Here is a 57,671-nt window from a genome sequence, read left to right as displayed (position 1 = left end):
ATATAAATGACGGATCAAACCGTCATGATCTCTGCTTCTTTTTGAACAATCATCTTGTCAATTTCAACAACGCAACGATCAGTCAACTTTTGAACAACATCCTGAGCGCGGCGCTCGTCATCCTCGGAAATCTCTTTTTCTTTGACGAGTTTCTTAAAGGCTTCATTGGCATCACGACGCAGATTTCTGATCGCGATCTTCGCGTCTTCACCTTCAGACTTGACCACTTTGTTGAGGTCTCGACGACGCTCTTCTGTTAAAGCAGGCATGGGGACTCGAATACTGTCTCCCATTCCAACAGGATTGAGACCGAGGTCAGAGTCACGAATAGCCTTTTCGACCGCCGAACCAAGGTTTTTTTCCCAAACTGATACGCTTAGGGTGCGCGCGTCCATTAGCGTCACGTTCGCAACCTGACTGATTGGAACGGGTGAGCCGTAGTACTCCACCTGAACGTGATCCAAAATCCCCGTGTGTGCACGACCGGTTCGAATTTTGGCAAGGTTAGCCTTCAGCGTCTCAAGGGATTTTCCCATACGGCTTTCGGCAGATTGTTGAATGTCCGCGATACTCATGTTGTTTCCTTTAGACGTGAACGAGGGTGCCCTCGTCCTCACCACTAACAGCGCGTCTTAACGCACCGGGTTTATTGATAGAAAACACTTTAATAGGTAATTTTTGGTCGCGGCAAAGTGCAAACGCAGTTGCATCCATAATCTCAAGACGTTTGACAATGACTTCGTCAAAACTAATCCGTGTGTAACGAGTCGCAGCAGGATCCTTGTTTGGGTCAGCGCTGTAAATGCCGTCAACTTTTGTAGCTTTTAGTACAACTTCTGCACCAATTTCAGCACCACGTAAAGCAGCAGCTGTATCAGTTGTAAAAAATGGATTGCCTGTACCGGCAGCGAAAATAACAACTTTGCCTTCTTCGAGATAGCGCAAAGCTTTAGGGCGAATATAGGGTTCGACAACCTGCTCGATATTCAGGGCCGACTGAACGCGAGCATCCACGCCTCGATGCTTAAGCGCATCTTGAAGTGCGAGAGCATTCATTACGGTGGCCATCATGCCCATGTAGTCGGCGGTCGCACGATCCATGCCTTGGGCACCTGGCGCAACACCACGAAAGATATTGCCGCCGCCAATGACAATGGCGAGTTGTACGCCCATTGCCGCGACTTCGGCGACCTCGTCGGTCATGCGCATGATCGTGGCACGATTGATGCCAAATGCATCATCACCCATCAATGCTTCGCCAGACAGTTTGAGGAGAACTCGTTTGTGCATTCTGCTGGTCATATGGGGATCAATCCGGAGTGTTAAACACAGACAAAATTGTATGCGAAAGCCGGGCGGCCAATGCTGCGCCGCCCGGCTTTAGGTACAAAATTATGCGTTACCGGCAGCCGCGGCGGCTACTTCGGCAGCAAAGTCGCTGGTTTTCTTTTCAATACCTTCACCCACGACAAACAGGGAAAAGCCTGTAATGGCGGATGATTTCTCTTTTAGCATCTGAGCGACTGTCTGCTTGTCGTTTTTAACAAAAGGCTGTGACAGTAGCGCAACTTCTTTGAGGTATTTTTGAACAGCGCCTTCGACCATTTTTTCAACGATCTCGGCAGGCTTGCCAGATTCGGCGGCCTTTTGACGAGCCACTGAGCGCTCTGTCTCTTTGTCAGCGTCAGAAACTCCGGTTTCGTCAACAGCGCGTGGCTTCGTTGCAGCAATATGCATGGCCAAGTCTTTGCCAACTTCATCTGCACCAGAAAACTCGACCAGCACGCCGATCTTGCCGCTGTGAACGTAACTCGCGAGCTTGTTAGGTGTGTCGTAACGTTGGAAGCGTCGAATAGAGATGTTTTCGCCGATTTTTCCGATTAATGCAGTGCGAACGCTATCAACCGTTCCGTCAGCCATTGGCGTAGCGGAAAGCGCAGCCACATCAGCAACGCCCTCTGTCGCGACCAATTTAGCAAGGTTAGCAACAAAAGCGACGAAATCGTCATTTTTTGCAACGAAGTCAGTTTCGCAGTTGATTTCAATCACAGCACCTTTTTTCGCATCAGGTGAAATGTAGAGACCAACCAGTCCTTCTGCCGTGACGCGACTAGCAGCTTTGCTTGCTTTGCTACCCAACTTAACACGCAAAATTTCTTCGGCACGCGCCATGTCACCAGCAGCCTCTGTCAAGGCTTTTTTGCACTCCATCATGGGTGCGTCTGTCTTTTCGCGCAACTCTTTGACCATTGCGGCGGTAATGTCAGCCATGTTTGCTCCAGTATCAGTAAAAGCACCCTGACCGATCGGTCAGGGTGTAAGTGTCATGCGCTCACATTGTGCGAGCGCGATCAGTGATTAGGCTTTTGCCTGATCAACTTCAACGAACTCTTCACCTTGAGTCAGTTCTTCGACCAAACCGTTGATGTTGTCACCACGACCTGCGATCACTGCATCGGCTACGCCAGAAGCGTAAAGAGCAATGGCTTTGGCTGAGTCATCATTGCCAGGAATGATGAAATCAATACCATCAGGTGAATGGTTGGTGTCCACGACAGCAACAACTGGGATGCCCAAGGCATTTGCTTCGGCAACAGCAATCTTGTGGTAACCAACGTCGATCATGAAAATAGCGTCAGGCAAACCATTCATGTCCTTGATACCGCCGATCGACTTGTTGAGCTTGTCGAGTTCGCGTTGGAACATGAGGCCTTCTTTTTTGGTCATACGCTCTGTCGTGCCTTCGGCGATCATGACTTCCATGTCTTTCAGGCGTTTGATGGAGCTTTTGACTGTTTTGAAGTTGGTCAGCATGCCGCCAAGCCAACGGCTGTCAACGAAAGGCATTCCAGCGCGAGCAGCCTCTGCCGCCACCAGTTCACGTGCAGCACGCTTGGTGCCGACGAACAGAACTGTTCCGCCTTTTGCAGCAACCTGACGCAAAAACTTAGTCGCATCTTGGTAGTTGGCAACGGTCTTTTCGAGGTTGATGATGTGAATTTTGTTGCGATGGCCGAAAATGTAAGGAGCCATCTTGGGGTTCCAGTAACGGGTCTGGTGGCCAAAGTGGACGCCCGCTTCTAGCATTTCACGCATTAAAGACATAATAATAAAGCTCCGAGGGTTAGGTCTAGTGTCATGAATGCACCCGCTTTATGCAGGCACCCTGGTGACATGACACGCGATTTTGGAATTTGCCAACACAATGTTGGCAACGTCCCAATTACTGCTAAATATACAGTTTGTTTCAGGTGAATCACCCGTCTCAAAACTTGGTAAGCCTATAATTCTACTATCTTTCACTATATTTACTCAAGTCATCATGAGTCTTGTTACAAACCCTGAAGATCAAGCCAAAATGCGGGCGGCTTGTCGCGACGCTGCAAAAGTTCTTGATTTCATCACTCCCTATGTCAAACCAGGTGTGACGACTGGCGAACTCGATCAACTATGTTTAAAGTTTTTGACTGAGGAATTAAAGGTCAAATCGGCAACGGTTGGCTATGCCCCGCCCGGCTACCCGCCTTTTCCAGGTGCGATTTGCACGTCGGTCAACCATCAAGTCTGCCATGGCATTCCAGGTGACAAAGTTTTGAAAAACGGTGATGTCTTAAATATCGACGTCACCATCATCAAGGACGGCTGGTTCGGCGACACTAGCCGTATGTATGCCGTGGGTGAGACCTCTATTCTTGCGAAACGCCTCACTGAAGTGACATATGAGTGCATGTGGCTAGGTATTGCTCAAGTCAAGCCCGGCAACACGTTGGGTGATATTGGAAGTGCCATTCAAAAATATGCTGAGCAACAGGGGTTTTCGGTTGTACGCGAGTTTTGTGGTCATGGAATTGGTCAAAAATTTCACCAAGATCCTCAGATTTTGCATTATGGCAAGGCTGGTTCTGGACAAAAGCTTGAGCCGGGCCTCATTTTCACGATCGAACCTATGATTAATGCAGGTAAAAGAGAGATCCGTCAGTTAGCCGATGGCTGGACGGTTGTGACACGTGATCACAGTCTGTCTGCTCAATGGGAACACACAATTATGGTGACTGACTCTGGATTTGAGGTTCTGACGCAATCGCCTGGAATGCCCGCCCCGCCTGCCTTCATTCATCTTTAATCATTTAACCGCTAGTGTTTTTAGCACAACGGTTTTTAATATTGTTTTAAGCCTAAGTAAGGTATCCGGATGACTCAACAAAGCGGACTCAATGAAACTTTCAGTGAGCGCATCAGCGTTATCCGGACAAAAATTCTGCTTGAGCGGCAAGCTGCCATTGAAAAGTATCGTCACCAGCCGCGCGCTGACTCCCTGCTCACCTCTCTCAGGCGAATTGCTGATCAAGCGTTACGTCAGCTGTTAGAGCTTTATCCTTTACCAAAAGGAGCCGCCCTAGCCGCTGTAGGAGGTTTCGGTCGAGGAGAACTTTATCCGTTTTCGGACGTAGATTTATTAATCTTGTTGCCAGCTGACCCAAGTCCCATCGCAGAAGCGACATTGAGTGGGCTCGTGGCAGCGATGTGGGATGTAGGTCTTGAGCCAGGATGTAGCGTGCGCACTGTCGAGCAATGTCTGGCGGAAGCACGTGCTGACATTACTGTTGAAACCTCTTTGCTAGAACTTCGTTGGATTGCGGGTAGTCGATCACTCACCCAGGTTTTCATGCAGCGCATGAAAGAGCAGCTGGATCCTAAAAGTTTTTATCAGGCAAAGCGCAGCGAGATGCAGCAGCGGCACTCTCGCTATCAGGATACGCCCTACTCCCTTGAGCCAAATTGCAAAGAGTCCCCCGGGGGTTTGCGCGACCTGCAGGTGATCTTATGGATGGCCAAAGCAGCGGGTTTTGGACAAAGTTGGGGTCAAATTGCTCAATCAGGATTGCTGACACATGCAGAAGCGCGTGATTTAAATCGTGCGGAACAAGCTTTTAAAAGACTTCGTATCGAGTTGCATTTGCTGGTCAATCGCAGAGAGGATCGTCTGCTATTTGATTTACAGCATGGGCTGGCAGAAGCGTATCAAATCACTGCGAACGCGACCCGCCGCTCAAGTGAAATCTTGATGCAGCGCTACTACTGGGCTGCGCGTCTGGTGACTCAACTCAATACATTGTTGGTTCAAGCGATCGGAGAGCATCTTTTTCCTTTATCTCAAACGGATGCCCGAAGGCTAGATGAGCACTATCTCGTGAGTCATCATCGACTGGATATTGTCGATGATGATCTGTTTCAAAAACACCCCTCGGAACTGTTGCGTATCTTTTTAGTGATGCAGCAGAATCCCGAATTGACTGAGTTGTCGGCCCGTGCCTTGCGTGCGATTTGGCATGCTAGACATCTCATTGATGCTGCCTTTAGAGCGGAGCCTAAAAATAGACATTTGTTTATACAGATCCTTAAACAAAACCAAGGGATCGTGCATGCGCTGAGGCGGATGACAATGTTGAATATTTTGCCTCGCTATATTCCTGCATTTCGTCGAGTAGTAGGCCAAATGCAACATGATTTATTTCATGTGTATACCGTTGACCAACATACGTTGGCAGTCTTACGAAATATTCGCCGTTTCACTATGCTCGAACACGCGCAAGAGTACCCTCTTGCCACCCGCTTGATAGCAGGATTTGATCGTCACTGGCTGCTCTATGTGGCGGCACTCTTTCATGACATCGCAAAAGGCCGTGGCGGTGATCACTCAACTCTTGGCGCTGAAGACGTCAAAAAGTTTGCGCGAACCCATGATCTTGCGAAGGATGAGACAGAGCTGGTGGTGTTTTTAGTCAGGCACCATTTGCTGATGTCACAAGTTGCGCAAAAAAAGGACCTCTCAGACCCACAAGTGATTCGTGACTTCGCAGCGATTGTGCAAACTCCCAGAAATCTCACCGCGCTCTATCTATTGACTGTTGCTGACGTGCGTGGCACAAGCCCCAAAGTTTGGAATGCATGGAAAGGAAAGCTGCTTGAGGATTTGTTTAACTTGACCCTAGCAGCATTGGGTGGGTCTCTAGGGGATTCAAATACAGTTTTACGCCATCGCATGGATGAGGCTGCTAGTCTCACGCGTCTGGCAGGCTTACGTGACGATGCGAGAGAGACCTTTTGGGCTGAGTTGGATATTGCCTACTTCATGCGACATGATGCGCAAGAAATTGCCTGGCACACACGTCATCTTTATCACTGTTTTGGAACAGAGGCGACCGTAGTTAAAGCTCGTCCAACCGAGGGCGGTGAAGGTTTGCAAGTGATGGTTTACACGAAACATGTTAAGGAACTATTTGCACGCCTTTGTGGTTATTTCGGCTGTCGTGGGCTCAATATTCAGGATGCTCGGATTCACACCACTCGTCGTGGCTACGCGTTAGATAGTTTTATTGTGCTGCCAACAGATAAGCAGCGAGATTTGCGTGCCGATGCTGCATTGATTGAGCATGAGTTATCGACTCAATTAGATCTTTTAAGTCTGGCTGATCTAAAACACAAAATCAGTACACGAGCCTCAAGACTATCTAAGGCTTTCCCGTTTCCTCCATCTGTTGAAATTAAACCTGGTGACGATAATGCTTCATGGGTACTGGATATCACCGCGACAGACCGTTCGGGATTGTTAAGTGATTTAGCGCAACTATTTGTGGCTTTTAATATTCACTTGCAGACGGCTAAAGTCATGACCTTGGGTGATCGCGTTGAAGACGTATTTGTCATCAAAGGGGATGCTTTATCGCAGCCGCGTACTCAAAGGCAATTTGAACGTGCCTTACTCGATACATTGTCTCAGGAGCAGCAGCGTGCAGCATGAAATCAAAATTTTACGTCTGATCAGTTTGCTCAGTATAGGTTCTGTTGCTATAGCTTTAGTTTCGCAATATCAATTTGATATGCAGCCCTGTGCATGGTGCGTGTTTCAGCGTCTTCTGTATTTAATGATTGGCATGACGGCGTTACTGCTGACATTCTTGAAACTAAATCGTAAGGGCTTATCGATCGGAACTACTGGGATCATTGCGATCGCAATTGCTGGCGTGACCTCAGCGGTCTATCAGGAAAAAGTTGCAGCCAATACTTTTTCCTGTGCACAAACTTTTGCAGACCAGCTGATGACGAAAAGCGGTCTTGATGCAGCCGCTCCGTGGTTGTTTGGCATTTACGCAAGTTGTATGGAGGCGCGCATCAAGCTTTTAGGCATAGAGTACGCCTGGTGGAGCATGGCGATGTTTGGCATGATTGGCGTGCTTGGCATCATCGCCTTGCTCAGATTGCGACGTTAGTTATCCTCGGCAGCAAATCCCATATTAAAAAGCAGTCCATTAGAGCCATCTTGAGCCTGACCACGGTTGCGACCGACACGTTCGAGATATTCTGGTGTGATGTCACCAGTGATGTACTCGCCGGTAAAACAGGAATTATCAAAGCGTGTCAGGGCCGGATTCAGGTCAGAGACAGAACGCTGCATTGCTTGAATATCTTGGTAAACCAAAGCGTCCGCACCAATGATGTTAGCAATTTCTTCTTCGTTTCGACCCGTGGCAATCAATTCCTTTTGAGTTGGCATATCAATGCCATAGACGTTTTGGTATCGAACTGGTGGTGCAGCTGAGGCCATATAAACCTTGTTCGCACCCGCTGCACGGGCCATTTCGACAATTTCTCGACTCGTGGTGCCACGCACAATCGAATCGTCAACCAGGAGAACGTTTTTGCCTTTGAACTCCATGCCAATGGTATTGAGCTTTTGACGGACAGATTTTTTTCGAACAGCCTGACCAGGCATGATGAACGTACGGCCTACGTAACGATTTTTAATGAGGCCTTCGCGATAATTCAGTCCAAGACGATCTGCAAGCTGCATCGCGGCCGGTCTGGAAGAGTCAGGAATTGGCATCACTACGTCGATATCGCCCAGACGAAGTTGCTTGGCAAGCTTGTCTGCCAAATACTCACCCATCTTTAAGCGCGAGCCATATACGGATACACCGTCTAGTACCGAGTCAGGTCGGGCAAAATAGACGTATTCAAAGATACAGGGAGCATGAATCGCACCAGGTGCGCACTGTTCGCTGCTTAGTTTTCCATCAAGAGAAATAAAAATACCCTCACCTGGCTGTATATCGCGCACAAACTGAAAGCCTGAACCTTCAAGCGCAACGGACTCTGAGGCAACCATCCACTCAACACCTTGTGGTGCATCAGATTGTCCTAAGCAAAGCGGACGAATACCATTCGGATCACGAAACGCGATAAGGCCATACCCAGCAATCTGAGCCACTACGGCGTAGGCACCTTTTACACGTTGATGAACGGCTTTTATCGCACGAAAAATCGCATGCTCATCCAGAGACACGCCATTAGCCGCACGTTGAAGTTCATGGGCGAGCACGTTGAGCAATACTTCAGAGTCAGAGTTGGTATTGATGTGGCGTTGGTCAACTTTAAAAAGTGACTCGCGTAGCTCATGCCAGTTAGTCAAGTTTCCGTTGTGAGCAAACGTAATGCCAAAAGGAGCATTCACGTAAAAAGGTTGAGCTTCTTCTACGCTTTCTGATGAGCCTGCTGTTGGGTAGCGAACCTGTCCGATTCCGGAGGTGCCAGGCAGTGAACGCATATTTCTCGTACGGAACACATCTTTAACCAGTCCGTGCGCTTTGTACATGTTGAACTGGTTACCATTTGAAGTCGCAATGCCGGCAGCATCCTGACCTCTGTGCTGCAACAGCAGCAATGCATCGTATATCAGCTGATTAACAGGACCGCGACCGACGACACCAACAATTCCGCACATGAAATTTCCTGATTACGGTTAAAACAAAATGAAACAAATTGAAAACTAATAAGGCAACCAGTCATTCGCCGGTGGAGGCAATCTGAGCTTGATTTGCTGCACTACACCTACGACTTGCTTTGAAAACATGGCATTTTTCCACCACGGCTCCTCGGGTAATGGCGTATATCCAGCCAAAATAACGAGTATCAAAACAAAAAGCACCCCTCGAACAAGACCAAACAAGGCACCCAGTCCATGATCTGCTGGAGTGAGTCCAGTTTTACTTAACAGCGCTGCCAATGTCATATTGATGAATCCAATCGACAGCAAAACAGCAATAAATACACCTAAATAAGCAAGCGCCATACTGACAAACGGCTGAGAAATCCACTGGGCGAACCACTCGGAGACGGTAGGTCCCCACCAAATTGCCGCTAAAAATGCCGAGGCATACGCCACCAACGACAAGACCTCTTTAAGAAGGCCTCTGAGCAATCCCAGCACAGCTGAGATTGCAAGTATCGCTAAGAGGACAAAATCAAAGCCCGTCACTGTGTAGTGATGAATGCACCGCCATAGCCTTGGGTGCGCAGACGTGTCTGGGCCGCTTGGGCTGCTTCGCGGGACTGAAAGGGTCCGACTCTCACTCGATATTTAGGACGACCATTCACATCGACGGGGCCATCTACAAATGCATTATTGAGTCCTGCAGCAATCAAAACATTACGTTGTTTTTGAGCATCCGCTGAGGAGTCCAGTGACATTGCCTGGACGACAAAATTACCCTTGACAGGTGCTTTTGGGGTGGGAGCACTCGCAACGGGGCTACGGCCTTCGAGAAGCGCAAGTGCGCGCGCTGAGTCGTCTCTTCGCTGTTGTGCGCTAGAAGGTGCGGTGGGTGGTGTGGTGGCCGTTGGTGCCGCGGGTGTCGTAGGTTTGGCGGCTGGAGTCGCTTTTCCAGCATCCGCAACATTCGCCTGAGGAGGCTTTTCGGTTGTTTCTGGTTTAACTTGCCCTGACGCCAAGGGAATGTTTTCCGTTGGGTTGGTCCCAGTGTTTGAAGAAGCAGCTTGTCCAGCGGCATCCCCCGAAGATGGGGTGGACTCAGGACTAGACAGGTTAGGCTGAAAAGGTGTTTGCCGATCTGGGATGCGAATCGGTATGTTGCTTGCGACAGGGGCAGGCTCAGAATCAAGCAACATCGGAAGAACAACCACTGCGGCAAGTATCAAGGCAACAGCACCCGCCAGACGTCGTCTAGCTTTGATACGGAGCTCCGCTGCCTGGGCCTCGCTCGTAACAGAGGGCCGCGGCTTGCCTATGGGCTTACGCGAAGGGGCACTATCTTTTCTGGAAAACAGTCCCATTTAAAACATCCTGACTGGAAAACAGACTGAAACACAAGCGCTTTTAGCGTCCAAATTTCACTTGCTCAAGCAAAGTGAATACCAAAACACGTTTAAACGTCGATTAAGTTAAGCATCTTTTTGAGAGCTGAGTGCCTCGGCAACCGTTAAAAACGATCCAAACACCACGATTCTATCATCCAGGTTACTTTTGCTGCGGGCCGCGGCAAAAGCTTCTTTGACTGAACTGTAGCCAGAAATTTGTACATCTTTTGGGGCTTTTGACTCGGGATCCGCCAAAGTCTGCTGAATTTTCGATTGAATGGCTTCACTAGAAAGTCCACGAGGTCCGGGCAAGGCCGCGCAGAACCAGTGATCAATACGTGGCGCCATGTGGCGAATGACAGATTCGATGTCCTTGTCGGCCAACATGCTAAAGACCGCAAAGGTATAGGGGTGAAAGCCCATATTGCCCAAGTTTTTCTCAAGCACCGCCGCAGCGTGAGGGTTGTGCGCCACATCCATGATAATGGTGGGTTGGCCAGGAAGAATCTGAAATCTGCCAGGCAAAGAAGCCTGAAGTAATCCTTGACGGACCGCTTGCTGAGGAACCGCCAGGCGATCCCGCAATGACTCCAGCGCAGCAAGTGCGGCAGAGGCATTTAAAAGCTGATTGGCCCCCCGTAACGCAGGATAGGCAAGTGCATTGCGGCGCTGTTCACGCCCACCAAAGGCCCACTGCTGACGATCGCCCGAATAATTGAAGTCACGACCAAATAACCAAAGGTCCGCACCAATTTTTTTGGCGTAATCCAGTAGAGATTGAGGCGGCGCTGGGTCGCTCACAATGGCTGGACAGTTTGGGCGAAAAATATGCGCCTTTTCGAAACCAATTTTTTCACGCGTATCGCCTAGCCAGTCAACGTGGTCGATATCGACACTCGTAATGATTGAACAGTCGGCGTCGACGATGTTGACTGCATCCAAGCGACCACCCAACCCGACCTCTAGCACCATCACATCAAGCGCTGATTCTGCGAATAGTCGCAAAACGGCGAGCGTGGTGAACTCAAAGTAAGTCAGGGATACTCCATTGCGAGCAGCTTCGACGGCTTCGAATTGTCGAATGAGCGCAGCATCGTTGACAATATCGCCATTTACCCGCGCACGTTCGTTAAACGTCATCAGATGGGGTGAGGTGTAAAGACCCACCCGATATCCGGCAGCCAGCAAAATGGACTCGAGCATGGCGCAGGTAGAGCCTTTGCCATTGGTACCACCCACAACAATTTTGACAGCGGAGCTTTCCAAGGAAATCCGATCTGCGACTTGGCGGACACGCTCAAGACCCATATCAATCGCGCTGGGATGCAGCGATTCGAGGTACTCAAGCCAAACGTTTAGCGTAGCGCCAACAGGGGGATGCACGATCGCCATGGGGGTGTGATTCAAAATGAGCTGCGAAGTTTTGATTTTAACAGTGCATGACCGTTCGATACCCTTGCTTCCCCTGTGTGTAAAATCAATAGTCGGAAAGGAAACGCATGTCCACCTCGCGCAAACCGCTTGACGCAACGGCTTACCTCTGCATTGTGATGCTTTGTACGCTATGGGGCGGTCAGCAAATTCTCTTTAAGCTCACAATTGATGACATTAGCCCGTCTATGCAGATTGGGCTTCGCTCCATTCTTGGCTGTGTATTACTCGCACTTTTCATGTGGTATCAAGGCACCTCATTGGCATTGTGGAGAGGGCCTTGGCGCGCAGGGATGGCAGTAGGACTGATTTTCGGACTGGAATGGTGGATGATTGGTGAAAGCCTAAGGTTGACTACGGCCTCGCATCTTGTGGTGTTTTTGTATACCGCCCCGATTTTTACTGCCTTAGGTTTACACATCTGGGTCCCTGAGGAAAACCTGAGCCGTCGACAGTGGTTCGGTGTTTTCGTCAGTTTTATTGGTATTGCGGTCGGATTTATTGGGGGAGCCAATCAGCCTCATTTTGACCTTAAGATGTTGCTGGGTGATTTATTAGCCCTCGGTGCAGGTTTAGGATGGGCGGTCACTACAGTTTTAATACGAACCACAGGACTCGCCAAGCTACCTGCGACGCAAACAACCTTTTACCAATTGTTTTTTGCTGCTCTCGCCCTGCTATTCGCATGTTTTGTCACAGGGCAGCTCAATGTGCGGTGGAGTCCTTTTCTCGTCGTCAGCCTGATTAGTCAAGGTGTACTGATTGCGTTTTTAAGTTTGCTCGTGTGGTTTTGGTTGTTGAAACACTACCTCGCATCGCGGGTATCGATTTTTACCTTTTTGACTCCATTGATCGGCGTGAGTTTTGGCGTGTTGATCTTGGATGAACCTTTGCATGCTGAGTTTGTATGGGGTGCGCTGATGGTGATGCTAGGTGTCATCATGGTGAACTGGCCCTCTAAAATTGCCGCGATGACTGAACAAGCAAAAAGCGTATAACGATATGTGTCTCGCCATCCTTGCTTCAAATGTTTTGCCGGATTGGCCGCTGATTGTGCTGGCCAATCGAGACGAATTACACAGCCGCCCTACTCTTGCGGCGAGCCCTTGGTCAGATGCGGAGACAATATTAGCGGGGCGTGATCTGAGCGCGGGTGGAACATGGCTTGGTATCACAACGCAAGGCAGAGTTGCACTGCTAACAAACTATCGTGAGCCAGGCCATCACGATCCCTTGGCTCCTTCGCGAGGTCAGTTGACGGATGGTTTCCTCAGAGGTGATGACTCTCCACATTCATATGCGCAATCACTGCGTGATCGTGGAAATCGTTATAACGGCTTCAATTTAATGTTGGCAGACACCACCGGACTTCTGTACTGTTCAAACCGCGGACACGAAAAAATTCAGCCGCTGGACAAGGGGGTGATGGGCATATCGAATGCCTCACTCAATACACCCTGGCCCAAGCTCACGCGGACTCAGCGTGCGGTCTCTAAACATCTCGCTCAAGTCGGCGAAAGGGGCGCGCCTAACGCAGGGTTACTTTTTGACATCATGCAAGACACTCGCACTGCCTCCATAGATGAGCTACCTGATACAGGCGTAGGTCCTGATCGTGAAAAACTGTTGAGCAGCCCATTTATAAAAAATGAACGTTACGGCACACGTTGCACCACACTGATTTTGAGGCGTGCGGATGGCATGGTTCGTTTTCAAGAAAAAAGATTCGATGCACAAGGATTGATTGTTGGTGAGAGTCTCTGGACGGTGGATACCCTTCAACAGAGGTTTTTATCTGGAACCGAAGAAACCTTTAATTTTTAGAATTCCACTTGCGATGCATGTTTCGTTTAGAACACAACCTCTATAATCAGTACTTAATTTTCACTTGAGTTGAGGTCCCTTATGTCTGACTTAAAAGTTCGAATTGCCGATGCAGTCAAAGATGCCATGCGCGCCAAGGCAGCCGAGCGACTGGGGACTTTGCGTTTTTTACAAGCCGCAATCAAACAGCGTGAAGTCGATGAGCGAAAAGATCTTACTGATGCTGAAGTAACAGCCATCATAGAAAAACAGATCAAGCAGCGGCGCGAATCCATTTCTGCGTTTGAACAAGCGGGTCGAGTGGAAACCGCCGCTCAGGAAACGGCTGAACTGGCTATTTTGAAAGAGTTTTTACCGCAGGGAGCGACCGATGCTGAGATTGCCACCGCAATTGATGCTGCACTCGCAGAGGTCGCTGCACAAGGTGTCACAGGCGCCCCTGCGATGGGCAAAGTGATGGCCATCCTCAAGCAGGCGCTTGCAGGACGTGCAGAAATGTCTGCACTCTCCGCTCAAGTAAAAGCTAAATTAAGCTGAAGGCTTGATCCGCAGCACTTTAAAGGCTGCGGTTGCTTTTGCAATGATGTTTCCGGCTGTATCGAGTACCTCGCCTTCACAAAAGGCGATTGAGCTGCCACGACGAATGCAACGCGCTTCGACTGTCAGGTCTGTGATGGCAGGCTCAAGGCATGTGGTGTGCATATCAATGGTCGCCATGCCAATTCCAAGCGGATCACTCGCTCGACCTGCCGCGCTCAGTGTGAAATCTAGAATGCTCATGATGGCACCACCGTGAATGTGCCCACGACTATTGCGCAGTTCGTCGCGAATTTTAATGCGTGTGATGGCGCGGTTGTCAGCACAGAGGACGGGCTCAAGTTGCAGAAAGTCGAGATAAGGAATTTCTAAGCCGAAATAGGTCTTGGGTTTTTCTAAAGATGACACAAAAAGACTCTGAAAAAGTAGGTGAAGAATAAATAACTAACAGTGATGAGGTTTATTGGGGTCTCGGCATATAACTAATGCAAGTCGGGGTACCAAACTGAATCACTTCATGCATTGCAGCGAGCGACTTAGCGTTCCAGATGTTGATACCGTTGACCATCACCTGCACTTGCGAAGACTGTGCATCCAGGGCGCGAATATCGACCTGTCCATAACGGCTGCCACCCAACTCTCCTGTGACAGCCACAAACGCCGTTCGATCCGCGGAGTTGATTTCGCCAATGATTGGAAACTCACCGTCTGCACTCCAACAACGTTGAGCCTGGGCTTTTGCCCGCTCAAAAATGACTTCGTATGCCACTGGGACGGTAAAGCTGTCTTTAGGTGAGGTATTGGGATTGATGCCCATACATGCACCTAGAAGTAAGGGCGCGAGAGTAATCAGCCATTTGAAGTTCATGTGGTTTGCCTTAGACGGGCCCAAGAGAGCCAAAGGTTGCATAATACGGACTTAAGCAGCAATTTTACGACTTTTAATCCTCTCATGATTCCACAAAAATATAGATTCTCAGGCTGGGTGGTAGTTGCAGCATTGTTGGGTTTGCTGGGGGTTGCGCTGGGCGCTGTCGCGGCTCATGCTGTTTCTGACCCCAAAGCGGTTGCCGCAATCGAAAAAGCTGCGCTTTATCAATTAATCCATGTTTTGGCGCTTCTGTTTGCAAGCAAGTATGCAGGACGGTTTGGGGCGTTGAGCTGTTGGTTCTTTTTAATCGGCATCACACTTTTCTGTGGGTCAATTGACCTCAAATATTTACTTGGCTTTCAAGGTGCGACTTCCGTGGCACCTTTAGGGGGTATTTGTTTAATGCTTGGTTGGGTTTTTTTGGGTGTGTCAAGTCTGCATCATCAAAAACATCCTTTTCACCCAAGCTGAAAACAACGATTCACTTCAATGGTAAAAAGCTAACTAACACTCATTTCTTTCACAACTCAGTATCTAATCCAATGACTATACGAGACAAAGCCTATATCGTCGGTGCATACGAACACCCTACGCGTAAAGCCCCTGACAAATCTGTCGCCCAGTTGCATGCCGAATCCGCCAAGGGCGCCCTAGAAGACGCAGGATTAACACTGAATGATATCGACGGCTATTTTTGTGCCGGCGATGCACCCGGCCTTGGCATGTTAAACATGGCCGACTACATGGGGTTAAATAAACTCCGCCATGTGGACTCGACCGAAACGGGTGGCTGTTCTTACCTGATTCACGTCTCGCATGCTGCACAGGCTATCGCTGCAGGAAAGTGCGACATCGCGCTCATTACACTCGCAGGACGTCCACGTTCGGCAGGCTCTTCGGGTTTGCAGCCGCGCAATTGGGGCAATGACTTACCTGATGTGCCCTTTGAAGCCCCTTTCGGACCTGTGACCGTCAATAGTTACGCGATGGTCGCCGCTCGCCATATGTATGAGTACGGCACGACTTCCGAGCAACTCGCCTGGATTAAAGTCGCGGCATCTCATCACGCTCAGCATAATCCGCATGCCATGCTGCGGGATGTGGTGACTGTCGAAGATGTGATCAATTCACCTTTAGTATCGACCCCCCTCCACCGTCTTGATTGTTGTGTGGTGAGTGATGGCGGCGGCGCATTGATCGTGGCTCGTCCTGATATCGCCAAGTCACTCAAGCGACCCTTGGTCAAATTACGTGGCGCGGGTGAGTCAGTGAAAGGTCAACTCGGTGGCCGCGTAGACCTGACTTACTCAGGCGCACGCATTTCAGGCGCGAATGCCTTTGCAGAAGCTGGCCTGACCCCTCAGGATATTAAGTACGCTTCCATATACGACAGCTTTACCATCACAGTATTGATGCAGCTCGAGGATCTCGGCTTTTGTAAAAAAGGCGAAGGCGGCAAGTTTGTTTCTGACGGCAATTTGATCTCTGGCGTAGGCAAGCTTCCTTTTAATACTGACGGCGGTGGTTTGTGTAACAACCATCCTGCCAATCGTGGCGGCATCACCAAGGTCATTGAGGCTGTTCGCCAACTTCGTGGCGAAGCCCATCCTGCCGTGCAGGTTAAAAATTGTGATATTGCCTTGGCTCATGGCACAGGCGGTTTTCTTGGTTCGCGCCATGGTAGCGCAACACTGATCATGGAGCGTGAATAATCATGACGATGATGTATCAACCCAACCCTATCCCGGCCCCTACTGAAGAGCAAGGCAATCAACCCTTCTGGGAAGCCGCGAAAACAGGTAAGTTTTTGGTGAAGTATTGCAAGTCATGCAAAGAGCCGCATTGGTATCCACGTACGCTCTGTCCCTTTTGTTTCGGTGAAACTGAATGGAAAGAAGGCTCTGGCAAAGGTACGATTTACTCGCTGAGCGTGATGCAACGCGGTAATCCAAACCCGTACTGTATCGCTTATGTCACACTCGATGAAGGCGTCACGATGATGACGCAGATCGTGGATTGTGATTTGGCTGCACTGAAGATTGGACAAAAGGTGAAGTTGGTATTTAAGCCTACAACGGAGGATGGTCCTCCCGTTCCGATGTTTACGCCAGTGTAATGAAGGTGTACTAACAATCTATGTTGGTGTGATAAAAAAAGAGGATCCGCGCGGATCCTCTTTTTCTTTAAAGCCTAGTCAACGCTTAAGGATTGAGTGCGGCATTAATCACATTGTCGAGAAACTTGAGATTGTCTTTTACGTCAAAAGTTTTGCCATTCGCTTTAATGACGCCATTCATTAATTCGAAACTCGACTGAAGACCTTCGGGTGTTTTGACGGCCAAGCCAAACATCAAAGCAGTGGTTTGTTGAGCAGTGTCTAAGCCGCCTTTACCATTTAATTTGGCTTGACCTGCTGCACGCAAACGTTGGGCCGAGGAAAAGGCTGTCTCTGATCCCTCTGCCTTGAGCACTTCAATATTGAGGTCTCCACTTACTGATCCACCCTCTAACTTTGCGACGACTTTGGGCAGACCAATTGAAAAGCCCTTGTTAAACAAAACGCGCAAAGATTTGGAGAGTGCAACACGCTCTTCTGCAGTGAGCTTATTGATGTCTTTTGCATCTCGCAAAATAGTTGAGATTGACATCAAGCTGTCTTTGTCCAGACCACGCAATGCGAACTCTTGATCAACATCACTTAACTTAAATTTTCCAAAAGAATAGTCTTTGATGGTTTGAGTAATCGCGAGATTGAAACGGTCATTTTCGAGGCTGGCTGTTTTAATCAGTTTCATTCCCTCAAAGGCGGAAGATACGCTGGTGCCTTTGTCGATACCAAAAGCGTAAGTGCCTAATCCCAAATTACGATTAGAAAGATTGATGTCAATACTCATGCCACGCCAATCCGTCACCACAGATTCAGTCCGTGCATTGAGATGGTCAGACTGAAGTTTTAATTTCAGTGTTTCATTATTCCAAGTTGCCATACCGGTCAAGGGAGTCAGTTTCAAGGCGGTTTGGGCATCTTTAAATAAAAGCTCTGAAAGTTCGACGCTTGAGTGACGCTGTCCACCGTAACCGATGTGGCCTTTGCCGTGCATCGTCGGACCCTGACCGAAGAGTTGTTTGAGAGCGGGATCGATTGCATCGTCCCCTGTCATTTTCCACTCGAGGCGCCCTGCTGAATCAGGTAAGAGCAAATTCGAGATTTTGTATTGGATGATGAAGCCAAGTGCGGTTGGCGCACCATCTGCTACCGGAATAAAATTTGGGAATCGAATTTCAAACTTGCCAGTGGATGAAAAGGCGGACTGTTGATGCTCAACAGTTTTGATGTGCATGTAATCATTTTGCTTGTAGAGCTCAGGAAGTGACGTGATGTAGTTTCCTGTGGTGCGAGCAGAGTAGAAACTCGCGCCTAACCAAACCGCCACCAACAATCCGATTAATGCGACCAAACTGATAATTTTTTTCACGAGAATATTCCGATCATTTTATGAATGACAATTAATTTGCTAAGCAAATATTAGCACCAAATTAGGCGCCAAATTCCTTGGAGAGCTCCGCGGCACGTCGATCAGCCGCATTCATGGCCTGTGAAACAATATCGACAAAGTGTGCCTCTTGAAAGACAGCCAACGCTGCTGCTGTGGTTCCCCCTTTGGATGTGACACGTTCACGCAGGGTGGCTGGGGTCTCGGGTGATGCGCTCGCAAGTTTGGTTGCCCCTGATAGTGTTGCCAAGGCAAGTTCTTTTGCCTGGCTGGCAGTCAGCCCAAGAGCCTCTCCTCCTTTGACTAAAGCCTCTAAAAATAAGAATACATAGGCTGGACCGCTTCCCGATAAAGCGGTGACCGCGTCAATGGCTGCATCGTCATTGACCCAAACGGCTTGTCCGACAGCAGAAAGAAGGCTCGTTGCAATCACGCGGTCTCTGGCTGAAAGTCCTGCGGGCGCAGCTAGTCCAGTCACCCCTGCACCCACCAGTGCTGGTGTATTTGGCATACATCGGACAATATTTTGATAGGGAACTTGTGCTGATCCACACCAAGTCGCTAAGGATGAGATAGAAATACCTGCTGCAATACTGATGATCAAGGTGTCGGCTGACATCCACTCCTTGCATTGCAAGACAACCTCTTTCATTTGCTGAGGCTTGACAGCAAAAATCCATACGCGATGATGACGCAATGTCTCATCAGGCCCTGCACTAGTACTCACTCCACGATTGGCCCACTGCGTTCGCAATGAGTCAGCAACCTCGATTACGTGTATGTTCTCTAGAGGACATTCCTGATTGATCAGGCCGGAAACCAGCGCATTTGCCATATTGCCGCCACCGATAAACGCCACTGAAGGAAAATTAGTCATCACACCATCCATCTGAATCTATAGACATCAATATAAGAAAACTAAAAAATCGAAAAGTCTGAGATCAAATCTAGCTCAGCACTTCAAGTCCAATACCAACGAATACTGCGGCACCAAACCAAGTGTTGTGTAGAAATGCTTTAAAGCAGGCTTGGCGGTCACGACCTCGAATCCATTGAATGTGTTTTGCAGCAATCATGGCTGATAGGCTGAGTGCTGCAAAATACATCCAACCGTACCCCAACCAATCGCCAGCAACACCGAGTAAAAGAAGTGTCACACCATAGCAAAGCGCCACAAAAAGAACATCATAGCGGCCAAAAGTAATCGCTGAAGATTTAACCCCCAAACGTATATCATCATCACGATCGACCATTGCATATTCTGTGTCATAGGCGATCGCCCAAAAGATATTGGCAACAAGTAGTAGCCAGGCAACGGCGGGGATTGATCCTTGAATCGCTGCAAAACTCATCGGAATACCGAAACCAAAGGCAATGCCAAGATATGCCTGTGGAATGGCAAAGAACCTTTTAAATAATGGATAAGTCACGGCTAAAAAAGCAGCTACGCCAGCGAGCAGGATGGTGAGAGGATTCGTCGTCAGCACGAGCCCCAAGCTCATGAACCCAAGCGCCGCTGCGACATAGAGTGCCTCGCGTGGAGCAAGTGCACCCGTTGCAAGCACCCTCTCCTGTGTGCGTTTGACATGCAGATCAACGTCGCGGTCAAAGTAATCATTCATGGCACACCCTGCTGAACGCATCAGTATGGTGCCCAAGATAAAAACAACCAAGATGTGCCATTCTGGGAACCCATCTGCCGCGGCAAATAGGGCCCAAAGTGTAGGCCAAAGCAATAACAAAATTCCAATTGGCTTATCCAGACGAACTAAGCGCCAGTAAAGTTTTAGTTTTGTCATCAAAGTACGTTCTAGTGAGCCTGTGGTGGTTGTGGCAACATGTGGACGTCCTGTAATTGACACGCATATACGGCTTGGGCAAGAGCCTCGACAGCCGCAGCGCGTGGGAAACTTTTTCTCCAGGCTAAAACAACGCGACGGTCGGGTACTGGACGTTCGAAAGGAATGTAACGTAGCAGTTTGTTGTTGCGATCCTCTTTTGGCACGGACGTGCGAGGCATCACTGTAATGCCTATGCCTGCCGCCACCATGTGGCGAATGGTTTCAAGGGAAGATCCTTCAAAGGTGCGCTGTATGCCTTCGCTCGAAGCTGCAAAGCGAGAAAGTTCGGGACAGACCTCAAGCACTTGATCACGAAAGCAGTGTCCGCTCCCGAGCAACAGCATATTTTGTTGTTTCAAGTCTTCAGCTGAGATGGATTTGCGATCGGCCCAAGGATGGCCTGCAGGAATCACCACAATAAATTCTTCGTCATAAAGTGGTTGTGTCATCAGACCTGCATCTGGTAAGGGTAAAGCCATGATGGCACAGTCAATTTCCCCTTGGCGCAACAGCTCAATCAGTTTGATAGTAAAGTTCTCTTGCAAAATTAGAGGCATTTGTGGCGTGCGTTCAATCTGAGCTGGCACGAGTTTAGGCAGTAGATACGGTCCAATCGTGTGGATCACGCCCACACGTAAGGCGCCCGCCAAGGGATCGTGTCCCAGTCTGGCGAGTTCTTTTAAGTTAGCGCTTTCCTCAAGGACTTTTTGGGCTTGAGAAACGATCTGTTGACCGATTGCAGTGACTCCGACTTCGGTGCCACCTCGTTCAAATAGTGTGATTCCAAGCTCGTCTTCAAGTTTACGAATGGCGACGGACAGAGTGGGTTGACTCACGAAACAGGCTTCAGCAGCCCGTCCAAAATGACGTTCTCTCGCGACTGCCACGATGTACTTCAGTTCGGTCAAAGTCATAACAGATTCAGCTTTTGAAAGGCACAACGTTTAAATTAAAAAATATGGATAAAAAAAACCTAACTACGCAGATAATCTTCGCGCCCTCGCATCCAGCGACTGAGATGGCGTTGAACGACTTCAGGCGAATTTTTTCTAAGATCTGTTGCGACCTCTCGGGCCATGCGCACGAGTGCAGAGTCGGTTGCCAAATCAGCAAAGCGGAGCAAAGCCATTCCTGATTGCCGAGCACCGAGTAGCTCGCCTGGTCCACGCAGATCGAGATCTCGCTGCGCGATTTCAAAACCGTCTTGCGTTTCATACATTGCACGTAAACGTTGACGTGCGATCATAGAAAGTGGCGTTTGATACAGCAAGACGCACACGGACTGTAAAGCTCCCCTCCCCACTCGACCTCTCAACTGATGAAGCTGAGCCAAACCGAAGCGCTCAGCATGCTCAATCACCATGAGCGAGGCATTTGGTACATCCACACCAACTTCAATGACGGTGGTCGCCACGAGGACATCGATGTCCCCCGTGCGAAATGCTTGCATCACTTGTGCTTTTTCAGCAGTTGGTAGTCGGCCATGCACTAGACCAACGTTGAGCCCCTCAAGGGCCTCGGTTAAGTCTCTATGCGTATCAACGGCAGTTTGAAGATCTAGGGCTTCGCTTTCTTCGACCAAAGGACACACCCAGTATGTCTGTTGCCCTTTAGCGACAGCTTGAGCGATATGTTCGATCAACTCACCGCGCCGGTCAGAGGCGATCAGTTTGGTGACAATGGGAGTTCTTCCCGGAGGAAGCTCATCAATAGAGGAAACCTCAAGATCCGCATAAAAAGTCATTGCCAGCGTGCGTGGGATGGGCGTCGCGCTCATCGTCAGTTGATGGGGAACAAACTCGATATCGTCCTCGCCTTTGCGGGAAAGGGTTAGCCGCTGCGTCACACCAAAGCGATGCTGCTCATCAACAATAATGAGACCAAGTGAGTGAAACTCTACGCCGTCTTGAATAAGTGCTTGTGTGCCAACGATGAGTTTAGCTTCGCCTGATCCAATATCTTTTAATGCTTCGCGTCGAGCTTTGGCCGTGACACTCCCAGCTAACCAAGTCACTTTGATGCCAAGCGGCTCACACCACGACTTGAGCTTAACGTAATGTTGCTCAGCCAAAATTTCCGTAGGAGCCATTAAGGCAACCTGGGCACCTTGCTCGATGGCTTGAAGCGCTGCAAGAGCTGCAACAATAGTCTTGCCGCTACCGACATCTCCTTGCAACAGCCGATACATTGGATACGCTCGTCCTAGGTCCGCGCCAATCTCGGCACTCACTCTCTGTTGTGCAGTCGTTAATGAAAAAGGTAGCGCAGCTTTTAACCGCGCAACCAAACTTTGAGGAGAAGTATTGACCTCGAACGCATGCGCTCGTTTGCTTTGCCGCGCAGCGCGTGCCGCGGCAAGGGAAAGTTGTTGCGCAAGAAGTTCATCAAATTTGATGCGTATCCAAGCGGGATGTTCATGCTCCATCAACGCCAGAGCATCCATATCAGGAGTGGGTGCATGAAGAGTGCGAATCGCCTGCTCGAAACTCATCAAGTCGAGTTGTTGAACCAATTTCGCAGGCAAAGTATCCGTTAAATTCGCAGCACTGAGCGCTTGCGTGATCGCTTTGCGTAAGCTTGGCTGTGACAACCCCTCTGTGGTTGGATAAACAGGTGTTAACGCAGCTGATAGCGGTGCGCCAATTGTTGAGATACGAGGGTGAATGATTTCAAAGCCATACATTCCACCGCGCACCTCACCACGTATACGCCATCTCTTGCCGGCTTGCATCTGGCTCAGTTGACTGGGATAAAACGTCAGCCAGCGTAATGCAATTTCAGCAGAGTCATCTTTGATCGTCGCAGTGAGTTGACGTCTTGGCTTGAGTAAAACATCTGATCTGACGACTTCGCCTTCGATCTGTGCAGACATGCCTGGACGCAAACTGGCAATATCTTGAATCTGTGTTTCGTCCTCGTAGCGGATTGGCAAATGAAGAATAAATGCTTCAGGTGAAGTCAATCCTAGACGCTCTAGCTTTGCGTTGACAGACATATCTGTCCCAACGCCACGTTTAGGTGAGCGTTTGGGAGAGTATTTGACTGGGCTAGGCACGATGACCCCAATTGGGTATTTGAAGCGTCAAATAACAATCGTGGCTTCGATCTCAAACTGTGCATCTTTAGGCAGGCTACTGACACCCACCGTAGAACGCGCAGGAAATGGTTCAGGAATCAATTCAGCCATGATGCTGTTGACGATGTGGAACTGTTTGAGGTCAGTCAAAAAAAGAGTCAGTTTGACAATGTTTTCAAGTCGTCCACCTGCAGCCTCAATCACAGCTTGCATGTTGGCAAATGCCTGTCTGACTTGAGTCTCAAAGTCCTCTGAAACCATGACACCTGTCTCAGGCACCAGACCAATCTGCCCGGAAAGAAAAACTAACTGACCAGCAGGTGCTGTAACCGCTTGCGAGTAAGGTCCAACCGCTGCAGGTGCCGCTTGAGTATGAATAATTCGCTTAGACATTATTGCTCCAATAGATAACTATTAGAGTTTAACGTTCAATAGTTGAAAGCGATAGGTCGATCATCAAGAAAAACTCATAAATTCCCTACTAAGCTGTCTCAGGAGGATTGTCTTGATATCCGGAATCCATACCAAGCTCACGCAGTTTTCTGGTGATTGTGTTGCGCCCCATTCCCAAGCGTGCGGCAGCTTCAACACGCCTGCCCCGACAGACCTCTAAAGAAGATTGCAAAATTGTCCGCTCAAATTGACGCGTCAAGGCAGACCAGACTTCAGGATCTGAACGTGAGAGTCGCGTACTGGCTTCGAGGGCAAGTAATTGTTGCCAAGTTTGCGCGCTATGTATTCTCGACTGAGTGGTTTCAGTTTCAGGTAAGTCCGCAGCACGGACTTCCGCTGGCAAATCGCTTACTTCAACAGTTTGTCCGGGGGCCATGACAGTCAACCAATGACAAAAGTTTTCAAGTTGCCTGACATTTCCGGGAAAATCAAACTGCGCTAAAACTTGCATGGCTTGCTCAGAAATCTTTTTGACAGGCACACCAACGCCGCGCGCACACACTGACAAGAAGTGTCGAGCCAATTCTGCAATATCCTCACGCCTCTCTCTGAGTGGTGGCAAACGCAGTCTGATCACGTTGAGACGATGAAACAAATCCTCACGGAATTTTCCTTCACGCACACGTTCTTCTAAAGGCTGATGTGTTGCGGCAACAATTCGAACATCTACCTTCACAGGCTGCGCGCCACCGACCCGGTAAAACGTTCCGTCAGATAAAACGCGGAGTAGTCGTGTTTGCAACTCAAAGGGCATATCGCCAATTTCATCAAGAAATAAGGTACCGCCACTGGCTTCTTCAAAGCGGCCTCGGCGTAAAGAGTTAGCACCAGTAAAGGCCCCGCGTTCGTGGCCAAACAGCTCAGCCTCAAGAAGATCGCGTGGGATCGCTGCAGTATTCAGGGCAACAAACGGCCCTTTTGAACGAACGCCATGACTATGTAACGCGCGCGCAACAAGTTCTTTACCTGTTCCGGATTCACCTGTAATCAGGACTGTGACATTTGAGTTTGCCAAACGTCCGATTGCGCGAAATACTTCCTGCATGGCGACAGACGATGACTGCGTGAGGATTCCTTTGTCAGAAGGGGCTGACACTGAAGATCTTTCATCGGAAGCTGCTTGTGACTGAGCTCCATCGCTTGGCGAAGGCTCACGCACAGCGCGTGAAATGAGAGCGACCGCTTCGTTGATGTCAAACGGCTTTGCTAAGTAATCAAAGGCTCCACCTTGAAACGCCGTCACGGTGCTGTCAAGATCGCTGTATGCAGTCATGATAATGACTGGCAAAGAGGGATATTTATCTTTGACATGTTTAAGCAGCGCAAAGCCATCCGTGCCTGGCATACGAATATCCGAAATCAATGCGGCAGGGATTTCAGACTCAAGCGCGATGGATACATCGCTTGCGCCCACAAAACTTCGCGTCACCATGCCCGCGCGACTCAGCGCTTTTTCGAGCACCCAACGGATGGCTTGATCATCATCCACAATCCATACTGGTTTCATAGCGGCTCCATGGGACACATCAGACGAAACTCGGTGTGACCGGGTCTCGAGTCAAACTCAATAACGCCTCCATGCTGTTGAACGAAATCTTGGGCAAGGCTCAGTCCTAGGCCCGTCCCTCCTTCGCGTCCAGTCACAAGAGGATGAAAAATTCGATCGTGGAGATTTGCAGGCACTCCAGGGCCGTTATCAATGACTGACACGACGACGGCCAACCGATGTTGCTTGTGTCTGAGCAATACCTGACGGGCAATGCGTGTTTTTAAAATGATTTGGGGTTGAATAGTCGGCGTCGATCCTGTCATGATTTGTGCTGCATTGCGCACCACATTTAAAAGTGCTTGCATCAGACGGGCAGGATCAGCACGAAACTCAGGCATCGAGGCATCGTAATCACGAATCAATGCCACTTCTCTAAACTCAGCTCTCACCAAGGCGCACACGCGCTCACAGACTTCATGAATATTGACTTGTTGCCATTGCACAGGCATGCGTTGAGGTGCTGCTAACCGATCAACCAGTGCTTGAAGCCGATCCGCTTCAGAAATGATGACGCGTGTGTATTCTTGTAAAGCAGGATCAGGCAGTTCAGATTCAAGGAGTTGTGCTGCACCGCGTAAACCACCTAAAGGGTTTTTGACCTCGTGGGCGAGATTTCGAAGTAACTCGTGCTGGGTTTCAATCTCGTCAACAAGACGAATACTGCGGTCGACTAACACGCGTTGCTCAATGTCTTTAATTTCTAGCAGAGCAGCCCAAGGTTTATTGCTCAGCGCGATGGACGTCACGCCTACTTCGACCGTTTCGGCGCCACGCCGAGTCCGTGCAAATTGCCGACAGTCGTCCACTTCACCTGCGCAGGCTTGTTGGATAGAGTGTTCGAGCGCAGAGTCGCGTTCAAATAAAAAATCGGCCCGAGCGCCAATCAAGTGGCGTTTGGACCGACCGAACATCATTTCTGCAGCCGCATTGGCCTCTGCAACCTCACCATTACGGTTCAGCAATAGAACTGTCGTGGCGAGTAGATCGAAGGCTTCAAAGGGGATCATGGGTATCAGGCCGGGAGGCCCGACCCCAAGTTTTGTCGGCAGATTAGAGGCTGTAGTACATGTCGAATTCGACGGGGTGTGTCGTCATGCGAAGACGATTCACTTCGTTCATCTTGAGTTCAACATAAGCATCCAGCATTTCGTTCGTGAACACACCACCGCGAGTCAAGAATTCGCGGTCGTTGTTCAACGCTTCGAGAGCCTGCTCAAGTGAACTGCAAACTGTTGGGATCTTTGCATCTTCTTCAGGTGGCAAATCGTACAGATTCTTGTCGGCTGGATCGCCAGGGTGAATCTTGTTTTGCACACCATCCAGACCTGCCATCATCAAGGCAGAGAATGCCAAGTATGGGTTAGCAAGTGGATCTGGGAAACGTGCCTCGATGCGGCGACCCTTAGGGTTTGCCACGTGAGGAATACGGATCGAAGCTGAGCGGTTGCGTGCTGAATATGCAAGCTTGACTGGTGCTTCATAGTGAGGAACCAGACGCTTGTATGAGTTAGTACCAGGGTTGGTGATTGCGTTGAGTGCGCGGGCATGCTTGATGATGCCGCCAATGTAATACAAAGCGAACTCTGACAAACCAGCGTAGCCATTACCAGCAAACAGGTTTTGACCATCTTTCCAGATTGACTGGTGAACGTGCATGCCTGAACCATTGTCACCCACGATTGGCTTGGGCATAAACGTTGCTGTTTTGCCATAAGCATGTGCTACGTTGTGAATGGTGTACTTCATGATTTGGTTCCAGTCGGCACGCTGAACCAATGTGCTGAACTTTGTACCGATCTCAAGCTGACCCGCGCCTGCGACTTCGTGATGATGCACTTCAACAGGAATGCCAGCTTCTTCGAGCAAGATACACATTTCTGAGCGCATGTCTTGCATGGAGTCGACGGGGGGCACTGGGAAGTAGCCACCTTTGACACGTGGACGGTGAGCGAGGTTACCGCCTTCGCTGTCAGCGCTTGAAGACCAAAAGCCTTCGTCTGACTTGATTTTGACGTGGCAACCGGACATGTCGTCGCCCCATGTGACGCCGTCAAAAACAAAGAACTCTGGCTCTGGGCCAAAAAAAGCGGTGTCACCTAAACCACTTGACTTGAGGTAAGCCTCGGCGCGCTTGGCCAGCGAGCGTGGATCACGCTCATAGCCTTTCATGTCTGAAGGCTCGACCACATCACAAGTGATGATCATGGTCGACTCTTCACGGAATGGATCCATGTGAGCAGTCGATGCGTCGGGCATCAACAACATATCGGAGGCTTCGATGCCTTTCCATCCGGCGATTGATGAGCCGTCGAAAGCGTGGCCTTCATTGAACTTGTCCTCGCCCATCTGACTGACGGGCACGGAGACGTGCTGTTCTTTACCCAGCGTATCCGTGAAGCGGAAATCAACAAATTTGACTTCGTTTTCAGTAATTTTCTTCAGAACGTCTTGAGGGGTGCTCATTATGTGACTCCGCTAAAAATATATTAGTAAAAATAATTAAATATGACAGGAATATAAAACTTATGTAAAACGTTAAAGCAAAAACTGTGCCAGTTATTTTAACTGGCTGCGCCCTTTAAAGGCGCATTTGAATCCATCAAGAAGGCACTATTTCGGTGCAGAATCTTAATCTATGCACCACGTTGCGCACCAAAATAGTGATTGATGCGCAAAAGTTGTGATTGATTCAGAACGATAACACTACAGAAAGATCGTTTGTAATTCATTTAAAAACCGCCAACCGGCATCAGTCGCTTGTAATCTTGAAGGATCCTCAGTGAGAAGCTTTTTCTGCTTAGCGAGGGCCAGTTTGGTAGAAATATCTGAATATTCAAGTCCTGTTCTTTCGAAAAATAATTCTAGTGGTACCCCCTCCTTGAGACGGAGAGCGTTGAGCATGAACTCAAAGGCAAAGTCCGAACGCTCGACTTGTCGTACGTCAGAAATATGGCTGCCGTTTCGCAATAAGCTCGCTTGCATCCAGCTTTCTGGATTACGTAACCGAATTTCGCGACGAATACCGTCAGGAGCAGAGACTTTTCCGTGCGCGCCGGGTCCCAAGCCAAGATAGTCCCCGAATTTCCAGTAATTGACATTGTGCCTTGCACGCGCGCCAGGCCGTGCAAACGCAGACACCTCGTAGCGCTCGAAATCATGTTCAGCCAAAAGGGCCTCGATGCCCTCCTCCATCTGCACCGCCACGTCTTCATCCGGTAATTCTGGTGGAAATTTGGCAAAAACCGTATTTGGCTCGAGAGTTAACTGGTAAATGGATAAATGTTCTGTTCCAAAAGACAGCGCTTTGCGTGCATCGTCCATAGAGTCTTGGAGAGACTGGCCTGGCAAAGCGAACATTAAATCAAGGTTGACCCGACTGACTGCGGACATTGCCATCTCAATCGCTTGCCTTGCTTGAAGACCATCATGAACGCGACCTAGTTTTTTGAGTTGAATATCATTGAACGTCTGGATGCCAAGGGAAATGCGATTAACACCACTTTGAGCGTAGGATTTAAAACGCCCTGCCTCCGCTGCGCCGGGATTCGCCTCTAAAGTAACCTCTGCGTCCGGCCAAAGATTGAAGTGTGCTCTTAGCATCGCCATCAATCGATCCACGGCTGAAGCAGACAGCAAGCTTGGCGTGCCGCCGCCTATAAATACCGTATGGACTTGACGTCCCCATACATTTGGCAGGGCCTGTTCGATATCGGCCTGAAGCGCATCAAGATAACGGTCTTCGGGAATATCGCCTGAGGCTTCATGGGAGTTGAAATCGCAATACGGACATTTGCGAATACACCATGGCACATGAATGTATAGAGACAATGGTGGCAGCGTTGTAAAAAGCGAATGTGAACCCGCTGTTTTCGCGACAGCAGGCCTCCAGTTTTCAGCGCGAATCGGTATCGTTCGGGTCATCCTAGCGTTACGCCTCGCTCTTTTAATTTAGACAGCAGGATTTTCATCGCCTGCCCACGGTGGCTGACAGCATTTTTGATGGAAGGATTGAGCTCAGCCACAGTACAACCGTGTTCGGCAATATAAAAATGCGGGTCATATCCAAAACCGTTTTCACCCCTGGGAGTCTCTACGATTTCCCCAAACCAATTCGCCTCTGCAATGAGGGGTTGTGGGTCGTCTGGGTGAGTCAAAAAGACTAAGACTGCTACGTACCAAGCCCGACGGTCTGATACGTCTTGAAGTGCTTGCACCAACTTTTGATTATTGGCCAAGTCTGAGCGTGCACCATGCTCCGTTTGTGCAAAACGCGCTGAATAGATGCCTGGAGCACCTTTGAGGGCACGTACACACAAACCTGAGTCATCCGCCATTGCAGGTAAGCCAGAGAGTGCACTCGCATGACGCGCCTTGGCGAGCGCGTTTTCAACGAAAGTGGGATGTGGCTCTGGTGCCTCGCTAATATTGAGCGAGGCTTGCGGAATGACAGTCAAGCCAAGGGGCTCAAGCAAAGCGCTGAATTCCTTCAGTTTGCCAGTGTTGCCTGAGGCGAGAACAATAGAAGTCAACATAAATTAATCTTGAAACGTATCGGTGAAGAAAGCTTGAGTTTTAAACTCAAACTCATGGTGCAGGAACATCCTCAATGAGCATATTGACCAGATCTCTTGCAAAACTTGGTAATTGTTGAAGGTTTCTGACACATATCTGTAGTTTTCTTTCTGACCACTCATCTGAAAGACGAACAATCTTGATGTTGAGGCGTTGGGCATATCGTTTTGCCACGAGCTCGGGCACAACACCGATGCCAACCCCAGCCTCTATCATCCGGCAAACCGCTTCAAAACTCCCGACTTCAACACGAAAACGAAACGGATAGCCAAGCTTATCAGCCGCCTGAATCAAAAATGCGTGAATGGCACTCCACTCAGATAAACCGACATATTCATAAGCAAGCGTATCGGAAAAAGCCACTTCGTTGAGTTCGCTCAAGGGGTGGTCTACGGGCGCAACCAAGACTAGTCTGTCCTCGCGGTAGGGAATGTATTCGAGCTCTGATGTGGCAGGTTTGCCCGCAACAATCCCGATGTCAGCAGACCCTTCGGAGACCGCTTTAATGACCAGATAGCTCAAGCGTTCACGCAACTCCACTGTTACGTCAGGATGTGAGGCTAAAAAGCGACTCAACACAACAGGCATAAACTCAGTCATGGCAGTCGTATTGGCCAACATGCGTACTTGGCCTTTTATCCCGCGGGCATACTCGTGTATGTCACCACGTAAATGGTCAATTTGTCGTAACACCAAGCGTGCATGGCGCAAAAAAGCTTCACCGGAAGGGGTCAGTGTCACCCCTTGGCTATTGCGATGAAAAAGCCTAGTGCCAAAATGGTCTTCTAGGTTTTTGACACGATTGCTGGCGGCAGGAAGTGAAAGATGGGACTTTTCAGCGCCACGCGTCAAGCTACTAGCATCGCCAATGTTGACGATTAGCTGCAAATCCGTCAGGTCAAAATGATTAGCCATAAGGTTGGCAGTCTCTTAATCAATGAAAAAGCCCGGGTTAACCAAACGTCAATAGTCAAGTTTGGCGCCATGGGGCACAGTGTCTGCTGTATAACACTTGCCATCATAAGACAATCATGAACGCCAACGTTGATCAGTACCAAGATATCCGTGACGCAATTAGGGATCTGTGCAAGCAGTTTCCAGACGAATACTTTCGTAAAGTAGACGAAGTCCGAGGTTATCCCGAGGAATTTGTGAATGCCCTGACTCAGGCTGGTTGGATGGCGGCTTTGATTCCTCAGGAATATGGGGGTTCTGGGCTCGGTTTGACCGAAGCATCCGTCATCATGGAAGAAATTAACCGTTGCGGCGGAAACTCTGGCGCCTGCCATGGCCAAATGTACAACATGGGTACTTTGTTGCGACATGGTTCGACAGAGCAAAAAAATCTCTATTTGCCCAAAATTGCTGCAGGTGAATTGCGTTTGCAATCAATGGGCGTCACAGAGCCGACCACGGGAACAGATACGACCAAAATCAAAACGACGGCTGTTCGCAAAGGCGATCGCTACGTCATTAATGGTCAAAAAGTATGGATTTCACGGGTTCAACACTCAGATTTGATGATCCTTCTGGCTCGTACAACGCCTCTGGACCAGGTCACAAAAAAATCCGAAGGGATGTCAATTTTTATCGTTGATTTGCGTGATGCGATTGGCAAAGGTCTGACTGTTCGTCCAATCTTGAACATGGTTAACCATGAAACCAATGAGTTATTTTTTGACAACCTCGAAATTCCCGCCGAAAACCTAATTGGTGAGGAAGGCAAAGGTTTCAAATATATTCTTGATGGTCTGAATGCTGAGCGCGCCCTCATTGCGGCCGAATGTATTGGTGACGGTTACTGGTTTGTCGATCGTGTGTCAGCTTACGTAAAAGATCGCATTGTGTTTGGTCGTCCGATTGGCCAAAACCAGGGCGTTCAGTTTCCTATCGCTCGTGCGCACATCAACGTCGAAGCGGCTAGTTTGATGCGCTATGAAGCATGTCGTTTGTTTGATGCTAATTTGCCTTGCGGCGCACAAGCCAATATGGCAAAACTGCTTGCGGCAGATGCTTCTTGGGAAGCTGCAAACGCTTGTTTGCAATTCCACGGCGGCTTTGGCTTCGCTTGTGAGTATGACGTTGAACGCAAATTCCGCGAAACACGTCTCTATCAAGTCGCACCCATTTCCACGAACCTTATTTTGTCTTATGTAGCCGAGCACATACTCGGTCTGCCACGTTCCTTCTAAAGGAGATATTGATGACTGCTGCTCATTCCCAAGCTGGTGCAATCGTCTTGCACCCTAGCGCTGAACTTGCCAAGTTTTCCTCCGAACTCAAGTTTTCTGACATTCCTGAGTCTGTACGGATGCGCTGCGAGGATTTATTCCTGGATACGATGGCCTCGATTTTGGCTGGCTCTACTGCTCGCGCAGTAAAAGCCATGGGCAAATACGCTGAACTCATGGGCCCAGCCGATGGCAAGTCCGAAGATTTCGTGAATCGCCGCATGACCTCCCCTGTTTTTGCTGCGATGGTCAACGCCGCGGCGGCTCACGTCGTCGAGCAAGATGATGTGCATAATGGTTCGGTGTTTCACCCTGCTGCAGTTGTTTTTCCTCCAGCACTGGCCGTTGCACAAGCAATCGGTGCCTCTGGTGAAGAGTTCATCACGGCTTCTGTGGCAGGTTATGAAGTCGGCATTCGTATTGGTGAATTTCTCGGTCGCTCCCATTACAAGATTTTTCACACAACGGGCACTGCTGGTACTGTCGCTGCGGCAGTCACTGTCGGTCGATTGCTCAAGCTCAACCCAGAGCAAATGCTCAATGCGATCGGTTCTGCTGGCACAACAGCCTCTGGCCTGTGGGAGTTTCTGCGTGACGCTGCGGACTCCAAACAATTACACACCGCTCATGCCGCTTCTGCTGGCATGACGGCTGCGTATTTGGCGAAAGACGGTTTTACCGGTGCACGCCGAATTCTTGAAGGTGTGCAGGGAATGGCTGCAGGCATGTCAACCGATGCGGATCCAGCCAAACTGACGGATCGTTTGGGCTCACGTTGGGCGCTTGCTGAAACCTCCTTTAAATATCATGCCTCTTGCCGTCACACACATCCTGCCGCTGACGCACTGCAGTTTGCAATGAAGCAACATGGCTTAAAAGCTAGTGATATTGCCTCTGTCGTGACCCATGTTCACCAAGGTGCGATTGATGTGCTCGGTCCTGTGACAGACCCACAGACAGTGCACCAATCAAAGTTTTCAATGGGAACTGTGTTGGCACTGATTGCCTTGCGTAACTCGGCTGACCTGGCTGGTTTTGATCAAGCCCTCAAGGATGGTGCCGTAGCCGCCTTCCGTGACAAAGTGACGATGGAGCTTGATGAAGAGGTTGACACTGCTTATCCACAACGCTGGATTGGTAAGGTCACGGTTAAAACGACCGACGGTCGCAGTCTGAGTGGTCGTGTAGACGAGCCTAAAGGCGATCCAGGCAATACACTTTCACGTCCTGAAATTGAAGAAAAGACATTGCGCCTAGGCACTTACCAAGGTGCGGCGACAGAGTCTCAAGTTAAAAAACTCACACAGACAGTTTGGGACATTCGAAAGCAAGCTAAGCTAGGACAGTTATTAGCCGCTGCTTAATATAAAAGAGCCGAGCCATCAGGCTCTGCCAAAAAATGAGGAGACAACAAGATGCGTTTAAAAAATCAAGTCGCGATCGTGACAGGTGCCGCAAGTGGCTTTGGTGCTGAAATTGCTCGAAGTTTTGTACGTGAAGGTGCTCGTGTAGTGATTGCTGACCTCAATGAAGCGGGCGCACAAAAAGTTGCGGCCGAGATTGGTCAAGCAGCAGTAGCCGTCAAGTGCGATGTCAGTCAGCGTGCAGATATTGATCGGGCAGTCAAAATGGCACGCGAACATTTCGGTGAAATTGACATCGTGGTCAATAACGCTGGCTTTACACACAAAAACCAGCCTTTTCTAGACGTTGATGAGGCGACATACGATCGTTGCTTTGATGTCAACGTAAAAGCTATCTACCACATGATTAATGCTGTCGTGCCTGCGATGCGCGCGAAGAAATCCGGTTGCATCATTAATATTGGATCGACAGCCGGCTTACGTCCAAGGCCTGGCCTGACTTGGTACAACGCGTCTAAAGGGGCTGCGAACTTGCTTTCAAAGTCATTGGCTGTTGAGCTTGCCGGGGATAACATCCGCGTCAACGTTATTTGCCCTGTGATGGGTGATACTGGCATGCTGGGCGACTTTATGGGAATTCCCGACACGCCAGAAAATCGAGCACGCTTCATTGCCACTATTCCGATGGGTCGATTGAGCGTACCAAAAGACATCGCGAATGCGGCAGTATTCTTAGCCTCCGACGAAGCCTCATTTTTAACGGGGTTAGAATTGCCGGTCGACGGAGGTCGTACGATCTAAGAGTTTGGAAAAACTCAAGATGCCCGAAAAAGCTAGCTTTCTCGGGCTTTTTTTTGTTTTTCTTTTAGAGTCAAAATTCCCTGTTCCGCGAGGCTGAGTAGAGCGTTGAGCTCGCTTCGATCAAAAGCATGGCCCTCCGCTGTGCCCTGAACCTCGACGTAACGTCCTGCACCAGTCATGACAACATTCATGTCAGCATCACAGCCCGAATCTTCGGGATAGTCAAGATCAAGTGTGGGTTGTCCGTTCACCATACCGACTGAGATTGCAGCAACTGAATCTTTGATTGGGTTTTGTGTAATGACACCTTTTGACAGTAAGCCCTCCACTGCATCGGCGACTGCAATCCATGCACCTGTAATGCTGGCGCAACGTGTGCCGCCGTCGGCTTGCAGAACGTCACAATCCACTTGAATGGTGCGTTCGCCCAGTGCCTCCATATCGATGACCGCTCGCAAACTACGACCAATTAAGCGCTGAATTTCTTGTGTTCGACCGGACTGCTTGCCTCGTGCCGCTTCACGATCAGAACGCGTATGTGTCGCACGCGGGAGCATTCCGTACTCGGCAGTCACCCATCCCTGACCTTTTCCTTTTAAAAACGGGGGCACTTTTTCAAGTACGCTTGCAGTACAAAGGACTTGTGTTTCGCCCATACAAAACAAAACAGAACCTTCCGCATAACGCGTAAAGTTTCTCTGAACCTTGACGACTCGAAGTTCATCGAGATTTCTGCCTGAAAGGCGCCCTTGGCTAATGCTAGTATTTGACACGTTGTGCTCTCACATTCATTGACGATCAGAAGGGACTATGAAGCCACTTCACCGCAAAATAAGACCTCATCATCACAGTATACGCAGCGGTCACTGCTCTGTCTTGTTCGGGATAGGTTTCTCCTTTAGTTTGCTGATATCGCAGGGGGTTTTTGCCCAGTCTGAAAACGTCGCTGTGACTCGATATGACAACGCTCTTGAAATATTTCATCCAGTTCGTGCCTCAGGAGGCATGGTTGCTTCAGAACAAGTTCTGGCCAGTCAAGTCGGTGCTGACATCTTGCAGCAAGGTGGTAATGCGATTGATGCCGCCGTGGCCGTTGGTTTTGCTCTGGCAGTTGTGCTCCCTAATGCCGGCAATCTAGGTGGCGGTGGCTTTATGTTAGTTCGTGAAGCTAAAAGTGCCTCAACATATGCATTAGATTTCCGTGAAACGGCTCCTTCTGCCGCTACTCGTGAAATGTTTCTAAATGATAGTGGTCAAGTCATTCCTGGCAAATCCACCCGCACGCCCTATTCTGTCGCGGTACCTGGAACGGTCGCTGGATTAACGTTTGCAGCAAAACAATATGGCAGCTTACCCCTTGCGCGTTTACTGGCGCCTGCAATCAAACTCGCCGAAGATGGCTTTATCGTCAGTCCTGTATTAGCTCAACAATTTAGTTTGCAGAGAAAACACCTTGAGCGTTGGCCATCTACAAAAGAGGTGTTTTTTAAACGCTTACCGGATTCAGTCGATTGCATACTATCTGAATGCCCCTCTTCAAGCTTGACGACTTACTCCGCAGGTGAAAGATTGTTGCAGCCGGATTTAGCCAGAACGTTGCGAACGATTGCGCGTTTGGGTGCAGATGGGTTTTATAAAGGTGAGATTGCCAAGCGTATCGTTGATACACTATCCTCAACCACCCGTCCGATGAGTTTGAGCGATCTTGAACAGTATCGCGTTGCTCAACGTGAACCTGTCAAAGGAATATATCGTGGCGTAGAGGTCCTCTCCATGCCTGCCCCAAGCTCCGGTGGTGTCCACCTGATTCAAATGTTGAATATGCTTGAGGGTTTCCCTCTGTCTGAGTACGGTGCAGGGAGCGCTCAAACGATTCATTTAATTGCCGAGAGTGCTCGTCTTGCGTATGCAGATCGTGCCGAGTACCTTGGTGATCCGGACTTTGTCAAAGTCCCTCAGCGCGGTCTGACCTCTAAAGTCTATGCTAATCGTCTATCAGCAAACATTCAGCAGAACCGCGCAACCTTGAGTAAACAGGTGCGAGCAGGTCCTGCAGGCGACTTTGAAAGTGAGCAAACGACACACTTTTCCGTCATGGATCGGATGGGTAATGTTGTCAGCTGTACTTACACACTGAATTTGAATTTCGGCTCAGGAATTGTTGCGCGTGGAACGGGAGTTCTACTCAATAACGAAATGGATGATTTTTCAGCTAAACCAGGCGCACCGAATGCCTTTGGTTTACTGGGTGGATCGGCTAACGCCATCGAGCCAGGTAAACGTCCCTTAAGTTCAATGTCGCCTGTCATTATGCTTAAAGACGGACAGCCTTGGATCGCAACAGGAACGCCTGGAGGTGCGAGAATCATCACGACCGTTTTGCAAATTATCCTGAATACGATTGACTTTAAAATGAATATTGCTGAAGCCCTTTCGATGCCGAGAGTGCACCATCAATGGATGCCAGACTATTTGCGAATTGAGCGAGGCATTAGTCCCGATACCATTCAATTACTGAAGGATAAAGGACATGAAGTACGCGTGATGCCAACAATGGGTCGTGTGCAAACCGTTCAGCAACAAGGCCATATGTTTTTTGGCGCATCAGATCCCCGTAACCCCGATGGCGCAGCGATCGGTATAGAGAGTATGCAATGATTAAAAGTATGACTGCTTTTGGTAGCGGCAAATCCGAAAGTTTTTTTGGTTCTGTGACGGTCGAACTCAGATCGGTCAATAGCCGATTTCTTGATGTGCAATTTCGACTGCCAGATGAGTTAAGACTCGCCGAGCAAACCATTAAAGAACGTTTATCTTCAGAACTCTCTCGCGGTAAAGTTGAAGTCAGAGCACATTTCAGCCGCACACAATCTTCAGAGCAAGCGGAGATCTCTGAAGATGTTTTGCTTCGCGCGGCAGCTCAACTCCATCGTGTCAGACAGGTTTTACCTGAAACAGCTTCTCCAACTTTGTCGGAGATCATGAACTTGAGCGGTGCACAACACGTACAAGTGGATCCGGATCTATGGCTGGCAGCTTGTCAGGCGGCTCTAGAGTTCGCACTCGTCGAGCTCTCCGCTGGACGACTGAGAGAGGGGCAACGGCTCGCCCGAGCAATGTTAGAGACAGCCACTCAAATCAACGTGATTGTCTGTGAAGTGGAGCAACAAATGCCTCTATTGCTGGCCACACAGAAAGAGCGTCTCGCGCAAAAGTTACGTGAGACGATTCAAAATGCTTTTCCTGCAGGCTTTACTCACATCTCTGGAGCTGAGCTCTCAGAACGCTTGGCGAGTGAATCGAGCTTGTTTGCTTTGCGTATTGATGTGGCAGAGGAGCTTGCGCGCTTGAAATCTCACCTCACTGAATTAGAGTTTCTACTTCAGGATGATTCTGGATCTTCAGCTAAATTAAAAAACAATACCCCGCGCGGTAGCGCTGGAAAAAGACTAGATTTTTTATTTCAAGAAATGAACCGAGAGGCCAATACACTCGGCTCCAAGGCTGGAAGCTTGGAAATGTCAAAGGCTGCGATTGATCTTAAATTGCTCATTGAACAGATGAAAGAACAGGCGATGAATATTGAATGAACGATCACTCGCCTGTTCTTTAATTGCAGGTTAGCCTCGTCCAACAAACGGCATGGTCGTTGCCATAATCGTGACAAACTGGACGTTTGTTTCCAGCGGAAAGCTCACCATTTGAGTAATGGTTTGTGCAACGTGATTCACATCCATGCGAGGCTCGACTCGTGTCGAGCCATCTGGTTGAGGTACACCTTTGGTCATGCGCTCGGTCATCGGCGTAGCTGCATTGCCGATATCAATCTGACTACAAGCGATGCGGTACGCACGCGTATCCAGTGAAATAGACTTTGTTAAGCCTGTCACAGCATGTTTAGTCGACGTATACCCAATTGAAAATGGTCGTGGCGCATGCGCCGAGATTGAACCATTATTGATAATGCGACCACCTTGTGGCGTCTGCGACTTCATGATGCGAATCGCGGCTTGTGCGCATAAAAACATTCCCGTCAGATTGATATTGACAATATCTTTCCAAATTTCGACCGGTAAATCCTCAATGGGTACTGGAGGACCACCACGTCCAGCATTGTTGAATAAAACATCTAATCTTCCCCAGCGGCGCACTACCTCAGCAAACAGAGCATTGACTGAGTTTTCATCGCTGACATCCGTGACAATAGGATGGAGATTGGCTGAAACATCTCCGCCCTCTTTTTTTGTTTCTTCGAGCGCATCGGCTCGACGTCCTGCCAGTGCAACTTGATAACCAGCGCGTGCTAAATGAATTGCCACCGCGCGGCCAATACCAGAGCCCGCACCAGTAATCACCGCAACCTTGAGTTCAGACATTTTTATTCCTTATGTTCATTGCCCTGTCTTGGGCAGTTTTAAATTTTAAATCGAAGCTTTGCCGGTCTCAACAGGCGCGCCGGGCTGGGCACACCACTCACTCCAAGAGCCACCATACAGTGCAGCCCCCTGCAGTCCGGCCAATTCCATTGCGAGTAAAAGATGGCACGCGGCAACGCCTGAACCACAACTCGCAACAAGCTGCTCTGGCGTGTGCTGCCCCATTAAAGAAGTAAATTCGGCTTTAAGAATTTCGGGTGACTTAAAGTGAGAATTTGAGTCCAGATTATTTTTAGAAAAGCGGCTGAGCGAACCTGGGATGTGACCTGCTTTTGGATCCAAGGTTTCATTCAAACCCTCAAAACGATCACTGGGTCGACCATCGATAATGAGACGGTCAGAGCGCCCAAGTCCTGCAAGCACGTCAGCATACTGAACTGTTTTGGTCAGGGATGTACTGCGTTTAAAGTTTCCAGGTGGTTTTGCAGGTGTCGTTTCACTTAAAAGTGGCAGGCCAGCTTGCGTCCAGGCTTCAATCGCTCCATCTAAAACAACAACATGTTGGTGACCGACCCAACGCGCACACCACCACAAGCGAGCGGCATATGAGGCGCCAGCCGAGTCGTAGGCCACAATCAAAGTATCCGCGTTCACACCGAGTGCTGCGAGATCATTCGCTAACTGCTCAGGTTCAGGTAAAGGATGCCGTCCATTCGTACCATTAGACTTCCCACTCAATACCTTACCTAAATTGAGATAAATAGCACCCGGTATATGACCAGACTCATAGGCACGCTTGCCAAGCTCCGGATCCACCAAATCGTAGCGACAGTCACAAATTAAAACTTTTTCAGGCTGTTGTGCGAGTTGACTCTGGAGCTCTGCAACTGTGATTAAGTGTGGTGTCTTCATGATCCTGTCTTTCCTTATGTCTGCTTTTTGGTTGTTTGGTTGAGCACTCTGCTATGCTTTTATATTAATTAACTTCTTTCCATTGTCACCTATGTCACTGGTTGCCGGAAACGTATTTATGGTTGTCGCCCCGAGTGGGGCTGGCAAGTCCAGTTTAGTCAACGCGCTGCTCGCGCGTGACCCAACCCTTTGTCTATCTGTATCTTGCACGACACGTGCGGCGCGATCGGGCGAAGTGAACGGTAAAGACTATCGTTTTGTGAGCAAAACCGATTTTGATGCAATGCGTCAAAGCGACCAGCTGCTCGAATGGGCTGAGGTGCACGGTAATTTTTACGGTACGCCTCGTGACAAAATTGACCAAGCGGTTGCGTTTGGGCAAGACATTTTGCTTGAAATCGATTGGCAAGGTGCTCAGCAAGTAAAAAGATTATTTCCAGAGGCAATAGGCGTCTTTATTTTGCCTCCCTCTATTTCGACCCTTAGAGAACGTTTAACTCAGCGTGGTCAAGATGCGGAGTTCGTGATTGAGCGTCGAATCGAGGCAGCGAGTGAGGAAATTTCACACGCCCCAGAGTTTGAATATGTTATTATTAATCAAGACTTTAGCATTGCATTGACGCAACTGAGTCAGATCATTGAAACCGCCAAATTACGTTATCCTCGTCAATTGGCCCGACATCCAGATCTGTTCAGATCACTCAAGCTGCTTCCTTGAATCAGGCTGACGGTATACTTAGCCTCTTATTGCTTTAATTCCCTTCTGACAGGACTTCCATGGCCCGTATCACTGTTGACGATTGCCTCGAGCACATCCCTAACCGCTTTAAGCTCACGCTCGCTGCGACTTATCGTGCCCGTGAGCTGGCTCAAGGCCACGCTGCACGCCTCGATAGCAAAGACAAACCTACTGTGACTGCCCTGCGCGAAATTTCCGCAGGCCTGACCGGCATTGAAATGCTTCGCAAGGTTCCAACCTAAGCAGGATAAACATGGCCTTTCCCGGACTTCGGTACGCATCATCCGGGTTATTGGCCGCCCTTCGCGTCGGCTCTCGTCTGACACGAAGGCCCACTGCCCCTCAAGAAAGACTTGGCGCAGTATCGGGCTCCGCGACCCCAGTTATCACAGAAACAGAACCAGCGATTGCTTCAATGGCTTCGCTCCAGCTTTTGCTGGATGGATATCTGGATACAAAAGATATCGCACTCGTTCGCGACGCCTATCGTTTTTCAGACCAAGCACACCTCGGGCAGTTTCGCTCTAGCGGATCTCCCTATATCAGCCATCCTATATCGGTCGCTGAAATTTGCGCTGGCTGGAAACTTGATGTGGATGCCATTCGTGCAGCGCTCTTGCATGATGTCATGGAAGACCAAGATATCGCGAAACAAGAGTTGTTCGAGAAATTTGGTCCCGAAGTCGCAGAACTGGTAGACGGACTCTCAAAACTAGACCGGCTCGAGTTTGCTAGCAAAGCACAACAGCAGGCGGAAAGCTTCCGAAAGATGTTGCTCGCAATGGCACGAGACATCCGTGTCATCCTTATCAAGCTCGCAGATCGCCTGCACAACATGCGTACGCTTGATGCAGTGAGTCCCGAAAAGCGTCGACGTGTGGCGCGCGAAACACTCGACATCTACGCGCCTATTGCGCATCGCTTGGGCCTTAACGCCCTTTACCGTGAATTGCAAGATCTTTGCTTTGGTGCGATTTATCCAAATCGATATTTGGTCTTGGAGAAAGCCGTGATGGCTGCGCGCGGTAACAGACGCGAAGTGCTCACGCGCATCGACGAACAAGTCAGAGCAGCTCTTCCGGCAGCAGGCATTGAAAGTGAAGTAAGAGGTCGCGAAAAAACGCTTTATGCCATCTATAACAAGATGGTGAAACAAAAGAAAAGCTTATCGAACGTATTAGATATCTATGGTTTTCGCGTGATCGTCAGAACCTTGCCTGAGTGCTACATGGCCATGGGTATTGTTCACCAGCTTTATCGTCCTGTACCAGGTAAATTTAAAGACTATATTGCCATCCCAAAAATAAACGGTTATCAGTCATTGCACACAACTCTGGTGGGGCCCTTTGGTACCCCAATCGAGTTTCAGTTCAGAACACACGATATGCACCAAGTCGCCGAAGAAGGCGTGGCTGCACATTGGCTTTACAAAGGCGATCAGTCTAATCTCCAAGACATTCAAAGTCGCACCAGTAAGTCTTTGCAATCTTTATTGGACATTCAAAATCAAACAGGCGACTCGACCGAGTTCCTCGAACACGTCAAGGTGGATTTATTTCCAGATGCCGTCTATGTGTTTACGCCTAAAGGTAAGATTGTTTCCCTACCGCGCGGCGCAACAGTGATTGATTTTGCCTACTCCATTCACACGGATGTGGGTAATCATGCCGTCGCTTCGAAAGTAAACGGTGAGGATGTGCCGCTACGAACGGAACTTGCGAATGGTGATTCCATTTCGATCACGACCTCTCAAACTTCGCGGCCGAGTGCCCAATGGCTCAATTACGCGCGAACGGGTCGTGCCCGCTCAGAGATTCGACACTATCTTCGCACGGTGCAATATGATGAGTCAGCGGCTTTTGGCGAGCGACTCCTGACGCAAGCACTCAGCGAAATCAAACTGAGCCTTCCTGAGAGTGACGATCCTATTTGGGAAAAGCTTGCTCGGTCAAGCGGCGCAAAGTCAAGAGAAGAAATACTTGCAGATATTGGCCTAGGTAAAAGATTGGCCGCAGTGGTTGCCAGAAGATTCGCACCTGACCACCCTCTGATCGCCACAACAGCGGCAGCAGATGATGAAATGACCTCTGCCAAGTTAACACCGATACAGATTCACGGAAACGAAGGACAGGGAGTTCAGCTTGCGCCCTGCTGTGGTCCCCTACCTGGTGACCAAATCATTGCAGGTATCCGTGTGGGTCATGGACTGGTCGTGCATACGTCTGAATGTCCTGTTGCGATTCGGGCACGCGCTAAAGAGCCTGAACGATGGGTTGAAGTTGCATGGGATGAGGAAACTGCCAAACACCTGTCTGCGCGGATCGAAATTGTTGCTAAAAATGAAAGAGGTGTGTTGAGTCGCATTGCTGCCGAGGTTGCTCAGGCTGACTCAAATATCATTCACGTGACAATGCATGATGACGCAATGGCAACCGTCGTGTTGAATCTCACAGTTCAAGTTGATAGCCGTCGTCATCTGGCGCAGGTATTCCGTTCGATACGACACGTGCCGCAAGTTAAAAAAATCATACGTACCAAAGGATAATTTCTATCATGTCAAAATCAGTGGTGATTGATCGGTCGCTCAATGCAATGGGTGAGCTTTTAATTTGGACAGATATCGCTCCTGAAAAGGAAGAAGATTTTAACCAGTGGTACGACACTGAACATATGCAAGAGCGCGCCTCGATTCCTGGTTTTCAGTGGTCGCGTCGCTATCATTCTGAGACCGCTCCCAGACCTTACTTGGCGCTCTACCGCACAGACACTTTGCATATTTTTACGAGTGCACCCTACCGCAAGGCATTTGAAAATCAAACCGAATGGTCTGTGCGTAACTTTAGCGCGATGCACAATACGAATCGACGTGTGAATGCAGTCACTGAAGTCATGGGTGCAGGAACGGGGGCTGTTGTCAGCTTGATCTGTTTGGGTTCAGACGAGAATGCTCAAGCAGCGTTGGCGTTGACAGATGCGCTGTGCCGCGAAGTGTCAGGTGTGATTGCTCTCCGCGTGTTAACACCAGATTCGACTCTGTCGACTCCTTTGCCCTCCGAGGATGCGAGCAAAAGAGTTCTGGAGCCTTACATGGTGATTGATACGACTACCTTGGCTAGCGCAGAGGCGGCGGGTGCTTGGATGGTTGCTCGCCTCAAGCTGACAAGCAATGCACAACACACCTTTAGGCTACTGTGGGATCTGCGTGCCAGCGACCTCAAGTAAGTGCCTAAATTTTTATCAGCCTTTTATTTCTTTACGCTATTTTTTTGCAGCTTGCCAATCGTTTGGTTGTAGTCAGCTACGCATGCCTCGGTGCATCTCTCAGCCCATTTGGTTAAAACCTTTTGGGTTGAAATGCGTTTGACTAACGCCAAATCAGCTTGCGTTGGCTGTACAAGTGTCATTTGCCCTCTGGGAGCAGATAAGCATTCTTTGCTACCAGTGTTGCACTCAATACCGCGTTGAGTCAGTTTGTCGGAAAAAATCCATAAGCTGTTGATGAGTTCTTTGAGGTTTAACTCAACAAAAACTTGAATGGCTTCGGGAAGTTTCTCCCAAGCCTTGAGGTTGACAGCGTGAACCTCTTGATTCCATCCAACTGGCAAGGCGTATAAATGGGTCGAGACTGCATACCATTTGGCATTGAATCCAGTGAGCGCGCCTGCAATCGCACAATGAATCGACTTCTTTTCAAGCGCCTGAAAAACTTCGCTAAAAGGAAGACTGACGCTTTTGGCACCGAGCGCTTCAACTAACTCACCCTGTGTGCGCGTGATGGTGCGAATTGTTAAGCCTTTGAAGTCAGCTACGCTACGCACGTCTGTACGACAGAAAAATATCTGGGCGCCATAGGGTGCAGTACCCAGCAGCTTAACTTGATTGGCAGAAGCAAAGTGATGGCTTAATACAGGGGTAAAGGCAGTGACCGACTCTCGCGCAGTCTTTGAGTCTGTGGCGAGCCCTGCAATATCGACAGCCTCAAGAACAGGTATCGTGGGTGCGTAATAAGATAGCGGGAGCACACCAAACTCGATCACACCTTGACTCATCAAAGGAAGCAGTTCTTGCCCTTTGAGGCCCATTTCATCAAAACCCTTGATCTGTGCAGTCACAGACGCTTGGGAGCGATCTGACAAGGTTTGAGACCAGAACGGCCGCTCCACATCAATATAAGTGAGTCGACTGCTGATACCACCCACGACATTGAGTTCTGTGATGGGAAGTGGCTCAGCAGAAACCTGAGCGGCGACCCCCAGGAACATTCCAATCACTGTGGAGGTAATGAATACGCGACACGCTGTCAAAAAAGAAAGAGAGATCATCATAGATGCTCATTTTAGCAAGGCTTTGATGGGACACAAGTTAAATAACAGGCGTATGATCGCAGCACTAGGCGGATGTTCGCTTTGCGTTACCCTTTATTTTCAGGAGTTTGGTCGATGTCCCGGGTCTCTCACCCAAGTGCCTCAGCAGCATTCGCATTTCCGGCACAGCAACCTCTTTTGGGTATTGCCTCTCTCCTTCTATCATTGCTGCTTCTGACTCTTCTGGATGGAATGGGCAAATGGATCATGGCGGCCGGTGTTCCCCTCCTTGTTTTTTGTTGGTTCAGATACGCCATCCATTTAATCTTGTTGATGGCAATTATTTTGCCGAGTCGGGGTTTGGGTGTTTTTAAAAGCAAAAATCCAAAACTTCAATGCTTGCGGGCTGCTGCCATGTTGGGTTCGGCACTTTCCTTTTTTACATCTCTCAGTTATTTGCATCAAGCTGAGGCAACAGCACTGATATTTATTGCCCCCCTTTTGATGTTGTCCATTGCACCTTGGATTCTCAAAGAACCGATACGCAAATCTCGATGGATTGCTGCTGGAGTTGGGCTGATCGGGGTGCTGATTGTTGTGCGACCCTCGGCAGGGTTGCCCACAATGGGCGTGATCATGGGTTTAATTACCGCATGCCTTTTTACGGCGCAACATCTTTTATCCAGAATGCTTGCTCAAGATAGCTCCTTTACAACGGTGCTGTGGAGCGGCGCGATTGGTACCGCTGCCTTAACGCTTAGTCTGCCTTTTGTTTTGCCAGCGGCACTCGACACGCTCAACAACCTCAGCCCCTTAAATTGGACATTTTTATTACTCAGTGGAGTGGCGGGAGGTCTAGGACATCTTTTGCAAATTCAATCTTATCGCTTTGCACCCGCCTCACTTCTTGCACCTTTCATTTATGTGCAGATTACTTTTGCCGCGACGCTAGGATGGCTGGTGTGGGCGCATTTGCCTGACTCGATTACGTGGATCGGAATCGGTATTATTTGTGCGAGCGGGATCGTCAATAGCTTGATCGAATGGCGACGTAGTCGTGCCTAGCACTGACCACTATATGAGACGGCCGCCTTGCAGGACAATTTGTCGATCGCAACGGGCCGCAAGTGAAGTGTCGTGTGTCACAAGCACAAGGGTTGTGCCCTGTTGAGCAGCCATCTCAAACATTAGATCAATGATGGTTGAGCCTGTCGCTTCATCAAGACTGCCAGTAGGTTCATCAGCAAAAATGAGGACTGGACGCTGAACAAAAGCACGGGCGATAGACACACGCTGCTGCTCACCACCAGATAGCGTAGAGGGATAGTGATGTAGCCTCGCCCCTAAACCTACTCTCTCCAGCATTTTTGTTGCAGGTTCAGCAGCAGAAAGTCCGGCAAGCTCTAGCGGCAACATCACGTTCTCAAGAGCTGTTAAGTTTGGTAGCAACTGAAATGACTGAAAAACAAAACCTACGTGATTGGCTCTGAATGCAGCTCGACCGTCCTCATTCATGCTGGAAAGAGACTCGCCAAGCAAATGAACTTCTCCTGCGCTCGGCTGGTCCAAGCCTGCAAGCAGCCCAAGCAATGTTGATTTGCCCGACCCCGAAGCGCCTGTGATCGCAATGGATTTTCCTGCAGCGACTGAAAAACTGACGTCATCTAGAATATTCAGAATTCCCGTTGCATCAGATACCTGTTTACATAGCTTTTTGACTTCTATCGCATTGGTTACAACATTCATGAATTTACTCTCTCGTTATCGTCGTCATTTCAGCCTAGGAATTCTAGGGCTTGTGCTGGGTTCGATTCATCCAATTTACACTCAAGCTCAACAACAAGCTGGATCAACCCCACTTCGCCTTCTAATTGTCGGAGATAGTCTTTCAGCAGAATACGGCTTAAAACGCGGGTCTGGTTGGGTGGATCTGTTGAAAAACACACTAATGCCAACGCACCCTGCCGTAGAAATTATTAACGCTAGCATCAGTGGAGATACCACCAGCGGCGGACTTTCGCGGCTGCGCTCTTTGTTAGAGCGAACAAAACCAAATATTGTTTTAGTTGAACTTGGTGCAAATGATGCCTTGCGAGGCTTGCCTCTGAACATGACAAAAAACAATATGTTGGAAATGGTTCGCTTAATCAAGGCTGCTGGTGCGCGTCCTATTCTTGCCGGCATGCAAATCCCCCCCAACTACGGTCGAGAATACACAACGGCATTTAAGGAGCTTTTTGAAGAAGTCGCGCAAAATGAGCAAGTATCACTCATTCCGTTTTTTTTAGAAGGTATTGCAGATAATGCGGCCATGTTTCAGGCCGACACCATTCATCCTAACGAACAAGCACAGCCGATCTTGATGGAAAATGTACTGAAGGTACTTGTTCCCATGCTCCGGTAGTCATTAAAGTTTTGCAGCGTCCAACTCACCACTAATTAGCTTACTGGCATCGGGCAACATTTTGACCTTAAAGTCTTGGCGCAAAACCTTTAGGGCGGCTTGCTCTTCAGCCGCGCCCCAAGCTTGAGAAAGTTGGGATTGCAACTGAGTCACTTGAGCGGCTTCAGGTGCAGGACCAGCTTCCACCTTTGACAGTTTAATGATCGTGTACTGGTCAGAGCCGGCTACACCGATATAGCTTGGCAAAGGCTTGGTCGCAGCAGACATGACGGCCTCAAGCTGCTCACGGGTCAGAGATGAGGGCTGTTGGCGTGTCACTTCCGTTGCAGCTTCAAAGTCTTTTGTTTCGCTATTCGGAGCGGCTTTCAAGGCCTCAAGCGCATGAAGACCAGCGGACTTTGCAGCAGCAAGAGAGAGCTCATCTATTAATTGTTGCTTGATCTGGTCGGAGACTGCGCTCAAAGCAGGTACATGAGCAGGGTGAACGGCTCCGACACGAACAGCTACGATCACATCGGGAGAGACCTCGATCACGCCGGAATTAAGCTTCTCTTTGAAAACATCAGAGGAGAAAACAGCCTGACGAACTTTGAGGTTGCCTAATATGCCCTGGTCCTCTTCGGAAATCTCAGCCGAGCCACGTTGATTGGCAGGTAAAAGACCCTCTTTTGTGAGGCCTGTCGCAGTCTTGATCGGGAGATTGAGAGCGGTGGCAATAGGAGTAAGACTATCCCGCTGATCGTAAACAAGACTTGTTAACTTGCTACCGAGCTGGGCAAACTGTTCAGCCGCCAGTTGTTTGCGGATCTCGTTAGAAATGTCGTCTTTGACTTCAGCAAGCGCTTTGACAGAGGCCGGCTGCACATCTAAAACATTAATCACGTGAAAGCCAAATGGACTTTCAACAACGCCTGAAATTTTTCCGCGCTCAAGGTCAAAAACAGCAGTTTCAACTTGAGGGACAAGCATGTTTTTGCTGATCCATCCAAGATCGCCACCCTGATTGGCAGACCCTGTATCTTGTGAAAACTCTTTTGCAAGTGCAGCAAAGGACTCAGGTGCGGCAGATGCACGCTTTGCAATATCTTCGGCTTTTTCACGAGCCTGGGCTTTGACAGCATCATTCGCAGAAGCCGACAATTCAATCAAAATATGGCTCACGCGTCGGCGCTCTGGCTGACCGTAGCGTGTTTGATTCTGCTTGTAAAAGCTTTGGATATTGTCGTCTGTGACCTTGATGTCTTTGGAAGCAGCTTGCTCGTTTAACACCACATATTGCACTTCAACATTTTCTGGGATCAGAAGTTTGGCTTGATTGTTGTCGTACCATTTTTTGATATCATCATCAGAGACTTTGACAGACTGATTAAAGTCGGAAGCGGCAAAAACGCGACGCTCAACCGTGCGTTTTTCAGTGAGCAAAGCAAGAATTTTTTCAGCCACCTCTCCAGGCACACGCGCAGTCAGTCCAATGGGCTGAAGCACTTGAGCAATCGCCAGGTCACGTCTCAGACCTAACTCGAAAGTCGTTGGGTTCATGCCTTGAGCCGCTAATACGTCACGATATCGCTGAGAGGAAAATTGACCATTTTCCTGAACAGCAGGAATCGCTGCGATCGTACGACGTAGGGTTTCATCAGACACCGAATAACGCCCCTTCGCTGCAGCGAGTGCAACCGTGCGTTCGTCAATCATACGATTTAAGAGTTGTTCACGAAACTCAGGTGTATCAAAAGCCGCGGGATCAAACTGACTTCCAAGCGCATTACGATATTGTTCAAGCTGAGCGGTTCTGGCTTGATTGAACTGCCCTAACGTGATGGGTTGATCCCCAACAGAAACCAGCTCAGGCTCACTTGCCATAAAGCTGGAGTAGCCTTGAACGCCAAAGAAGACGAAGGAAGGAACAATAAGGAGCAACAAAATTAGTTGCATCCAACGCTGATGACTACGAATGAAATCAAACATATATGAGCCGCACACCTATAGAGTAAGCCGCGAAAGTTTACCACTCGCTAGGGTGTTGCTTAAAACCAATTGATTGAGGTGCGCGCAACAAGGGTTAGACTATGAAAACTTTGCTTGTAGTACAGTTCTTTTTCTAAGTTAAGCTTTACCCACGGAGAGTCTTTTGTTCAGTTACCGCCACGGTTTTCACGCAGGAAATCATGCCGATGTCCTTAAACACATCGTGCTGACGCATATTCTCCAATACTTCAATCAAAAGGATGCTCCCTACTACTTCGTTGACTTGCATGCTGGTGCAGGTTTGTATGATCTAGAAGGTCAATGGGCTCAGAAAATTGGTGAATACATCGACGGGATCGCTCGGGTTTGGGAAGCCAAATCCCCTCCTCCAGCCGTGATGCAATATTTAGATTTAATCCGTGAGCTCAACCCTGACGGTCTTTTGCGCATCTACCCTGGCTCGCCTTGGCTCGCGCTTGAGGCATGCCGCTCTCAGGACAAGTTGCGTTTATTTGAAATGCATCCAAATGAAGCTGATATTTTGCGTCAAAATCTAGATCAGCGGGCTCATCGCGTTCCTCGACAAACAGCCGTTTTTGGCGATGATGGTTTCGCAGGTCTCAAAGGACATATTCCTCCACCGACCCGGCGTGCCATTGTCTTGATTGACCCTTCGTACGAAGACAAAAATGATTACCGAAGAGTTGTTGAGACCATGAAAGATGCGATGGTGAGATTTCCAACTGGCTGTTATGCCATTTGGTATCCACAAATTCAGCGTCGAGAGGCTCAAGAGCTTCCACGTCAGCTCGAAAAGCTCGCCGGTCAGAACTGGATTCATGCGAGCCTGACTGTCCACAAACCCGGTTCAGACGGACTCGGACTGCATGGCAGCGGTATTTTTGTCATCAACCCGCCTTGGACACTCACGGCAGCGATGAAGGAAACGCTTCCCTGGTTAGTGCGAACACTTGGCACAGATGAGCGCGCGAGCTACAAACTTGATTTCATGTCGGTTTAAAACCGCTCATTGCTACCAAGGTATCGCCACTGGCCAACCGGAAGATCTGAAAGCTTGACGCCTCCGATTCGGACTCGCTTGAGTCCGAGCACTTTGAGGCCAACCAGTTCACACATCCGTCGAATTTGGCGTTTTTTGCCTTCCCTGAGGACAAATTGCAACTGATCCTCATTTTGCCACCGGACCTGAGCGCGTTTTAAACGTTTCCCGTCCAGCATCAGCCCTTCATTGAGTAACTCAAGCCCGCCAGGAGCCAGCCGACCCTGTACGCGCACGAGGTACTCTTTTTCTATTTCGGAATCCTCGCCTATGAGCTGTCGGGCGATACGACCGTCTTGCGTCAAGACCAACAGGCCAGTGGAGTCGATATCCAGACGTCCAGCCACAGCCAAGCCGCGCAATTGTGCTCGATCAAACTTGAGGGGGCTGCGATCGGTTTTAGAGCGGCTTGTCGCGTTGATCAAGGCCACTGCAGGAGTGTACCCATCCTCGGCTTGTCCTGAGACGTAGGCCATCGGTTTGTGGATCAAAATAGTCACACGTGAGACCTGTTGGGCAGCAACATTCCGGTCAAGCGTGATCGTTTGCGTGGGCAAGGCACGTTCACCCAGCGTGGCAACCACTCCGTCGACTTTGACCCAACCCCGCTCAATATAGCTATCGGCTTCCCGACGCGAACACAAACCGCGATCGGCCATTAATTTTGATATGCGCAACTTTTCCATAAGTTGGATAATACACACCCATGCAGAAATTTGAATCCATTCAACCGTGGTTGTCCACGCCAAAACCCTCCTTTTTATCCATCCAGAAGCGATGGCTGATGAGGCAAGGTCCACTGACACAAGCGCTGCGTGAGCTTGGTACGCTAAAACTGCGCGTCTTAGCTGAATATGCGGCAGGTGTAGGTCGCGATGAAGCCCATTGCTTGAAAACGGTTGCGCCGAGCCCTATTTGGGTCAGAGAGGTCGTGATGAGTATTGACGGCATGCAGGTCGTTGCTGCTAGAAGCGTGACGCCTCTAAGGGCCTCGCATGGGGTCTGGCAAGGGATGCGGCGACTCCGAAGCAGACCTCTCGCGGATATTTTGTACGACGATGCTGCCATCAGTCGGTCGAATTTTGAAGTGGCGCGTCTCAATAAACAAACTGCCCTTTTTCGCACGGTTCAGTCTGCTCAAGCTGACGCCTCACAGGGCAAACATCAACACTTAGCTTTGTTAGCCAGGCGGTCAGTGTTTTGGCGACAAGAAACTCCGCTCTTAGTGGCGGAGTGTTTTTTGCCAGCCTTTTGGTCTCTTTGTCAGAAGCCTACTGCTTGACCATCACGCCTGCTGTCACTTGCCACCACATAACCATCGGTCAAGTCCTTGGACAAACGCCAAATAAACTGACCTGAACCAAAATCCATGTAAGGGTCATCAATTGCCTTGAGCGAATGACCAAGCTTTTGCAAACCCTCGATCGTCGAAGAACGCATCGTTGATTCAACATCAAGCGTAAAGTCACGATTAACTTTCCAGCGCGGTGCATCACAGGCAGCTTGCGGTTGCTGGTGATAATCCACCATACGAATCACGGTCTGAATGTGACCTTGAGGCTGAATATCGCCTCCCATGACACCAAAGCTCATCACTGGCTCGCCGTCGCGCGTCAAGAAACCAGGAATAATCGTATGGAAAGGACGCTTGTGGCCTTGGACCACATTTCCAGACTTGGGATCCATTGAAAAGCCCACGCCGCGATTTTGGAAACTGACGCCTGTACCGGGAACCACGACACCTGAACCAAAGCCCATGTAGTTTGATTGAATAAAAGAAACCATCATGCCATTTTCATCGGCCGCTGTGAGATAAATCGTACCGCCTGAAGGTGGAATGCCAGGGGCAAAATGCGTGGCACGATTCATATCGATCAACTTTGCGCGCTCAGCTAAATACGCGTCATCAAGCATTTGTGATGCAGTGACCTCCATACTGCGGGGATCTGCAACATAGCGATACAAGTCAGCCATCGCTAATTTCATGGCTTCGATCTGAACGTGCTGGGACTCAATGGAATCCACTTTCATATTGGCGATATCAAAGTGCTCCAGCATTCCGAGCGCCTGAAGAGCTGAAATACCCTGCCCGTTTGGTGGAATCTCATGCAAGGTGTAGCCACGATAGTTCTTTGAAATGGGTGTGACCCATTCGGGGCGATACTGACGAAAATCTTCGAGCGTATGTGCACCACCATGTTCACGAATAAAGGACACGAGCTTTTCAGCGGTCTCACCCTCATACATATCTCTACCGAGCGATGCACCAATACGTTTCAATGTTTGAGCAACATCTTTGAATACAAAGCGTTCACCCACTTTGGGTGCTCTGCCTTCCGGCATAAAGGTATTGGCAAAACCGGGTTGATCTTTAAGCTCAGGAACTGCAGCAGCCCATTTCTGAGCGACGACGGGAGGCACCGCGTAACCACGTTCAGCAATTTCAATCGCAGGCTCCATAAGCTCAGCAAATGGCAGCTTCCCATACCGTTCATGTAACGCAGCCCACCCTGCTACAACACCCGGAACGGTAATGGCATCCACACCGCGCTTAGGCGCTTTAGCAAGACCGTTGACGTCCACGCCATATTTTTTCTTGAAGTAATCAATATCCCAAGCCTTCGGTGCATAACCTGAGGCGTTGAGTCCTTGTAGTGATTTACCATCCCACACAATTGCAAACGCATCACCACCCAAACCACAAGAGACAGGCTCAACCAGCGTAATGGCGGCTGCGGCTGCAATGACCGCATCGACAGCAGAACCGCCTTTTAGCAGCATACGTAAACCCGCCTGCGCAGCAAGCGGATGTGAAGTCGACACGACGTTGCGCGCGAAAACCGGAATACGGATGGTTGGATAAGGGTTCGCCCAGTCAAATTGTTTCATTAGATGTGACTCAAAAAAGGAAGAGAATTACAGTGCAGCGTCGCCGCTTTCGCTCGTACGAATCCGGATTGCCTGTTCAACTGCAGTGACAAATATTTTGCCATCGCCAATTTTTCCAGTGCGCGCAGCTCTTACGATTGAATCAATCACACGATCAACCGCTTCGTCGGCCACAACCATCTCAACACGAATCTTGGGAAGAAAGTCTACGACATATTCGGCACCACGATAGAGTTCGGTATGCCCTTTCTGACGTCCAAATCCTTTGACTTCTGTGACAGTTAAACCGTTGACGCCTACTTCGGCCAACGCTTCTCGTACTTCGTCAAGTTTAAAAGGCTTGATAATGGCGGTCACTTGCTTCACGATAAGTCCTGTTATTAGAAAAATTTTGATCAGTTTCGAAAACCGTTTGAGAGAGGATAACGCCAATCTCGCCCAAATGCCCGTTCAGTGATGCGTGGACCAAAAGGTCCTTGTTTCCGCTTGTACTCATTGATTCGAATCAAACGTAGGATTTGCTCGACTGCCTCAGGGGCATAACCCGCGGCAATAATCTCTGCCGGCGAGGCATTTCGTTCGACATAATGCTCAATGATGGCATCAATCACTTCGTATTCGGGCAGGTTATCCTGATCTGTTTGATCCTCTCGTAGCTCCGCTGAAGGCGGTCTTGTGATGATGCGAACAGGAATCACTTCTCCAAACGTGTTGCGCCAACGGGCTAACCGGTAAACAAGCGTTTTAGCGACATCTTTTAAAACCGCAAAACCTCCCGCCATATCCCCATACAGTGTGCAGTAACCTGTAGAAAGCTCAGATTTGTTGCCTGTCGTGAGAACAAGATGTCCAAACTTGTTGGACAACGCCATTAGCAACATACCGCGCAAACGCGCTTGAATGTTTTCCTCGGTCGCGTCAGGAGCCCGACCTGCAAAGATAGGCGCCAAAAGCAGGTCAAAGCTATTAGCAAGCTCGGCAATTGCAATCTCGCGATAGGCAACCCCGAGTCTTTTGGCCATGTCCCGTGCGTCGATTTGAGAAATGTCAGCGGTGTAGCGCGACGGCATCATGACCGCATGCACATGGTCCGCGCCCAAAGCATCGACCGCCACTGCCATCACCACAGCGGAATCGATACCGCCGGATAAACCTAGAATCACACTTTTAAAGCCATTTTTAGCCACATAGTCTGTTAAGCAAAGCTTGAGTGCCTCCCAGACTTGGGCCTCCTCGGACAACAGCTCCGTGCGTGGTGTGGTCTTGAGGGGTTTCGAGTCAATGACTGGCACGGAGACTTCACCAGAATCCAAAACCTCAATAAAACTTAAGTCCGTGGCAAAATCTGCTGCACGAAGAGCGAGCTGTCCCTCGCGTGACAGAGCAAACGATGCCCCATCGAACACAAGTTCATCTTGGCCTCCCGCTAAATTGGCATAGATCAACGCACAATGCGTGCGTTCAACACAACGCAATGCCACACGGACGCGTTGTGCCTGCTTGCCTAAGCTAAAAGGTGAGGCATTCAGAACCAACAAAGCTTGAATGTTGAGTGCGGCTGCGGCTTCAGGGGCCGAGTCTCCCCAAATATCTTCACAAATATTTACGCCAAAACGTACGCCGTCAACATTAAAACTTAAGGGCTTCCCGCCAGAAACAAAGTATCTCTTTTCATCAAAAACTGAGTAATTAGGGAGCTCTTTTTTAAAGTAAGTGCCCAAAATCTGTCCGTTTGACAGAACTGAAGCCGCATTGCGTAAGCCATCTTGGTCTTTACAGGCATGCCCAACTACAACGTGCAAGCCTTTCAAGACCGAAAGTTCGGCGCAAAGCGTTTGTAAAGTACTTTCGCATTGTTCAATAAAAGCAGGTCTCAGCAAGAGGTCTTCGGGCGGATATCCCGTTAGAACGAGCTCTGGCGTCAACAAAACCCTTGCTCCCTGCTGATAAGCCTTGTGCGCAACCTCAAGGACCATGCGCGCATTTCCCGCGAGGTCGCCGACGAGAGCGTTCAATTGTGCAATGCCTACCCTGACCGCAGCCATGTGAATTCCGGATTAAACGAGTTGTGATGAAGAAAAATTATCTCATGACCGCGGGGGTGGCGCTGCGTTCTATAATTTGGACATCATGAAAAATACTCAAAACCCCAATCAGAGCCAATTCGATAAGAAAGCCCAAGCGTGGTCCGCCCGCTTTTCGGAGCCAGTTTCGGAGCTCGTTAAACGTTATACCGCCTCAGTTGACTTTGATAAGCGTCTGGCACGCTTCGATATTCAAGGTTCACTTGCCCATGCACAGATGCTCGAGGCTGTAAAAGTGATTTCCCAACAAGACCGTAGTGATATTGAACGCGGTATGACTCAAATCCTCGAAGAAATCGATGCCGGTCGCTTTGAATGGCTGTTGGATCTCGAAGATGTGCATCTCAATATCGAAAAACGCTTGGTTGAACTTGTCGGTGATGCTGGAAAGCGTCTGCACACTGGCCGCTCGCGCAACGACCAAGTCGCCACAGATATCCGGCTGTGGCTGCGCCACGAAATCGACGGACTGATCCTTTTGCTTGAACAATTACGTCAGGCACTCGCTACTGTCGCGCTGGAGCATTCCGGTACTATTTTGCCTGGCTTTACACACATGCAAGTCGCTCAGCCGGTGACCTTCGGTCACCATTTACTTGCCTACGCTGAAATGTTTGGTCGCGATGCTGCTCGCCTGACGGATTGCCGTAAACGGGTCAATATTTTGCCACTCGGTGCCGCTGCGTTAGCAGGGACAAGTTTTCCAATCGATCGTCCAATGGTGGCCAAGTTACTCGACTTTGATGACGTTTGCCAAAACTCACTCGATGCCGTATCGGACCGAGATTTTGCCATTGAATTTTGTAGTGCCTGCGCATTGATCATGACACACATCTCCAGGTTTTCTGAGGAGCTTGTGATTTGGATGAGTCCGCGCATAGGTTTTATCGACCTCGCTGATCGGTTTTGCACAGGCAGTTCAATCATGCCTCAAAAGAAAAACCCTGATGTGCCTGAACTTGCCCGTGGCAAGACGGGTCGTGTCAATGGTCACTTAGTCGCGCTGCTGACGCTCATGAAAGGTCAGCCTCTCGCCTACAACAAAGATAACCAGGAGGACAAAGAAGGTCTGTTTGATACCGCCGACACTGTCCGCGACACGCTGACAATTTTTGTCGACCTCGTGGCCGGCATCAAGGTCAAGGCCGATGCAATGCGCGAAGCTGCCTTACAAGGTTTTGCAACGGCAACAGATTTGGCAGACTACTTGGTCAAGCGTGGAGTCCCCTTTAGAGACGCGCACGAAGCCGTCGCGCATGCAGTGCGTGAATGCGAGAAAAAAGGGTGTGACTTGGCTGACTTGAGTGTGAGTGAATTACAAAAATTTCACGCATCAGTCGGTGATGACGTTCACAGCGTTTTGACACTTGAGGGTTCAGTCGCTGCGCGCAATCACATTGGCGGTACAGCGCCTGAACGTGTTCGTCAGGCAGCAATGAAAATTATCGATTCAGCGCTCAAAAACAGCGATTGATTCGACATGTCCGGTGTGGGGGAACATATTCACCACACCGGCTGCGGTCAGTCTGTATGCGCTTTTCTGTAACAGTATTTCCGTATCGCGGGCTAAAGTTGCCGGATTGCACGAGACGTACACGATACGCTCGGGCCTTAAGGATGCTGGCAAATTAATCAATGCTTGAGACAGCGCCATGGCCCCTTCGCGCGGTGGGTCAATCAGCATACGATCAAAACGACCAAGCTCAGCCAGCCATTCCGCCGTCACTTCGAATAAATTCAAAGTCTGAAATGTCGCGTGCTCGATGCCGGCACGCGCAGCGGCAGCCTTGGCGCGTGCAGTAAGCGTTTCACTCCCTTCGACCCCTACTACTTCACGACAACGGGTGGCAATAGGAAGGGTAAAGTTTCCAAGACCACAAAACATATCAACGATTCGATCATTTGGTTGTGGATCGAGCAAAGTCAGTCCTCTGGAGACTAACGAACGATTGATCTGATGATTGACTTGGGTAAAGTCAGTCGGTTTAAAGGGCATTTTCAGACCAAACTCAGGCAGTGTGTAGTACAGACTGTCTTCGTCTGAGGCGTTAAGAGGAACGACGGACTCGGGACCACTTGGTTGTAACCACCATTGCACACCATACTGTTCAGCAAAGTGACGCAATGACTGAACATCAGCATTCGTTAACGGTAGTAAATGTCTGAGTACCAAAGCAATCACACCCTCCCCGATCGCGACCTCAATTTGCGGAAAACGATCAGGTGCCGACAAGCCCATGATGAGCTTTCGCAACGGCATAAAGAGTGCAGCAATTTGGGGTGGTAAAACATGACAGGTTTTAATGTCGGCCACAAAACTACTTTTGCGTTCATAAAAACCAACTAATACGGTCCCTTTTTTTGCGACCCATTTAACAGACAAACGTGCTCGATATCTATAGCCCCAGTAAGGACCGTGCAGCGGAGGCAGCACGCGCTCAGGTCGAGTCTTACCAATATGTATCAACGCATCTTCGAGTGCACGCTGTTTAATCGCGACCTGTGCACTGGGCTCAAGGTGTTGCATGACACAACCGCCACAAACACCGAAGTGCTCACAGCGTGGCATCACTCGAGAAGAGGACTCATGTTGGATATGCTGAACACGACCCACTTCGTACGAGGGTTTGCGACGAAAAGTATTGACAGTTACATGCTCCGAGGGCAATGCACCTTCAATAAACACCACTTTGCCATCTCGGCGAGAAACGCCTCGAGCCTCAAGATCGAGAGACT

Annotated in this window: 57 protein-coding genes (2 of these 57 cut by a window edge); 23 read left to right on the top strand and 34 right to left on the bottom strand. The window is 49.4% G+C overall.

Annotated features, from left to right (window positions below; genetic code table 11):
* From uppS to rpsB, 5 genes are all read right to left on the bottom strand, one after another.
* Positions 1-2: a 2-nt sliver of a polyprenyl diphosphate synthase gene (gene uppS, locus WBJ47_RS12275; RefSeq protein WP_422242807.1), read on the bottom strand. Its footprint begins 763 nt before the window's first position; a 2-nt sliver of its 765-nt coding sequence is all that appears in the window; the start codon is cut by the window's left edge — 2 of its three bases fall inside, at positions 1-2; its stop codon lies beyond the left edge, outside the window.
* Positions 3-14: 12 nt separating this feature from the next.
* On the bottom strand, positions 15-575 hold the full coding sequence (frr, locus tag WBJ47_RS12270; protein WP_422242806.1) for a ribosome recycling factor: 561 nt from the start codon (positions 573-575) through the stop codon (positions 15-17).
* Positions 576-585: 10 nt separating this feature from the next.
* Positions 586-1,302 carry a UMP kinase gene (gene pyrH, locus WBJ47_RS12265; protein ID WP_290194447.1) on the bottom strand — a complete coding sequence of 239 codons (717 nt, stop codon included), beginning with the start codon at positions 1,300-1,302 and terminating at the stop codon, positions 586-588.
* Between the two features lie 90 nt (positions 1,303-1,392).
* Complete coding sequence (gene tsf, locus WBJ47_RS12260; protein ID WP_422242805.1) at positions 1,393-2,271, bottom strand: translation elongation factor Ts; 879 nt, start codon at positions 2,269-2,271, stop codon at positions 1,393-1,395.
* 87 nt (positions 2,272-2,358) lie between these two features.
* Positions 2,359-3,105: a 30S ribosomal protein S2 gene (rpsB, locus tag WBJ47_RS12255; protein ID WP_422242804.1), complete on the bottom strand. Its 747-nt coding sequence runs from the start codon at positions 3,103-3,105 to the stop codon at positions 2,359-2,361.
* Positions 3,106-3,322: 217 nt separating this feature from the next.
* On the opposite strand from rpsB, the gene map reads away from it, so the two are divergent.
* From map to WBJ47_RS12240, 3 genes are all read left to right on the top strand, one after another.
* Complete coding sequence (map, locus tag WBJ47_RS12250; RefSeq protein WP_422242803.1) at positions 3,323-4,123, top strand: type I methionyl aminopeptidase; 801 nt, start codon at positions 3,323-3,325, stop codon at positions 4,121-4,123.
* Positions 4,124-4,192: 69 nt separating this feature from the next.
* The gene (locus tag WBJ47_RS12245; protein ID WP_422242802.1) at positions 4,193-6,802 is read left to right on the top strand and encodes a [protein-PII] uridylyltransferase; all 2,610 of its coding nucleotides are present in this window, start codon (positions 4,193-4,195) and stop codon (positions 6,800-6,802) included.
* Entirely contained in the window at positions 6,717-7,271 is a 555-nt protein-coding gene (locus tag WBJ47_RS12240) for a disulfide bond formation protein B (protein WP_422242801.1), read from the top strand. The genes WBJ47_RS12245 and WBJ47_RS12240 overlap by 86 nt, the downstream gene beginning before the upstream one ends.
* On the opposite strand, the gene purF is transcribed toward WBJ47_RS12240, so the two are convergent.
* The 4 genes from purF to folC form a co-directional block, all read right to left on the bottom strand.
* A complete protein-coding gene (gene purF, locus WBJ47_RS12235) occupies positions 7,268-8,782 on the bottom strand; it encodes an amidophosphoribosyltransferase (protein WP_422242800.1) in 1,515 nt (504 codons plus the stop codon). The two genes, WBJ47_RS12240 and purF, sit on opposite strands and share 4 nt — an antisense overlap.
* Before the next feature lie 45 nt (positions 8,783-8,827).
* Complete coding sequence (locus WBJ47_RS12230; RefSeq protein WP_422242799.1) at positions 8,828-9,316, bottom strand: CvpA family protein; 489 nt, start codon at positions 9,314-9,316, stop codon at positions 8,828-8,830.
* Positions 9,313-10,131 (bottom strand): SPOR domain-containing protein, encoded by an 819-nt coding sequence (locus WBJ47_RS12225; protein ID WP_422242798.1) that lies wholly within the window; start codon positions 10,129-10,131, stop codon positions 9,313-9,315. Before WBJ47_RS12225 ends, WBJ47_RS12230 begins: the two co-directional genes overlap by 4 nt.
* A 108-nt stretch (positions 10,132-10,239) precedes the next feature.
* Positions 10,240-11,547 (bottom strand): bifunctional tetrahydrofolate synthase/dihydrofolate synthase, encoded by a 1,308-nt coding sequence (gene folC / locus WBJ47_RS12220; RefSeq protein ID WP_422242811.1) that lies wholly within the window; start codon positions 11,545-11,547, stop codon positions 10,240-10,242.
* Between the two features lie 107 nt (positions 11,548-11,654).
* Here folC and WBJ47_RS12215 point away from each other — a divergent pair, with 107 nt between their 5' ends.
* From WBJ47_RS12215 to WBJ47_RS12205, 3 genes are all read left to right on the top strand, one after another.
* Complete coding sequence (locus WBJ47_RS12215) at positions 11,655-12,584, top strand: DMT family transporter (protein ID WP_422242797.1); 930 nt, start codon at positions 11,655-11,657, stop codon at positions 12,582-12,584.
* Positions 12,585-12,588: 4 nt separating this feature from the next.
* Positions 12,589-13,410: an NRDE family protein gene (locus tag WBJ47_RS12210; RefSeq protein WP_422242796.1), complete on the top strand. Its 822-nt coding sequence runs from the start codon at positions 12,589-12,591 to the stop codon at positions 13,408-13,410.
* Between the two features lie 81 nt (positions 13,411-13,491).
* The gene (locus tag WBJ47_RS12205) at positions 13,492-13,947 is read left to right on the top strand and encodes a GatB/YqeY domain-containing protein (RefSeq protein ID WP_422242795.1); all 456 of its coding nucleotides are present in this window, start codon (positions 13,492-13,494) and stop codon (positions 13,945-13,947) included.
* Here the strand turns inward: WBJ47_RS12205 and WBJ47_RS12200 are convergent.
* Positions 13,939-14,355 carry a PaaI family thioesterase gene (locus WBJ47_RS12200; RefSeq protein ID WP_422242794.1) on the bottom strand — a complete coding sequence of 139 codons (417 nt, stop codon included), beginning with the start codon at positions 14,353-14,355 and terminating at the stop codon, positions 13,939-13,941. The two genes, WBJ47_RS12205 and WBJ47_RS12200, sit on opposite strands and share 9 nt — an antisense overlap.
* Before the next feature lie 52 nt (positions 14,356-14,407).
* Positions 14,408-14,815, bottom strand: coding sequence for a BPTD_2524 family lipoprotein (locus WBJ47_RS12195; protein ID WP_422242793.1), 408 nt, complete (start codon positions 14,813-14,815; stop codon positions 14,408-14,410).
* Positions 14,816-14,899: 84 nt separating this feature from the next.
* Between WBJ47_RS12195 and WBJ47_RS12190 the strand changes: the two genes are divergently transcribed.
* The 3 genes from WBJ47_RS12190 to WBJ47_RS12180 all read left to right on the top strand — a co-directional run bounded on the left by WBJ47_RS12190 (position 14,900) and on the right by WBJ47_RS12180 (position 16,934).
* Positions 14,900-15,289, top strand: coding sequence for a DUF423 domain-containing protein (locus WBJ47_RS12190; RefSeq protein ID WP_422242792.1), 390 nt, complete (start codon positions 14,900-14,902; stop codon positions 15,287-15,289).
* A gap of 71 nt (positions 15,290-15,360) precedes the next feature.
* Entirely contained in the window at positions 15,361-16,530 is a 1,170-nt protein-coding gene (locus tag WBJ47_RS12185; RefSeq protein ID WP_422242791.1) for a thiolase domain-containing protein, read from the top strand.
* 2 nt (positions 16,531-16,532) lie between these two features.
* Entirely contained in the window at positions 16,533-16,934 is a 402-nt protein-coding gene (locus WBJ47_RS12180; protein WP_422242790.1) for a Zn-ribbon domain-containing OB-fold protein, read from the top strand.
* Between the two features lie 85 nt (positions 16,935-17,019).
* On the opposite strand, the gene WBJ47_RS12175 is transcribed toward WBJ47_RS12180, so the two are convergent.
* From WBJ47_RS12175 to WBJ47_RS12120, 12 genes are all read right to left on the bottom strand, one after another.
* Complete coding sequence (locus tag WBJ47_RS12175) at positions 17,020-18,294, bottom strand: DUF945 family protein (protein ID WP_422242789.1); 1,275 nt, start codon at positions 18,292-18,294, stop codon at positions 17,020-17,022.
* 61 nt (positions 18,295-18,355) lie between these two features.
* On the bottom strand, positions 18,356-19,189 hold the full coding sequence (gene proC, locus WBJ47_RS12170; RefSeq protein WP_422242788.1) for a pyrroline-5-carboxylate reductase: 834 nt from the start codon (positions 19,187-19,189) through the stop codon (positions 18,356-18,358).
* 70 nt (positions 19,190-19,259) lie between these two features.
* Positions 19,260-20,111, bottom strand: coding sequence for a 4-hydroxybenzoate octaprenyltransferase (gene ubiA, locus WBJ47_RS12165; RefSeq protein ID WP_422242787.1), 852 nt, complete (start codon positions 20,109-20,111; stop codon positions 19,260-19,262).
* An 11-nt stretch (positions 20,112-20,122) separates the two neighbouring features.
* Complete coding sequence (locus tag WBJ47_RS12160) at positions 20,123-21,067, bottom strand: LysR substrate-binding domain-containing protein (RefSeq protein WP_422242786.1); 945 nt, start codon at positions 21,065-21,067, stop codon at positions 20,123-20,125.
* A gap of 59 nt (positions 21,068-21,126) precedes the next feature.
* Positions 21,127-23,208 (bottom strand): ATP-dependent DNA helicase RecG, encoded by a 2,082-nt coding sequence (gene recG, locus WBJ47_RS12155; RefSeq protein WP_422242785.1) that lies wholly within the window; start codon positions 23,206-23,208, stop codon positions 21,127-21,129.
* Positions 23,209-23,235: 27 nt separating this feature from the next.
* Positions 23,236-23,622 (bottom strand): Rid family detoxifying hydrolase, encoded by a 387-nt coding sequence (locus WBJ47_RS12150; protein ID WP_422242784.1) that lies wholly within the window; start codon positions 23,620-23,622, stop codon positions 23,236-23,238.
* An 88-nt stretch (positions 23,623-23,710) separates the two neighbouring features.
* Entirely contained in the window at positions 23,711-25,189 is a 1,479-nt protein-coding gene (ntrC, locus tag WBJ47_RS12145) for a nitrogen regulation protein NR(I) (protein ID WP_422242783.1), read from the bottom strand.
* On the bottom strand, positions 25,186-26,238 hold the full coding sequence (gene glnL, locus WBJ47_RS12140) for a nitrogen regulation protein NR(II) (protein ID WP_422242782.1): 1,053 nt from the start codon (positions 26,236-26,238) through the stop codon (positions 25,186-25,188). The genes ntrC and glnL overlap by 4 nt, the downstream gene beginning before the upstream one ends.
* A gap of 43 nt (positions 26,239-26,281) precedes the next feature.
* On the bottom strand, positions 26,282-27,694 hold the full coding sequence (glnA, locus tag WBJ47_RS12135) for a type I glutamate--ammonia ligase (protein WP_422242781.1): 1,413 nt from the start codon (positions 27,692-27,694) through the stop codon (positions 26,282-26,284).
* A gap of 240 nt (positions 27,695-27,934) precedes the next feature.
* Positions 27,935-29,152, bottom strand: a complete 1,218-nt coding sequence (gene hemW / locus WBJ47_RS12130) for a radical SAM family heme chaperone HemW (protein WP_422242780.1) — start codon at positions 29,150-29,152, stop codon at positions 27,935-27,937.
* The gene (gene rdgB / locus WBJ47_RS12125; protein WP_422242779.1) at positions 29,149-29,763 is read right to left on the bottom strand and encodes an RdgB/HAM1 family non-canonical purine NTP pyrophosphatase; all 615 of its coding nucleotides are present in this window, start codon (positions 29,761-29,763) and stop codon (positions 29,149-29,151) included. Before rdgB ends, hemW begins: the two co-directional genes overlap by 4 nt.
* Before the next feature lie 52 nt (positions 29,764-29,815).
* The gene (locus WBJ47_RS12120; protein ID WP_422242778.1) at positions 29,816-30,718 is read right to left on the bottom strand and encodes a LysR substrate-binding domain-containing protein; all 903 of its coding nucleotides are present in this window, start codon (positions 30,716-30,718) and stop codon (positions 29,816-29,818) included.
* 116 nt (positions 30,719-30,834) lie between these two features.
* On the opposite strand from WBJ47_RS12120, the gene WBJ47_RS12115 reads away from it, so the two are divergent.
* The 3 genes from WBJ47_RS12115 to WBJ47_RS12105 are packed head-to-tail and all read left to right on the top strand — an operon-like array spanning position 30,835 to position 34,199.
* Positions 30,835-31,995 carry an acyl-CoA dehydrogenase family protein gene (locus tag WBJ47_RS12115; protein WP_422242777.1) on the top strand — a complete coding sequence of 387 codons (1,161 nt, stop codon included), beginning with the start codon at positions 30,835-30,837 and terminating at the stop codon, positions 31,993-31,995.
* Between the two features lie 11 nt (positions 31,996-32,006).
* Positions 32,007-33,398 carry an MmgE/PrpD family protein gene (locus WBJ47_RS12110; RefSeq protein WP_422242776.1) on the top strand — a complete coding sequence of 464 codons (1,392 nt, stop codon included), beginning with the start codon at positions 32,007-32,009 and terminating at the stop codon, positions 33,396-33,398.
* 51 nt (positions 33,399-33,449) lie between these two features.
* Positions 33,450-34,199: a glucose 1-dehydrogenase gene (locus WBJ47_RS12105; protein WP_422242775.1), complete on the top strand. Its 750-nt coding sequence runs from the start codon at positions 33,450-33,452 to the stop codon at positions 34,197-34,199.
* 32 nt (positions 34,200-34,231) lie between these two features.
* On the opposite strand, the gene rph is transcribed toward WBJ47_RS12105, so the two are convergent.
* Entirely contained in the window at positions 34,232-34,972 is a 741-nt protein-coding gene (gene rph / locus WBJ47_RS12100) for a ribonuclease PH (RefSeq protein ID WP_424585317.1), read from the bottom strand.
* A 130-nt stretch (positions 34,973-35,102) separates the two neighbouring features.
* Between rph and ggt the strand changes: the two genes are divergently transcribed.
* Both ggt and WBJ47_RS12090 read left to right on the top strand, forming a co-directional pair.
* Positions 35,103-36,857 carry a gamma-glutamyltransferase gene (gene ggt, locus WBJ47_RS12095; protein WP_424585627.1) on the top strand — a complete coding sequence of 585 codons (1,755 nt, stop codon included), beginning with the start codon at positions 35,103-35,105 and terminating at the stop codon, positions 36,855-36,857.
* The gene (locus WBJ47_RS12090) at positions 36,854-37,789 is read left to right on the top strand and encodes a YicC/YloC family endoribonuclease (RefSeq protein WP_422242772.1); all 936 of its coding nucleotides are present in this window, start codon (positions 36,854-36,856) and stop codon (positions 37,787-37,789) included. The genes ggt and WBJ47_RS12090 overlap by 4 nt, the downstream gene beginning before the upstream one ends.
* Before the next feature lie 30 nt (positions 37,790-37,819).
* On the opposite strand, the gene WBJ47_RS12085 is transcribed toward WBJ47_RS12090, so the two are convergent.
* Together WBJ47_RS12085 and WBJ47_RS12080 are read right to left on the bottom strand one after the other, a co-directional pair.
* The gene (locus WBJ47_RS12085; RefSeq protein ID WP_422242771.1) at positions 37,820-38,575 is read right to left on the bottom strand and encodes an SDR family oxidoreductase; all 756 of its coding nucleotides are present in this window, start codon (positions 38,573-38,575) and stop codon (positions 37,820-37,822) included.
* Positions 38,576-38,620: 45 nt separating this feature from the next.
* Positions 38,621-39,487 (bottom strand): sulfurtransferase, encoded by an 867-nt coding sequence (locus WBJ47_RS12080; RefSeq protein WP_422242770.1) that lies wholly within the window; start codon positions 39,485-39,487, stop codon positions 38,621-38,623.
* Between the two features lie 91 nt (positions 39,488-39,578).
* Here WBJ47_RS12080 and gmk point away from each other — a divergent pair, with 91 nt between their 5' ends.
* From gmk to WBJ47_RS12060, 4 genes are all read left to right on the top strand, one after another.
* On the top strand, positions 39,579-40,205 hold the full coding sequence (gene gmk / locus WBJ47_RS12075; protein WP_422242769.1) for a guanylate kinase: 627 nt from the start codon (positions 39,579-39,581) through the stop codon (positions 40,203-40,205).
* Between the two features lie 59 nt (positions 40,206-40,264).
* Positions 40,265-40,468, top strand: a complete 204-nt coding sequence (gene rpoZ, locus WBJ47_RS12070; protein WP_422242768.1) for a DNA-directed RNA polymerase subunit omega — start codon at positions 40,265-40,267, stop codon at positions 40,466-40,468.
* 173 nt (positions 40,469-40,641) lie between these two features.
* Entirely contained in the window at positions 40,642-42,771 is a 2,130-nt protein-coding gene (locus tag WBJ47_RS12065; protein WP_424585338.1) for a RelA/SpoT family protein, read from the top strand.
* An 8-nt stretch (positions 42,772-42,779) separates the two neighbouring features.
* On the top strand, positions 42,780-43,448 hold the full coding sequence (locus WBJ47_RS12060; protein WP_422243788.1) for a hypothetical protein: 669 nt from the start codon (positions 42,780-42,782) through the stop codon (positions 43,446-43,448).
* 23 nt (positions 43,449-43,471) lie between these two features.
* Here WBJ47_RS12060 and WBJ47_RS12055 read toward each other — a convergent pair whose 3' ends face one another.
* Entirely contained in the window at positions 43,472-44,551 is a 1,080-nt protein-coding gene (locus tag WBJ47_RS12055) for a TRAP transporter substrate-binding protein (RefSeq protein WP_422243787.1), read from the bottom strand.
* A 114-nt stretch (positions 44,552-44,665) separates the two neighbouring features.
* Here WBJ47_RS12055 and WBJ47_RS12050 point away from each other — a divergent pair, with 114 nt between their 5' ends.
* Positions 44,666-45,595 (top strand): DMT family transporter, encoded by a 930-nt coding sequence (locus WBJ47_RS12050; protein WP_422243786.1) that lies wholly within the window; start codon positions 44,666-44,668, stop codon positions 45,593-45,595.
* Positions 45,596-45,604: 9 nt separating this feature from the next.
* Here WBJ47_RS12050 and WBJ47_RS12045 read toward each other — a convergent pair whose 3' ends face one another.
* A complete protein-coding gene (locus tag WBJ47_RS12045; RefSeq protein WP_422243785.1) occupies positions 45,605-46,276 on the bottom strand; it encodes an ABC transporter ATP-binding protein in 672 nt (223 codons plus the stop codon).
* Here WBJ47_RS12045 and WBJ47_RS12040 point away from each other — a divergent pair.
* Positions 46,275-46,934, top strand: a complete 660-nt coding sequence (locus tag WBJ47_RS12040) for an arylesterase (RefSeq protein ID WP_422243784.1) — start codon at positions 46,275-46,277, stop codon at positions 46,932-46,934. The two genes, WBJ47_RS12045 and WBJ47_RS12040, sit on opposite strands and share 2 nt — an antisense overlap.
* 3 nt (positions 46,935-46,937) lie before the next feature.
* On the opposite strand, the gene WBJ47_RS12035 is transcribed toward WBJ47_RS12040, so the two are convergent.
* Positions 46,938-48,902, bottom strand: a complete 1,965-nt coding sequence (locus WBJ47_RS12035; RefSeq protein WP_422243783.1) for a SurA N-terminal domain-containing protein — start codon at positions 48,900-48,902, stop codon at positions 46,938-46,940.
* A 163-nt stretch (positions 48,903-49,065) separates the two neighbouring features.
* Here WBJ47_RS12035 and WBJ47_RS12030 point away from each other — a divergent pair, with 163 nt between their 5' ends.
* Positions 49,066-49,923 carry a 23S rRNA (adenine(2030)-N(6))-methyltransferase RlmJ gene (locus WBJ47_RS12030; protein WP_422243782.1) on the top strand — a complete coding sequence of 286 codons (858 nt, stop codon included), beginning with the start codon at positions 49,066-49,068 and terminating at the stop codon, positions 49,921-49,923.
* On the opposite strand, the gene WBJ47_RS12025 is transcribed toward WBJ47_RS12030, so the two are convergent.
* The gene (locus tag WBJ47_RS12025; RefSeq protein ID WP_422243781.1) at positions 49,920-50,648 is read right to left on the bottom strand and encodes a pseudouridine synthase; all 729 of its coding nucleotides are present in this window, start codon (positions 50,646-50,648) and stop codon (positions 49,920-49,922) included. The genes WBJ47_RS12030 and WBJ47_RS12025 overlap by 4 nt on opposite strands.
* A 20-nt stretch (positions 50,649-50,668) precedes the next feature.
* On the opposite strand from WBJ47_RS12025, the gene WBJ47_RS12020 reads away from it, so the two are divergent.
* Positions 50,669-51,244, top strand: a complete 576-nt coding sequence (locus WBJ47_RS12020; RefSeq protein WP_422243780.1) for a chorismate--pyruvate lyase family protein — start codon at positions 50,669-50,671, stop codon at positions 51,242-51,244.
* Here the strand turns inward: WBJ47_RS12020 and WBJ47_RS12015 are convergent.
* The 3 genes from WBJ47_RS12015 to WBJ47_RS12005 are packed head-to-tail and all read right to left on the bottom strand — an operon-like array spanning position 51,226 to position 54,896.
* Positions 51,226-52,851, bottom strand: coding sequence for a gamma-glutamyltransferase family protein (locus WBJ47_RS12015; RefSeq protein WP_422243779.1), 1,626 nt, complete (start codon positions 52,849-52,851; stop codon positions 51,226-51,228). The genes WBJ47_RS12020 and WBJ47_RS12015 overlap by 19 nt on opposite strands.
* Positions 52,852-52,878: 27 nt before the next feature.
* Positions 52,879-53,217 (bottom strand): P-II family nitrogen regulator, encoded by a 339-nt coding sequence (locus tag WBJ47_RS12010; protein WP_422243778.1) that lies wholly within the window; start codon positions 53,215-53,217, stop codon positions 52,879-52,881.
* Between the two features lie 29 nt (positions 53,218-53,246).
* Positions 53,247-54,896 (bottom strand): NAD+ synthase, encoded by a 1,650-nt coding sequence (locus WBJ47_RS12005; RefSeq protein ID WP_422243777.1) that lies wholly within the window; start codon positions 54,894-54,896, stop codon positions 53,247-53,249.
* 85 nt (positions 54,897-54,981) lie between these two features.
* On the opposite strand from WBJ47_RS12005, the gene argH reads away from it, so the two are divergent.
* Entirely contained in the window at positions 54,982-56,409 is a 1,428-nt protein-coding gene (argH, locus tag WBJ47_RS12000; RefSeq protein WP_422243776.1) for an argininosuccinate lyase, read from the top strand.
* Here argH and rlmD read toward each other — a convergent pair.
* Positions 56,386-57,671: the 3' portion of a 23S rRNA (uracil(1939)-C(5))-methyltransferase RlmD gene (rlmD, locus tag WBJ47_RS11995; protein ID WP_422243775.1), read on the bottom strand. It continues 25 nt past the right edge of the window; only the last 1,286 of its 1,311 coding nucleotides appear in the window; the start codon falls outside the window, past its right edge — the gene reads right to left on this strand; its stop codon occupies positions 56,386-56,388. The genes argH and rlmD overlap by 24 nt on opposite strands.

Source organism: Zwartia sp. (assembly GCF_049655405.1).
Taxonomy (GTDB): Bacteria; Pseudomonadota; Gammaproteobacteria; order Burkholderiales; family Burkholderiaceae_B; genus Zwartia.
This window is presented reverse-complemented; position numbering and strand designations above follow the sequence as displayed.

Coding starts and splice junctions, on each gene's coding strand:
- rpsB (WP_422242804.1), bottom strand. CDS start 3,105: ATGTCTTTAATGCGTGAAATGCTAGAAGCGGGCGTCCACTTTGGCCAC.
- proC (WP_422242788.1), bottom strand. CDS start 19,189: ATGACTAATTTTCCTTCAGTGGCGTTTATCGGTGGCGGCAATATGGCA.
- glnA (WP_422242781.1), bottom strand. CDS start 27,694: ATGAGCACCCCTCAAGACGTTCTGAAGAAAATTACTGAAAACGAAGTC.
- WBJ47_RS12210 (WP_422242796.1), top strand. CDS start 12,589: ATGTGTCTCGCCATCCTTGCTTCAAATGTTTTGCCGGATTGGCCGCTG.
- WBJ47_RS12090 (WP_422242772.1), top strand. CDS start 36,854: ATGATTAAAAGTATGACTGCTTTTGGTAGCGGCAAATCCGAAAGTTTT.
- WBJ47_RS12045 (WP_422243785.1), bottom strand. CDS start 46,276: ATGAATGTTGTAACCAATGCGATAGAAGTCAAAAAGCTATGTAAACAG.
- frr (WP_422242806.1), bottom strand. CDS start 575: ATGAGTATCGCGGACATTCAACAATCTGCCGAAAGCCGTATGGGAAAA.
- WBJ47_RS12020 (WP_422243780.1), top strand. CDS start 50,669: ATGCAGAAATTTGAATCCATTCAACCGTGGTTGTCCACGCCAAAACCC.
- WBJ47_RS12085 (WP_422242771.1), bottom strand. CDS start 38,575: ATGTCTGAACTCAAGGTTGCGGTGATTACTGGTGCGGGCTCTGGTATT.
- WBJ47_RS12005 (WP_422243777.1), bottom strand. CDS start 54,896: ATGGCTGCGGTCAGGGTAGGCATTGCACAATTGAACGCTCTCGTCGGC.
- hemW (WP_422242780.1), bottom strand. CDS start 29,152: ATGACCCGAACGATACCGATTCGCGCTGAAAACTGGAGGCCTGCTGTC.
- WBJ47_RS12080 (WP_422242770.1), bottom strand. CDS start 39,487: ATGAAGACACCACACTTAATCACAGTTGCAGAGCTCCAGAGTCAACTC.
- WBJ47_RS12225 (WP_422242798.1), bottom strand. CDS start 10,131: ATGGGACTGTTTTCCAGAAAAGATAGTGCCCCTTCGCGTAAGCCCATA.
- WBJ47_RS12115 (WP_422242777.1), top strand. CDS start 30,835: ATGAACGCCAACGTTGATCAGTACCAAGATATCCGTGACGCAATTAGG.
- glnL (WP_422242782.1), bottom strand. CDS start 26,238: ATGATCCCCTTTGAAGCCTTCGATCTACTCGCCACGACAGTTCTATTG.
- WBJ47_RS12060 (WP_422243788.1), top strand. CDS start 42,780: ATGTCAAAATCAGTGGTGATTGATCGGTCGCTCAATGCAATGGGTGAG.
- WBJ47_RS12150 (WP_422242784.1), bottom strand. CDS start 23,622: ATGTCTAAGCGAATTATTCATACTCAAGCGGCACCTGCAGCGGTTGGA.
- WBJ47_RS12120 (WP_422242778.1), bottom strand. CDS start 30,718: ATGGCTAATCATTTTGACCTGACGGATTTGCAGCTAATCGTCAACATT.
- WBJ47_RS12015 (WP_422243779.1), bottom strand. CDS start 52,851: ATGAAACAATTTGACTGGGCGAACCCTTATCCAACCATCCGTATTCCG.
- WBJ47_RS12245 (WP_422242802.1), top strand. CDS start 4,193: ATGACTCAACAAAGCGGACTCAATGAAACTTTCAGTGAGCGCATCAGC.
- WBJ47_RS12160 (WP_422242786.1), bottom strand. CDS start 21,067: ATGACTTTGACCGAACTGAAGTACATCGTGGCAGTCGCGAGAGAACGT.
- WBJ47_RS12050 (WP_422243786.1), top strand. CDS start 44,666: ATGTCCCGGGTCTCTCACCCAAGTGCCTCAGCAGCATTCGCATTTCCG.
- argH (WP_422243776.1), top strand. CDS start 54,982: ATGAAAAATACTCAAAACCCCAATCAGAGCCAATTCGATAAGAAAGCC.
- tsf (WP_422242805.1), bottom strand. CDS start 2,271: ATGGCTGACATTACCGCCGCAATGGTCAAAGAGTTGCGCGAAAAGACA.
- WBJ47_RS12215 (WP_422242797.1), top strand. CDS start 11,655: ATGTCCACCTCGCGCAAACCGCTTGACGCAACGGCTTACCTCTGCATT.
- rpoZ (WP_422242768.1), top strand. CDS start 40,265: ATGGCCCGTATCACTGTTGACGATTGCCTCGAGCACATCCCTAACCGC.
- folC (WP_422242811.1), bottom strand. CDS start 11,547: ATGGCGATCGTGCATCCCCCTGTTGGCGCTACGCTAAACGTTTGGCTT.
- WBJ47_RS12240 (WP_422242801.1), top strand. CDS start 6,717: ATGCTTTATCGCAGCCGCGTACTCAAAGGCAATTTGAACGTGCCTTAC.
- WBJ47_RS12105 (WP_422242775.1), top strand. CDS start 33,450: ATGCGTTTAAAAAATCAAGTCGCGATCGTGACAGGTGCCGCAAGTGGC.
- WBJ47_RS12025 (WP_422243781.1), bottom strand. CDS start 50,648: ATGGAAAAGTTGCGCATATCAAAATTAATGGCCGATCGCGGTTTGTGT.
- ubiA (WP_422242787.1), bottom strand. CDS start 20,111: ATGACAAAACTAAAACTTTACTGGCGCTTAGTTCGTCTGGATAAGCCA.
- gmk (WP_422242769.1), top strand. CDS start 39,579: ATGTCACTGGTTGCCGGAAACGTATTTATGGTTGTCGCCCCGAGTGGG.
- WBJ47_RS12195 (WP_422242793.1), bottom strand. CDS start 14,815: ATGAACTTCAAATGGCTGATTACTCTCGCGCCCTTACTTCTAGGTGCA.
- rdgB (WP_422242779.1), bottom strand. CDS start 29,763: ATGTTGACTTCTATTGTTCTCGCCTCAGGCAACACTGGCAAACTGAAG.
- WBJ47_RS12180 (WP_422242790.1), top strand. CDS start 16,533: ATGACGATGATGTATCAACCCAACCCTATCCCGGCCCCTACTGAAGAG.
- purF (WP_422242800.1), bottom strand. CDS start 8,782: ATGTGCGGAATTGTTGGTGTCGTCGGTCGCGGTCCTGTTAATCAGCTG.
- WBJ47_RS12205 (WP_422242795.1), top strand. CDS start 13,492: ATGTCTGACTTAAAAGTTCGAATTGCCGATGCAGTCAAAGATGCCATG.
- WBJ47_RS12190 (WP_422242792.1), top strand. CDS start 14,900: ATGATTCCACAAAAATATAGATTCTCAGGCTGGGTGGTAGTTGCAGCA.
- WBJ47_RS12035 (WP_422243783.1), bottom strand. CDS start 48,902: ATGTTTGATTTCATTCGTAGTCATCAGCGTTGGATGCAACTAATTTTG.
- WBJ47_RS12065 (WP_424585338.1), top strand. CDS start 40,642: ATGGCTTCGCTCCAGCTTTTGCTGGATGGATATCTGGATACAAAAGAT.
- pyrH (WP_290194447.1), bottom strand. CDS start 1,302: ATGACCAGCAGAATGCACAAACGAGTTCTCCTCAAACTGTCTGGCGAA.
- WBJ47_RS12040 (WP_422243784.1), top strand. CDS start 46,275: ATGAATTTACTCTCTCGTTATCGTCGTCATTTCAGCCTAGGAATTCTA.
- WBJ47_RS12055 (WP_422243787.1), bottom strand. CDS start 44,551: ATGATGATCTCTCTTTCTTTTTTGACAGCGTGTCGCGTATTCATTACC.
- WBJ47_RS12185 (WP_422242791.1), top strand. CDS start 15,361: ATGACTATACGAGACAAAGCCTATATCGTCGGTGCATACGAACACCCT.
- ntrC (WP_422242783.1), bottom strand. CDS start 25,189: ATGAAACCAGTATGGATTGTGGATGATGATCAAGCCATCCGTTGGGTG.
- WBJ47_RS12110 (WP_422242776.1), top strand. CDS start 32,007: ATGACTGCTGCTCATTCCCAAGCTGGTGCAATCGTCTTGCACCCTAGC.
- map (WP_422242803.1), top strand. CDS start 3,323: ATGAGTCTTGTTACAAACCCTGAAGATCAAGCCAAAATGCGGGCGGCT.